Source organism: Streptomyces sp. NPDC002845 (assembly GCF_053591955.1).
Map to the genome: position 1 here is coordinate 57672 of NZ_JBSFUU010000029.1, position 55142 is coordinate 112813.

Genomic DNA, 55142 nt, shown 5'->3' on the forward strand with positions numbered 1-55142 from the left:
GGCGTCCACGATCCGGGCCCGTGTGGCGGCGCGCTGTTCGTCCCGCCTGCTCATGGCCTCCACTCCTTCACAGTCAGCTCTGACTGCGAAGAGCCATCTCACAGTCAGAGCTGACTGTTAAGGGCGTGCCGTCCCGAATTCCCTCCTCGTCTGTGGTCACGGAGGACAACTCGGCGCAGTCACGGCCGTGCCGGACTCCCCATCAATCCGAGCTCGGCCTGGTGGAGGAGATCGTCGTGGAGGAGATCGTCGTGGTGGGTGAAGAGTGGTGCGAGGCGCTGAAGCTGTGCGGCCTGAACCCTCCACGGTCCGTACGGTTCCCCTGTCGGCCGGCGCCGACGACGACTGCCCGGCCGGAGGCGGCCGCCGGATCGTGCGCGCCCTCGGCTGCCGGCCGGCTCCACGAGATGGACTGCCCCAGGGCACATCCGGTCGACGGCGTGGTGGCCCTCGTCGAGCGGCGCACCGATGGAGAACGCCCCGGCGGGCTGTCCGGCCACGGTGATGTTGCCGGGGTCGGACGCCGAAGGAGGCGACGCTGTCGCGCACCCGGCGCAGGGCGGCCATCTGGTCCTGTAGGGCGAGGTTGGGCCCACTGGCTGCCGAGGGCGGCGAGGTGCAGGAAGCCGCGCTCCCAGGCGGTAGTTGGCGGTGACGAGGACGGCATCGGTCCGGCGGGCGAGGGCCGCTTCGTCGCTGCACCGGGGGCGCGGTAGGGGGCTTGGCCCGGGACTTTTGACGCGGGAGATGCGGCTTGGAAGGACTCGGCGAGCGCGTTGTTCGCCGAGCTGCCGATGGCGCTCATGCTCTGGATCGCGCCCGCCTGGCGGCAGGCGTCGGCGAACCCCCGGCTCGCGTACCGCACGCCGTGGGCGGTGTGCGGGACGGTGTCGGCGGGGAGCACGGACGTGCGCCTCGGCCGCACGGCCAGAGCCCGTGGCCGGCCATGCGGTGGTCTCTCGGCCGATCTGCCGATCCTGCCGACGGCGGCCGGACCTACCGTGACCAACGCCGCCGGGCTCGCCGCCGTACTCTGGCCGACCCGGCGGCGACCGCGGTGGTTCACCGTGCCGCTGCGCACCGCCGTGCCCGCTGTCTTCTCCCGCGCTGGAGCGCGCATGAGGTCGGTCTAGCCGGTACGGCGCCGGCGTGCGGGGCCCCCGCTCCACCAGAGAGATGGTTCGGGCCTCCCCGTCGCCTCTGGCCGTATCCGCTTGGCCAGGTCGCGCAGGACAGCGTCCAGCAGCGGCCTCCGGCCGCAGGGGCCTCCCGGGACCGGACCACGCACAGGATGCGTGTCGCCGCCCCGGGGTTGAGTACGCCGGGGACCCGGGACCCGGGGGCACCTCCCATGCCCTTAAGGCAGTGGGGGAGCTCCCAACACCCTTCGGGGCGTGCGGCTGAATGGGCTCGCTCCTGCTCAGTCCTCAGGAACGGTGCAGCCGGGCCACAGCGGCTGGGCTTCCCTCGCGCCGACAGGGGCGATGCTTCAGTGGGTGGCGGGGAACGGATGTGAGGCCGTGTTCTACAATCTGATACTCAGTATCAAATTGAGTCCTTGCTGTACCCTTCCTGTATGAGCGAAACCGCCCGTACCTCCGAACAGTCCGCGCGCAAACCGCCCGGCTTGCGTGAGCGCATGCGTGCGACAGTGCGGGCGGAAGTGGTCGAGGTGGCGCACCGCCTCTTCACCGAGCAGGGTTTCGACCGGACGACCGTCGACCAGATCGCCACCGAGGTGGGCCTGTCGCGCGCCAGCCTGTTCCGATATTTCGGCACCAAGGAAGACATCGTCCTGGGAGGCCTGGAGGATTCCGGCCGTCAGATCGCGGAGGCGCTCGCCGCCCGCCCCGACGAAGAGCTGCCCTGGGAGGCACTGCGCCGGGCGTTCGACGTCATCACGCGAATGAACGAGCAGGCGCCCGAGCAGGCACTCAGCTATCTGCGCATGCTCCAGGAGACCCCGTCACTGCGCGCCCGGCACTACGAGAAGCAACTGAGCTGGCAGGAGCTGCTGGTGCCGGAGGTCGCCCGGCGGCTGGGGGCCAACCCTGACCGGCCCGAGGACACCAGGCCGAGTGCAGTGGCCGCCGCCGCGCTCGCCTGCCTGGACGTGGCCGCCACGAGGTGGGTGGCCTGCGAGGGCACTGTCCCGCTGGCCGTGCTGCTCGACCGGGCGATGGGCGCGTTGGCGGAGTAACCCGGCCCGCCGCCCCGTCGGCGCGCTTCCACGCTCGCTGTGCCACGGCGGAAAGTGGCTGCTACCGCACCAAGCGCACGCGCACGCGTACGCGTACGCGCAGGCCTCGCCGCAGCCCGTCCATCACGTCTCCGAGCATCTTCTGGCTGATGGCCGTGTCCGTGAGCCCCACGGTGCCGTGGAACGTCCCCGGGTAGAGGTGGAACTCGGTGGTGGCCCCCGCCTGTACCAACTGCTCTGTACCAACCGCTGCGCGTAGATCATTCCTCCGTCCCGCAGGGGATCGAGCTCGCAGACGTGGACGAACGCCGGCGGCAGCCCGGAGAGGTCCGCGGCGCGGGCCGGGGCCGCATACGCGGGGACGTCGGGGCCGCCGCGGCGGCCCTCGCCGCCCCTCGCCGCCCAGGTAGTGGCTCCAGCAGATCTCGGCGATGGGGCGGTTCCACACCGGGGTGTCGGTGAAGGCTCGCATCAAGGGCGTCTCCGCGCGCGTGCCCCGGGGTGACCTGTGCGGCGGGGCGCTCCGCTTGGGCGGCCGTTCGGCGGTGGGTGCCGTGTGTTTTCCACAGGCGGGGAGTTGTCCACAGGGTCTGACGCGGCCCGTTGACCGGCTGTACCGTCGTCCGCAATTGATGTTCGTGCGTGGGGGAGGCGGTCCGTGTGACCGAGGTCGGTGCGACGGTGGCTGGGACGGCGGCGGTGGCTGGGGCGGTTCGGGAAACCGGGGGCGCGGGTGCGGCTCAGGTTGCTGTGCCCGGAGCCGGTCGGCCGTCGGAGGCCGCGGCGCGGGTGCCGTGGGTGCGCGGGTTCGCCCGGTGGCCCGCGGAGGGGGCGGGGTCACCGAAGGACGAGGGGAAGGCGCTGCGGGCGCGGGTGGGGCGCGGTGCGCACGCGGAGCTGACGCTCACCGCCGACCGCCCGGACGCGGTGGCCGCGGTCGAGGAGTCCAACCGCGGCCGACTGCCCGAGCTCACCCCGATACGGGTCGGCAGGATGGCGGCCAGTCCGTTCACGTTCCTGCGCGGCGCGGCCGGTCTGATGGCGTACGACCTCGCGCGCACGCCCATGACGGGGATCGGCGCCCAGATCTGCGGCGACGCGCACGCGGCGAACTTCGGCCTGTACGCGGACGCGCGCGGCGGCCTGGTCATCGACCTGAACGACTTCGACGAAACCGTGCACGGCCCCTGGGAGTGGGACCTCAAGCGGCTCGCCACCTCGCTCGTACTGGCCGGGCGCGAGGCAGGTGCCGACGAGGAGACGTGCCGTGAGGCGGCCCACGACGCGGCGGGGGCGTACCGCCGCACGATGCGGCTGCTCGCCAAGCTCCCGGTGCTGGACGCGTGGAACGCCATCGCGGACGAGGAGCTGGTCTCCCACACAGACGCGCACGACCTGCTCGGCACGCTGGAGCGGGTCTCGGAGAAGGCACGGGCGAACACGAGCGGACGGTTCGCGGCGAAGTCGACGGAGACGACCGAGAACGGCGGTCGCCGCTTCGTGGACGCCCCGCCCGTGCTCCGGCAGGTCCCCGACGCGGAGGCGGCCGTGGTGGCGACGGCCCTGGAGGAGTACCTCACGACCCTGTCCGAGGACCGCCTCCCGCTCCTGGCCCGCCACACGGTGCACGACGTGGCGTTCCGCGTGGTCGGCACGGGCAGCGTGGGCACGCGCTCGTACGTGGTGCTGCTGCTCGACCACCGGGGCGAACCGCTCGTCCTCCAGGTCAAGGAGGCCCGCTCCTCGGTGCTGCTCCCGCATCTGGAGACGGCAGGGTTCGAGATACCGGACGTGGCGCACGAGGGCCGCCGGGTCGTCCTCGGGCAGAAGCGGATGCAGGTCGTCAGCGACATCCTGCTCGGCTGGACCTCGGTCGACGGGCGTCCCTTCCAGGTCCGCCAGTTCCGCAACCGCAAGGGCAGCGTCGACCCCGCCGCCCTCGCCGCCGACCAGCTCGACGACTACGCCCGCATGACCGGCGCCCTCCTCGCCCGCGCCCACACCCACACCGCCGACCCCCGCCTGATCGCCGGGTACTGCGGCAAGAACGAGGAACTCGACGAGGCGATGGCCACGTTCGCCGTGGCCTACGCGGACCGGACGGAGGCGGATCACTCCGTGCTGGTGGCGGCGGTACGGGAGGGGAGGATCGCGGCGGAGCCGGGGGTTTAGGGGAGCTTGGGGCAGCGGTGCTCTCTGCGTGGAAAGGGGCTGCTCTCTGTGCGAGGGCTCTGCTGTGGAGGGGTCGTGTGGAGGGGGAGCCGTCGCGGCGGGCCGGTGGTGAGGCTCCCCGGGGGCGGGTGGCGGCTCGGGCCGTGGCCTACGCTGGTCGGGTGACGACGCCGGACGCTGAGCGGAACCAGGACGTGCCTTCGGGTGAGGAGGTGCGGGAGCAGGCTGCTGAGCAGGAAGAGGCGGCCGCGGCCGGTGCTGGGGCGGCTTCGGCGGAGTCGGCCGAGTCGGCCGGGGCGTCCTCGGAAGGTGAGGCTCGGCCCGAGGAGCGGCTGGAGCGGGCCGTGCGGGCGGCCGAGCAGGCGTTGATCGAGTACGAGATCGCCGTCGAGACCTTCCGGGTCGAGGTGGAGAACTTCTCGCGGCTGCACCACCAGAAGCTCGGCCCGATGTACGCACGGCTCGACGAACTGGACGCGCAGATCGCCGAGGCGCGGGCCGCGCGCACCGGGAACCCGGAGGACATACGCGCGGCCGAGGAGGCCCGTGCCCGGGTCATGCCCATGCCGGGTGTCGAGGAGCTGTTCCACGGCTGGATGGACTCGGAGGGGCTGTTCCCGGAGGCCGCGGCGATGCTCACCGATCAGTCCGTACGGCCCCCGGAGCGGGTCCGCCCCAGCGACGAGGCCCGCAAGCTCTACCGCGAACTCGTCCGCAAGTCCCACCCCGACCTGGCGCAGGACGAGACCGAGCGCAAGCGGCGCGACGAGTTCATCGCCCGGGTCAACGCCGCCTACGCCCGGGGCGACGAGGCACTGCTCCAGGAGCTCTCCGCGGAGTGGGACGCGGGCCCCGTGCCCGAGGAGTGGAAGCCGAGCCGCGGCGAAGAGCTCTACGCCCGCCTCGAATGGCTCGCCCAGCGCAAGGAACTCCTCACGCGGATCGCCCGGGAACTGGAGGAGGGCGCCATCGGCGCGATGCTCCGCCTCGCCCCGGACGACCCCGACCGGCTCCTCGACGAGGTCGCCGAACAGCTCCTGTCCGAGGTCGCCGCACGCGAGGCGGAACTGGCGGCCATGCTGCGGTAGCCGGAGCCGGAGCCGGAGCCGGCTCAGGCGGCGTCGGGTAGCGTCGGGGGCATGAGTTTCGGAGCTGGTGTGCCCACGGTCGAGGTCGCGGGCCTCAAGGACGGCGACTTCCTGCTGGACGTCCGCGAGGACGACGAGTGGCAGGCGGGTCACGCCGAGGGGGCGCTGCACATCCCCATGAGCGAGTTCGTGGCCCGCTACGGCGAGTTGACTGAGGCCGCACCGCAGGACGGCAGGGTCCACGTGATCTGCCGCAGCGGCGGACGCTCGGCCCAGGTCGCCATGTACCTCCTCCAGCAGGGCATCGACGCCGTGAACGTCGACGGCGGCATGCAGGTCTGGGAAGCCGTGGGCCGCCCGGTGGTGGACGACAAGGGTCAGCAGGGTTTCGTGCTCTAAGCGCTCCGCTGGAAGTGCGGTGATGAACCTGCGGGCCGGTGGGGCTGGTCGCGCCCACGCGGCGGAGCCGCATATCGATACAGCCCCGCGCCCCTTTGGGGCGCGGTACCGCACCGGATTTCGCCAGACCCGCTTAGGGGCGGGTGGGGACGGGCGAGGGCTGCCGTATCCCTGATCTCCACCCCAGCCCTCCACCCCAGCCCTCCACCCCTGACCTCCGGCCCCTGACCTCCACCCCTGACCTCCGGCCCTCTGGCCGTCCCCTCTGACCGCCGCGGTCAGCCCAGGGGATGCGCGGCCAGCAGGTCCCCCAGCGCCTCCTCGTGTGCCGCCGCCGGGCCGAGGGACAGTTCCAGTTGTTTGGCCCAGGCGTGGTAGCGGTGGAGCGGGTAGTCGACGTCGGCGCCGAAGCCGCCGTGCAGATGCTGCGCGGTCTGCACGACTCGTCGTACGCCCTCGGACGCCCAGACCTTGGCGACGGCGACGTCCCCGGCCGCGGGCAGCGCACCCCCCGTCCCCGAACCGAACCGCCCCGAACCGATCCGCCACGCCGCCTGCCACAGTGTCGCCTCCATCGCGCGGAGGTCGATGTACCGGTCGGCGGCCTGTACGGCGACCGCCTGGAAGGTGGCGACCGGGAACCCGAACTGCTCCCGCTTGCCGGTGTACTCGCTGGTCATCGCGAGGACCCCCTCGCCCAGCCCGAGTGCCAGCGCACACGTCCCCGTGGTCAGCAGCAACCTCAGCCGCTCCCAGGACTCCTCCGCCTCGATGACGTACCGGCCGGCGACCCGTGCCGACTCCAGGCACAGTTCGCCCAGCCGTTCCCCGGTCGTGGCGATCTGCTCGGCGAGGACGACCCCCTCGTGGACCCGGGGCACGAGCGCGAGCACGGCACGGCCCGTGGCCGAGGAGTGCGCGGGCACGAGGACGAAGTCGGCGTTGTGCGCCCAGGGCACCGCGGTCTGCACCCCGTCCAGCACCCAGGAACTGTCGCCCTCCTGCCGTGCGGTCACGGCGAGTTCGGCGGGGTCGTGCCCGGTCCGGCCGTGGGCGGCGACCGTCAGCACGACCTCGCCCCGGCCCGCCCGCGCGAGCAGTTCCCCCTTCAACTCCTCGGTTCCGTACGCCTGTACGGCCACCACGGCCGCACTGTTCTCCAGCAACGGCACCCTGGCCAGCACCTTCGCCGACTCGCGCAGCACCAGACAGAGCGCGATGGCGTCCAGCCCCGAACCGCCGTACTCCGGGTCGAGCAGCAGGCTCAGCAGGTCCGCGTCGGCGAGCCGTGCCCACAGCGCACGGTCGAAGTCGTCCGCCACGGCGCCCACGGTGAGCGCGGGGCTCGGCACCCCGTCGGGCGCCACCCCGGAGAACACCGCCCTCGCCGCCTCGACCGACGCCCGCTGTTCCTCGCTGAAGGTGAAGTCCACGGTCCTGTCCTCCCCGGCGGTCCGTTGATCTGACGGAGCGTCAAGATAGAACAGGTTCTACAAGAAGGGAACGGTGCGGCGGCGCCGGCCGGCGCCCAGCGACAGACACCGCTGCTCACCGGCCGTGGGCCGATGCCTCACCGGCCGTGGGCCGATGACTCGCCCCTGTGCATCGATGCCTCACCCGGCCGTACGCCGGTGCCTTACCCACCGCGCACCTGTGCCTCACCCACCGCGCACCCGTGCCTCACCGGTCGAAGTCCAGCTCCACCGTCTCCGTGGCCGGATGCGACTGGCACGCCAGCACATACCCCGCCTCCGTCTCCTCCGTCTCCAGCGCGAAGTTCCGGTCCATCCGCACCTCGCCCGAGACCAGGAAGGCCCGGCAGGTCCCGCACACCCCGCCCTTGCAGGCGTAGGGCGCGTCGGGGCGGTTGCGGAGCACCGTCTCCAGGAGGGATTCGCCGTCCCGTACCGGCCAGGTCCCGCCCCGGCCGTCGAGCCGTGCGGTCACCGTGCTGTGCGCGGGAGCCGGGGAGGCCGTGACAGGAGCGGCAGCCGTGTCTCCCGCGGCCACGTGGAATATCTCCTCGTGGATACGGGTCCTGGGCACGCCCAGCCCGCGCAGCGCCCGCTCCGCCTCCTGCACCAGCCCGAACGGCCCGCACAGGAACCACCCGGCCACCCGCTCCACCGGCAGCAGTGCTGGCAGCAGCCCGGTCAGCCGCTCCTGGTCGAGCCGCCCGGACGGCAGCCCCGCCTGCTGTTCCTCCCGCGAGAGCGCCGTCACCAGCTGGAACCGGTCGGGGAAACGGTCCTTGAGATCGGCGACCTCCTCCAGGAACATCGTCGAGGCCGCCGTCCGGTCGCCCCGTATCAGACAGAACCGGGCATGGGGCTCGTGTGCCAGCAGAGTCGTCACGATCGACAGCACCGGGGTGATCCCGCTGCCGCCCACCACCGCCGCGTACAGCCCGGGGGCGGGCTCCAGCGTGAACCGTCCCGCCGGCGTCATCACCTCCACCTCGTCGCCGACCGAGATCTCCTTCAGCGCGTACGTCGAGAAGGCACCGCCCTCGACCAGCCGCACCCCGACCCGCAGCGTCCGCGGGCCCTCGTCGTCCGCCGCCGGTGCCGGGGAACAGATCGAGTACGTACGGCGTATCTCCGTTCCGTCGGCCAGGCGGCGCAGTGCCAGGTGCTGCCCGGGTGCGTGCCGGTACTCCTCGCGCAGTTCCTCGGGGACCGCGAAGGTGAGGGCCACGGAGTCGTCGGTCAGCCGGTCGACCGCGACCACCGGGAGCGTGTGGAAGCGGGCCATCACAACTCCTTGAAGTGGTCGAACGGTTCACGGCAGGCCAGGCAGCGGCGCAGCGCCTTGCACGCGGTGGACGAGAAGCGGCTGAGCAGCTCGGTGTCGGCGGAGCCGCAGTGCGGGCAGCGGACGGGTTCCGCTTCCTCGGCCGACGTGCGCGTGGGGCCCAACTCCAGGGGCACGGGCCCCAGGTCCCCGTGCACGCGCGGGGGCGCTATCCCGAACTCCCGCAGCTTGCGCCGCCCTTCGGCCGTGATGTCGTCCGTCGACCAGGCGGGCGTGAGCACCGTACGGACGGTGACCTCCCGTATGCCGTGCTCGTGCAGCGCCCGTTCTATGTCCGAGGACATCGCCTCGATGGCGGGGCAGCCGGTGTACGTGGGGGTCAGTTCGACCTCGACCGAGTCGGCGGAGCGGACATGGACGGCGCGCAGCACGCCGAGCTCCGCCAAGCTGAGCACGGGCAGCTCGGGATCGGGCACGGACCCGGCCAGCCTGCGCAGTTCCTCTTCGAGAGAAGTGACGCTCACCATGACGCCCCCGGATGACTCCGGTGCAGATGCTGCATCTCGGCGAGCATGCGCCCGAAGGGCTCGGTGTGCAGCCCCTGCCGCCCGGCGCCCGCGCTCCACGCCCCGGTGCGCGGGCCCTGGGGGAGTTCCAGCGTGGCCCGGCGCAGGACGTCACCCACGGACTCCAGCCAGTCGGCCTCCAGCCGCTCCCCGTCGACGTCCAGGCCGGGTACGGGCTGGAACATCTCCCCGGTGAACCGCCACAGCGCCTCGCACGCCCGCCGTATCCGCTCATGGCTCTCGGCGGTGCCGTCGCCGAGCCGGAGTGTCCACTGCTCGGCGTGGTCCTGGTGGTAGGCGACCTCTTTGACCGCCTTGGCGGCCAGTCCGGCGAACTCGCTCTCTCCGGCGGCCAGCCGGGCGTACAGCAGCCGCTGGTAGGTGGAGAAGTACAGCTGGCGGGCGATCGTGTGGGCGAAGTCGCCGTTCGGCTGCTCGACGAGCTGGAGGTTGCGGAAGGCGCGCTCCTCGCGGAGGTACGCCAGCTCGTCCTCGTCGCCGGCCATGGACAGCAGCACCCGGGCCTGGCCCAGCAGGTCCAGCGCGATGTTGGCCAGGGCGACTTCCTCTTCGAGGACGGGCGCGTGGCCCGCCCACTCCCCCAGGCGGTGCGAGAGCACCAGGGCGTCGTCGCCGAGGGCGAGGGCGGCGGTGGGGCCGGCGGTGACCGTCACAGAATTCACAGGTGCTTCACCCCTTCCGGGATCTCGTAGAACGTCGGATGGCGGTACGGCTTGTCTGCGGCCGGTTCGAAGAACGGGTCCTTCTCGTCGGGCGAGGAGGCCGTGATGGCGGTGGACGGGACGACCCAGATGGAGACGCCCTCGCCGCGCCGGGTGTACAGATCGCGTGCGTTGCGCAGTGCCAGCTCGGCGTCCGGCGCGTGCAGGCTGCCGGCGTGGGTGTGCGAGAGCCCGCGCCGCGAGCGCACGAAGACCTCCCACAGGGGCCAGTCGTTGGTGGTCATGCGCGTGCCTCTCCGTTCCCGGCAGCGTGCTTGGCCGCGTACGCCGCTGCCGCCTCCCGTACCCACGCGCCCTCTTCGTGGGCGCGTCTGCGCTGGGTGATCCGCTGCTCGTTGCACGGGCCGTTGCCCTTGAGGACGTCCCAGAACTCCGGCCAGTCGATCGGGCCGAAGTCGTAGTGGCCCCGCTCCTCGTTCCACTTCAGCTCCGGGTCGGGGAGCGTCAGGCCGAGGGACTCCGCCTGGGGGACGCAGATGTCGACGAAGCGCTGGCGCAGCTCGTCGTTCGAGTGGCGCTTGATCTTCCAGGCCATCGACTGCGCGGAGTGCTGCGACTCGTCGTCGGGCGGGCCGAACATCATCAGGGACGGCCACCACCAGCGGTTCACCGCGTCCTGCGCCATCTCGTGCTGCTCGGGCGTGCCCCTGCCGAGGGCCAGCAGCAGCTCGTACCCCTGACGCTGGTGGAAGGACTCCTCCTTGCAGACGCGGACCATCGCGCGTGCGTACGGCCCGTACGAGCAGCGGCACAGGGGCACCTGGTTGGTGATCGCGGCGCCGTCCACCAGCCAGCCGATCGCCCCGACGTCGGCCCAGGTCAGCGTGGGGTAGTTGAAGATCGAGGAGTACTTCTGGCGGCCGCTGTGCAGCTTGTCGAGCAGCTCCTCGCGGCTGGTGCCGAGGGTCTCCGCCGCGCTGTACAGGTACAGCCCGTGGCCGGCCTCGTCCTGGACCTTGGCCATCAGGATGGCCTTGCGGCGCAGCGAGGGGGCGCGCGTGATCCAGTTGGCCTCCGGCTGCATGCCGATGATCTCGGAGTGTGCGTGCTGCGCTATCTGCCGGATCAGGGTGGAGCGGTAGGCGTCGGGCATCCAGTCGCGTGGCTCGATCCGCTCGTCGGCCGCGACGGCCGCGTCGAAGGCCGTCTCGTACGCCGTCGCGAGCGCGGCCTCGTCCGCCTGGCCGCCCGCCTGCGCACGAGTCGTCTGGTGAGCTGCTGCTGTCGCCATCGGTCTCCCTCGACCTCCGCTCTCCACCGGACTTTCTGTGGAACTCCCTGCCGAGCTCCCGACCGACCGATCGTTCGGTTAGCTCGATTCAATGGTGGGGCGGGCGCCGTAAGGTGTCAACCGCTGTGGATAACTCGCGATCGCCGGGAACGGCCGGCATGACCGGTGTGCGGATGTGACCACTGTGTTCGTCGGGGCTGCGCCGGACGGGTGGGTCTGAGTACCGTTCCGGTTCGAACGCGATGGGCCTCCGGCGGTCGGAGGCGGTACCGGATCGGGCAGCGGGCCGGGCATCGGACGCCGGGAACCCCAGGAGCGCCGGGAGCACCGGCACACCAGGGAACACCGGGAACGCTGGGAATCAGAATCGGAATCGGGGCGGAATGGACGCGTACGACGAGGGCGTGAACGCCTCGCACGGACCGGACGCATCCGAGGACCGTCCGCTGGAAACGCCCATACCCACCGCCCCCGACCCCGCACCCCCCGCCCCCGAGGACCGCGCCGGCGTAGCCGCCCTCCCCCTCCGCCACCAGATAGCCGCGGCCCTCGCTCTGGCTGTCGTCGCCGTGGTCGCCTGCGTCCACATGGGCATGGTGTTCCTGCACGTGGCGCCCTCGAACACGCTCACCAAGCAGCACGGCCGGGCGATAGACGAGTGGGTGTACCCGGAGTTCGAGCAGAACTGGAAGCTCTTCGCGCCCAACCCGCTGCAGCAGAACATCTCGGTCCAGGCGCGGGCCGAGCTGCGCACCGCGGACGGGGATGTCCGCACGACCGGCTGGTACGACCTCTCCGCGCTGGACGGCGCCGTCATCGACGGCAACCTTCTGCCGAGCCACACCCAGCAGAACGAACTGCGCCGGGCCTGGGACTTCTACCTCGCCTCGCACGACGGCGAGAACCGCTCCGACGACCGGCGCGGTGACCTCTCCGAGCGCTATCTGCGCCGCATCGTCGTCCTGCGCCTCGACCGGGAGCAGGCGGCCCGCCCCGGCGATGTCGTCGAACGCGTCCAGGTCCGCTCCCGTACCACCAACGTGCCACCGCCCGAGTGGAGCGAGGAGCAGGTGTCCGACAAGCCCGTCGTCCGTGAGCTGCCCTGGTGGCCGGTGTCCGAGCGGGACGGGGTGGAGGGGAGTGCCGGATGAGCTCTCTCGCCGCCGCGATCGGGCGCGGCATCACCCGTGTCACCGACGCCGCGCTGGGCCCGTACCAGACCGCCGTCGTCCGGATCGGCTTCGCCGCGACCTGGCTGCTGTTCCTGCTGCGCGAGTTCCCGCACCGCCAGGAGATGTACGGGCCCGACGGTCCGTGGAGCTTCGACCTCGCCCAGCAGCTCATCGCGGGCAACGGCGCCTTCACGGTCCTGATGTGGTCCGACAGCCAGGTCTGGTTCGAGATCGTCTACGCCGTCGCCGTGCTGTCGAGCGTCCTGCTGCTGCTCGGCTGGCGCACCCGCACGATGAGCGTGCTCTTCATGGTCGGCGTCCTGTCGCTGCAGAACCGCAGTGTCTTCATGGGGGACGGCGGCGACAACGTCATCCACCTGATGGCGATCTATCTCGTCTTCATGTGCTGCGGTCAGGTGTGGTCCCTGGACGCGCGGCGGGCGGAGCGTGAGCGGGACGCACGCGCGCGTGGGGACCGTTTTTCCGCCGACCGGGCCGGACCGGTCCTGTGGGCCGTACTCGGCTTCCTGCTGGCGGCGGCCACCCTTGCCGGGAAGCTGGACGGTGGATTCCTGGGCGGCTGGCTGACGGTCTTCTGGGGCCTGTGGGCGGTGCAGGGCCTGTGGTGGGCCGTCGGCCGCCGGGCCCCGGGCGGTGACTTCCGGACCCTGCTCGACCTCGTCGCCAACCTCGTCCACAACGCAGCCCTGTTCGTGATCATGGCCGAGGCGTGTCTGATCTACGCGACCGCCGGCTGGTACAAGATCCAGGGCACCCGCTGGCAGGACGGCACCGCGGTCTACTACCCGCTCCACCTGGACTACTTCTCGCCCTGGCCCGCCCTGTCCGACCTGCTGTCCTCGAACGGCGTCATGGTGATGCTGATCACGTACGGGACGGTCGCCGTGCAGGTCGCCTTCCCGTTCACGCTGTTCAACCGGCGCGTCAAGAACGTCCTGCTGGCGCTGATGATCACCGAGCACGCCGTGATCGCCGTCGTCCTGGGGCTGCCGTTCTTCTCGCTCGCGATGATCGCCGCCGACGCCGTGTTCCTGCCGACCGCCTTCCTCCAGCGCATGGGCGGACGGGCGGCACGCGCGCGTGAACGGCTGTTCCGGGGCCGCGGCCGTATCAAGCTGCCGGGACAGCGAGAGCCGCGGGAGAGCGACCCGGAGGCGGCCGAGCAGCCGCACGTAGGCTTCACGGCATGAACGATCCGGTACGTCTGTGGCGGCGGCTCGCCCCCGCCGCCGTGCTGCTCGACGGCTTCCACGCCCTGAAGCACGCGGTGCGCTTCCGGGCCGAGGTCCCGGTGGCCGTCACCAGCAGCCGACGGGCCGCGCTCGCCCTCGCCGACGAGCTGGCCCCGGACGTACGGGACACGCTGGACGCGCTCCTGACCGAGGTCCCGGAGGAGACGTACGCGACCCTCGTGCCGCGACCGCACCCCACCGCGGTCGCCGCGCTGGCCGTGCGCCCGTCCCGCGAGGCCAACCTCGAAGCCCTCACCCGCAGCCCCCGCACCGCCCCGGTCGTCGTGCTCGACAACCCGCGCAACCTGGGCAACGCCGGTGCCGTGATCCGTCTCGCGGCGGGCTTCGGCGCGACCGGCGTGGTCACCACGGGCACCCTCGACCCCTGGCACCCCACGGTCGTGCGCGGCGGGGCCGGGCTGCACTTCGCGACCGCCGTGGAGCGGCTGAGCGTGGCCGAGCTGCCGCCGGGCCCGGTGTTCGCGCTGGATCCGGAGGGCGACGACATCCGCGGGCTGAATCTGCCCGACGAGGCCGTGCTCGCCTTCGGCTCCGAGCGCACCGGCCTGTCCGCCGAACTCAGGGCCCGCGTCGACCACCTGGTGGCCCTGCCGATGCGCCCCCAGGTCTCCAGCTACAACCTCGCGACCAGTGTGGCCATGACGCTGTACCACTGGAGCGCCACCGGGGGCGCACCAACGCCTTCCTAGGCCTCCCGGCGGACTTCCACCACGCGGAACCGGTTCGCCACGAACGCCCCGTCGCACAGGGCCGCGTTGGCCGCCGGGTTGCCGCCCGAGCCGTGGAAGTCGGAGAAGGCCGCGGTCTGGTTGACGTACACCCCGCCGGTGAGGTTGAGGGACAGCTGGGCGCACTCCTCCAGGCAGGCCTCCTCGATCGCCTCGGCCACCTCCTCGGAGGTGGTGTACGCGCCGACCGTCATCGCGCCCTTGTCGCTGATGGTCCGGCGCAGCAGCGCCACCGCGTCCGCCGCCGAGTCGACCGCCACGGCGAAGGAGACCGGGCCGAAGCACTCGCTCATGTAGGCCGCCTCGGCATCCGGCTTGGTGCCGTCGAGCTTCACGATGACCGGAGTGCGGACCGTCGCCCCGGGGAACTCCGGGTTGGTGATCTCCCGAGAGGCGAGGGCGACTTCGCCGAGCCCGGCGGCCGCCTCCAGACGGGCCTTCACGTCCGGGTTCACGATGGCGCCGAGCAGGGCGTTCGCGCGCGCGTCGTCCCCGAGGAGGCCGCCGACCGAGGCGGCGAGATCGGCCACGACCTCGTCGTACGACTTGGGGCCCTCGTCCGTGGTGATGCCGTCCCGGGGGACGAGGAGGTTCTGCGGGGTGGTGCACATCTGGCCGCTGTACAGGGACAGCGAGAAGGCCAGGTTCGACAGCATCCCCTTGTAGTTGTCGGTCGACTCCACGATCACCGTGTTGACGCCGGCCTTCTCCGTGTAGACCTGCGCCTGGCGGGCGTTGGCCTCCAGCCAGTCGCCGAACGCGGTCGAACCCGTGTAGTCGATGACGCGGATCTCCGGGCGCACGGCCAGGGTCTTGGCGATGCCCTCGCCGGGGCGCTCGGCGGCCAGGGCCACCAGGTTCGGGTCGAAGCCGGCCTCGGCGAGCACCTCGCGCGCGACCCGCACGGTGAGCGCGAGCGGCAGCACCGCGCGCGGGTGGGGCTTCACGAGGACCGCGTTGCCGGTGGCGAGGGACGCGAACAGGCCCGGGTAGCCGTTCCACGTCGGGAAGGTGTTGCAGCCGATGAGCAGCGCGATCCCGCGCGGGACGGGTGTGAACCGCTTGTTCAGCGCGAGCGCGTCGCGCTTGCCCTGGGGCTTGGTCCACTCCGCGGTGTCGGGCGTGCGGATCTGCTCCACGTACGCGTACGCCACCGCCTCCATGCCGCGGTCCTGCGCGTGCGGCCCGCCCGCCTGGAACGCCATCATGAAGGCCTGGCCGGAGGTGTGCATGACCGCGTGCGCGAACTCGTGCGTGCGGTCGCTGATCCGCTTGAGGATCTCCAGGCACACCACCGCGCGCGTCTCCGCGCCCGCGTCGCGCCATGCGCGCTGCCCCGCGCGCATGGCGGGCAGCAGCGCGTCGATGTCCGCGTGCGGGTAGGTGACGCCCAGCTCGATGCCGTACGGCGACACTTCGCCGCCCACCCAGTCGTCCGTGCCTGGCTGGCCGAGGTCGAGACGGGTGCCGAGGAGGGCGTCGAAGGCGGCCTTTCCCTCCGCCATGCCCAGGCTGCCGTTCTCGCCGTACGCCTTGGGGTGCTCGGGGTGCGGGGACCAGTACGCGCGCGTGCGGATCGCTTCCAGCGCCTGGTCGAGGGTGGGCCGGTGCTTCGCGATCAGCTGGTGGGCGGTCGGTTCGGCGGCCATGGTTGACCAACTCCTCCTCTGACCGGCTCCTCGTCGAGCCGGTGAGCTGGGCAGGAACACGAGGACAGAGTTAGAGTAACCGAACGATCGGTCGGGACAAGGGGGTCCGCCGCATCTGTGGAAAACCCCGTGCGGGAGGATCGCGAGCATGACAGCACTCGACCTCAGCAGCCCCGTGGCCGTCGTCGGCACCGGCACCATGGGCCAGGGCATCGCCCAGGTCGCGCTGGTCGCGGGCCATCCCGTGCGGCTGTACGACGCCGTCCCCGGCCGCGCCCGGGACGCGGCCGACGCGATCGGCGCCCGGCTCGACCGGCTCGTCGAGAAGGACCGGCTCAGCGGCGCCGACCGGGATGCCGCCCGCGCGCGGCTGCGCGCCGCCGGAAGCCTCACCGAACTCGCGGACTGCACCCTCGTCGTCGAGGCCGTCGTCGAACGGCTCGACGTGAAGCAGGAGCTGTTCCGGGAACTGGAGGACGTCGTCGGCGAGGACTGTCTGCTCGCCACCAACACCTCGTCCCTGTCCGTCACGGCCATCGGCGGCGCCCTGCGGTGCGCCGGACGGTTCGTCGGACTGCACTTCTTCAACCCGGCGCCGCTGCTGCCGCTGGTGGAGGTCGTCTCCGGGTTCGCGACCGACGTCACGTCGGCCACGCGCGCGTACGAGACGGCCCGCGCCTGGGGCAAGGCCCCGGTCGCCTGCGCCGACACCCCCGGCTTCATCGTCAACCGCATCGCGCGGCCCTTCTACGCCGAGGCCTTCGCCGTCCACGAGGCCCAGGCCGCCGACCCCGCCACCATCGACGCGGTGCTGCGCGAGTCCGGCGGCTTCCGGATGGGCGCCTTCGAGCTGACCGACCTGATCGGGCAGGACGTCAACGAGTCCGTCACGCACTCCGTGTGGCAGGCCTTCTTCCAGGACGTGCGGTTCACGCCCTCGCTGGCCCAGCGGCGGCTCGTCGAGTCGGGCCGGCTCGGCCGCAAGACGGGACTCGGCTGGTACGACTACGGGGACGGCGCCGAGCGCCCCGAGCCCCACACCGCGGAACGGGCCCAGCCGCCCGCGTACGTCGTCGCCGAGGGCGACCTGGGCCCCGCCTCCGAACTGCTCGCGCTGATCCGCGAGGCGGGCATACCCGTCCGCGAGGAGGACGAGGACAACGGCACCCGCCTGGTGCTGCCCAGTGGCGGCCAGCTGGTCCTCGCCGACGGCCAGACCTCCGTGGAATTCCGGGACGTCGTCTACTTCGACCTCGCACTCGACTACCGCCGGGCCACCCGCATCGCCCTGTCCGCCTCCCAGGACACCTCTCCGCAGACCCTCGCCGAGGCCACCGGGCTCTTCCAGGCGCTCGGCAAGGACGTCAGCGTCATCGGGGACGTGCCCGGCATGATCGTGGCCCGCACGGTGGCCCGGATCGTCGACCTCGCGCACGACGCCGTCGCCAAGGGCGTCGCCACCGAGGAGGACATCGACACGGCGATGCGCCTGGGCGTCAACTATCCGCTCGGGCCCTTCGAATGGAGCCGCAGGCTCGGCCGCAGCTGGGCGTACGCCCTCCTCGACGACCTGCACCTGCGCGACCCCTCGGGGCGCTACGCGCCGTCCCTCGCGCTGTACCGCCACGCGTACGCCTCCGACAAGCGGGAGGGCAGCTCCTCGTGACCACCGCCAAGCGTGACACGTACACCCCGGAGACGCTGCTCGCCGTCGCCGTCCAGGTGTTCAACGAACGCGGCTACGACGGCACCTCCATGGAGCACCTCTCCAAGGCGGCCGGGATCTCCAAGTCGTCGATATACCACCACGTGGCGGGCAAGGAGGAGCTGCTGCGGCGCGCCGTCAGCCGGGCGCTGGACGGCCTCTTCGGGATCCTCGACGAGGAGCACGCGCGCGTGGGGCGTGCAGTGGAGCGCCTGGAGTACGTCGTCCGGCGCATGGTCGAGGTGCTCACCGCCGAACTGCCGTACGTGACCCTGCTGCTGCGCGTGCGCGGCAACACCGACACCGAGCGCTGGGCCCTGGAGCGGCGCCGCGACTTCGACCACCGGGTCGCCGATCTGCTGAAGGCCGCGGCCGCCGACGGGGACGTACGCGGTGACATGGAGGTCCGGCTGGCGACCCGGCTCGTCTTCGGGATGATCAACTCGATTGCGGAGTGGTACCGGCCGGACGGGCGGGGCAGCGGCCCGCGCGAAGTGGCGGACGCGGTGGTGCGGCTGGTCTTCGCCGGGCTCCGCACCCAGGAGTGATCAGCTCTCCGGCTCCAGGTCCTCCTCCTCGAACACCAGCAGCGTGCGTGTGCTGAGCACCTCCGGGATGGCCTGGAGGCGGGTGAGGACCAGCTCGCGCAGGGCCCGGTTGTCCGGGGTGTGCACGAGGAGCAGGACGTCGAAGTCCCCGCCCACCAGGGAGATGTGGGAGGCGCCCGGGAGCACTCTGAGCTGCTCGCGGACCGTGCGCCAGGAGTTCTGCACGATCTTGAGGGTGATGTAGGCCGAGGTGCTCTGCCCGGCGCGCTCGTGGTCCACGCGCGCCCCGAAGCCGCGGATCACGCCGTCCTCGATGAGCCGGTTGATCCGGGCGTAGGCGTTGGCGCGGGACACGTGGACGCGCTCGGCGACGGAGCGTATCGAGGCGCGGCCGTCCGCCTGGAGCATGCGCAGGATGTCCTGATCTATCGCGTCCAGCGGTCGCGGGGGCGGCAGGGCCGGGCCGTGCTCCGGCGGCTCGGCCATTTGTTCAGGTGCCATGTCCCCCCGCCTCCCTACCATGGACGTACTGCGTTCATTTGAGGCTGTGCAGAACCGTTTGTCCACAGCCTGGCGGTGCCTGTAGCCAAAATGTGCCGACGACCGAACAATCGGTAGGTGAGGCGCATCACATCCGAAGCGCCTGTCCAAAGCCGCTCCCACGAGGAGGTGCCGACATGACGGTCATGGAGCAGCGGGGCGCGTACCGGCCCACGCCGCCGCCCGCCTGGCAGCCCCGCACCGACCCCGCTCCGCTGCTGCCGGACGCGCGGCCGTACCGTGTCCTGGGCACCGAGGCGGCAGCCCAGGCGGACCCCGCCCTGCTGCGCCGCCTGTACGCGGAGCTGGTGCGCGGCCGCCGGTACAACGCGCAGGCCACCGCCCTCACCAAGCAGGGCAGGCTCGCCGTCTACCCCTCCAGCACCGGCCAGGAGGCCTGCGAGGTCGCCGCCGCGCTCGCCCTCGAAGAGCGGGACTGGCTCTTCCCCAGCTACCGCGACACGCTCGCCGCCGTCGCCCGCGGCCTCGACCCCGTCCAGGCGCTCACCCTCCTGCGCGGCGACTGGCACACCGGCTACGACCCCCACGAGCACCGTGTCGCGCCCCTGTGCACCCCCCTCGCGACCCAGCTCCCGCACGCCGTCGGCCTCGCGCACGCCGCCCGCCTCAAGGGCGACGACGTGGTCGCGCTCGCCCTGGTCGGCGACGGCGGCACCAGCGAGGGCGACTTCCACGAGGCGCTGAACTTCGCCGCCGTATGGCAGGCCCCCGTCGTCTTCCTCGTCCAGAACAACGGCTTCGCGATCTCCGTCCCGCTCGCCAAGCAGACCGCCGCCCCGTCGCTGGCCCACAAGGCCGTCGGCTACGGGATGCCGGGCCGCCTGGTCGACGGCAACGACGCGGCCGCCGTGCACCAGGTGCTCGCCGAAGCCGTGGCCCACGCGCGCGCGGGTGGCGGCCCGACGCTGGTCGAGGCCGTGACGTACCGCATCGACGCCCACACGAACGCCGACGACGCGACCCGCTACCGCGGCGACGCCGAGGTCGAGCCCTGGCGCGGGCACGACCCGATCGCACTCCTGGAGCACGAGCTGACCGAGCGCGCCCTGCTCGACGAGGCCGGGATGCAGGCCGCGCGGGACGACGCCGAGGCGATGGCCGCGGACCTGCGCGAACGCATGAACCAGGACCCGGTGCTCGACCCCATGGACCTGTTCGCCCATGTGTACGCCGAGCCCACCCCCCAACTGCGCGAGCAGGAGGCCCAGCTGCGGGCCGAGTTCGAAGCGGAGGCCGAGTCGGAAGGTGAGGGACGATGACCACCGTCGCCCTCAAGCCCGCCACCATGGCGCAGGCCCTCACGCGCGCGTTGCGCGATGCCATGGCTCAGGACCCCACCGTGCACGTCATGGGCGAGGACGTCGGCACCCTCGGCGGCGTCTTCCGCGTCACCGACGGGCTCGCCGAGGAGTTCGGCGAGGACCGCTGCACCGACACACCGCTCGCCGAGGCGGGCATCCTCGGTACGGCCGTCGGCATGGCGATGTACGGGATGCGGCCGGTCGTCGAGATGCAGTTCGACGCGTTCGCCTACCCGGCGTTCGAGCAGCTGATCAGCCACGTCGCGCGCATGCGCAACCGCACGCGCGGGGCGATGCCCCTGCCGATCACCATCCGTGTCCCGTACGGCGGCGGAATCGGCGGCGTCGAGCACCACAGCGACTCCTCCGAGGCGTACTACATGGCCACTCCGGGGCTCCATGTCGTCACGCCCGCGACGGTCGCCGACGCCTACGGGCTGCTGCGCGCGGCCATCGCCTCCGACGACCCGGTCGTCTTCCTGGAGCCCAAGCGGCTGTACTGGTCGAAGGACACCTGGAACCCGGACGCGCCGCTGGCCGTTGAACCGATCGGCCGCGCGGCGGTGCGGCGCTCGGGCCGGAGCGCCACGCTCATCACGTACGGGCCGTCCGTGCCCGTCTGCCTGGAGGCGGCCGAGGCAGCCCGCGCCGAGGGCTGGGACCTCGAAGTCGTCGACCTGCGCTCCCTGGTCCCCTTCGACGAGGAGACGGTCTGCGCGTCGGTACGGCGGACCGGGCGCGCGGTGATCGTGCACGAGTCCGGCGGCTTCGGCGGCCCGGGCGGCGAACTCGCGGCCCGTGTCACCGAGCGCTGCTTCCACTACCTGGAGGCACCGGTGCTGCGCGTCGCCGGGTTCGACATCCCGTACCCGCCGCCGATGCTGGAGCGGCACCATCTGCCCGGCGTCGACCGGATCCTGGACGCCGTGGGGCGTCTGCAGTGGGAGGCGGAGCGCTGATGCCCCAGGTGCTGGAGTTCAAGCTGCCCGACCTCGGCGAGGGACTCACCGAGGCGGAGATCGTGCGCTGGCTGGTGCGGGTCGGAGACGTCGTCGCCGTCGATCAGCCGGTCGTCGAGGTCGAGACGGCCAAGGCGATGGTCGAGGTCCCCTGCCCCTATGGCGGCGTGGTCACCGCCCGCTTCGGCGAGGAGGGCACGGAACTGCCCGTGGGCGCACCCCTGCTGACGGTCGCCGTGGGCGCCCCCGCCAAGGGCGACCAGGGCTCCGGCAACGTCCTGGTCGGCTACGGCACCGGGGCGCCTCCGGCGCGGCGGAAGAGGGTGCGGGTTCCCGAGGGGACCTCACGGGGTGGGGCGGCTCAGCTCTCCGAGCCCTCCGAGCCCGTCGCGGTCGCCCCGGAGCGCCCGTACGGCCCTGTCCCGGTGATCTCCCCGCTGGTACGCCGGCTCGCCCGCGAGAACGGCCTGGACCTGCGGCAGCTCAAGGGCTCCGGCCCCGACGGGCTGATCCTGCGCGCGGACGTGGAGCGCGCCCTGCGGGCCGCCACAGCGCCCAGCCCGGCGGTACCCGCCCCTACGGCGCCGGCACCCGCCCCCACGGCGCCCGCACCCGCGCGCACGGAGACCGGCAGCCGCATCCCCCTCCGTGGCGTCCGCGGTGCCGTCGCCGACAAGCTCTCCCGGAGTCGGCGAGAGATCCCCGACGCCACCTGCTGGGTGGACGCCGACGCGACGGAACTCATGCACGCGCGCACAGCCATGCAGCGCTTGTCTGGGGGACACCCCCAGACCCCCAAGACCGGCGGCCCCAAGATCTCCCTGCTCGCGCTCCTCGCCCGGATCTGCACCGCCGCCCTCGCCCGGTTCCCCGAGCTCAACTCCACCGTCGACATGGACGCCCGTGAGGTCGTACGGCTCGACGAGGTGCACCTCGGGTTCGCCGTCCAGACCGAGCGGGGGCTGGTCGTGCCCGTCGTACGGGACGCGCAGGCGCGGGACGCGGAGTCGCTGACCGCCGAGTTCGCGCGGCTGACGGAGGCCGCGCGGACCGGGACGCTGACGCCCGGTGAACTCACCGGCGGGACCTTCACGCTGAACAACTACGGGGTGTTCGGCGTCGACGGTTCCACGCCGATCATCAACCACCCCGAGGCGGCCATGCTCGGCGTCGGCCGGATCGTCCCCAAGCCCTGGGTCCACCAGGGCGAGCTGGCGGTACGGCAGGTCGTGCAGCTCTCGCTGACCTTCGACCACCGGGTGTGCGACGGCGGCACGGCGGGCGGTTTCCTGCGGTACGTCGCGGACTGCGTCGAACAGCCGGCGGTGCTCCTCCGTTCCCTGTGATCGCCAGGGCACGCATACTCGGGGGGTGACCACGTACGAACCCCCTGGCGACCCCGGCACCGAGCCCTACGACGCCGTCGTGCTCGCCGGGGGCGCCGCCCGTCGGCTCGGCGGCGCGGACAAGCCCGCCGTCCGGGTCGGCGGCCGGGCGCTGCTCGACCGGGTGCTGGCCGCCTGCGCCGGTGCCCGGACCACCGTGGTCGTGGCCGACCCCCGGCCGACCGCGCGCCCCGTGGAGTGGGCCCGCGAGGAGCCCCCCGGCGGCGGACCCCTCGCCGCGCTGGAGGCCGGACTCCGGCACACCACCGCGCCGTATGCCGTCGTGCTCTCCGCCGACCTGCCGTTCCTCGACGAGGGGACGGTGCGGCGGCTGCTCAGCGCGTTTCACACGGAGGACGACGGAGCGCTGCTCACCGACCCCCGCGGACGCGACCAGACGCTCGTGGCCGTGTACCGGGCCGAGGCCCTGCGCCGCGAGTTCGGGAAGCTCACCGCCGAACACGGCAGCCTCACCGGCCTCCCCCTGCGGCTTCTCACCGCCGGACTGCGCCTCACCCGTATCTCCGACCCCGTCGCGTCCTTCGACTGCGACACCTGGGACGACATCGCCGCCGCCCGAGCACAGATCAGGGAGCATGGGCACGTGTTGGATGAATGGATTTCCGCAGTCAAGGACGAACTGGGCATCGACCTGGACGTCGACACCGGCATGCTGCTCGACCTCGCCCGCGACGCCGCCCACTCGGTGGCCCGGCCCGCGGCCCCGCTGACCACGTTCCTCGTCGGGTACGCCGCGGCCCGGGCCGAGGGAGGCCCGGAGGCGGTCGCCGAAGCGGCCCGCAAGGCCGCGGCCCTCGCCCTGCGCTGGGCGGACGAAGAGAGCCCGGCCGCCCCCGACCCCGAGCCGGACGCCGGATGACCGCCCAGGACGCCGACGAACTCGACGTGGACGTGGAGGAGGCGCTCGCGGTGGCCAACGACCGGGGCGACCGGGACAACCGCGGGCCGAGCGAGCCCCGGCCCACCCCGGGCGCCTCCCACACCCACCCCGCCAAGGACACCCACCACCGGGCCACCCCCTGGCCCGAGGCCCGCGCCCTCGCCGAACGCGCAGCCCGGTCCGTCCGGCGCCGCACCCCCGGCACCCCCGTCCCGGTCCCCCTCGACCACGCCCTCGACCTCGTCCTCGCTGCCCCCCTCACGGCGCTCACCGACCTCCCGTCCTTCGACAGCTCCGCGATGGACGGCTGGGCGGTGGCAGGCCCCGGCCCCTGGGACGTACGCGACGAGGGTGTACTCGCCGGGCACGCGCGGCCGGAGCCCCTGACCGACGGGGAAGCCGTCCGGATCGCCACCGGTGCCCGTATCCCCCCGGACACGACAGCCGTCCTGCGCAGCGAACACGGACGAACCGACGAGAAGGGGCGGCTGCACCCCACCCGCGAGGTCGTGCCCGGCCAGGACATCCGCCCGCGCGCCCAGGAGTGCCGCAGCGGCGACCAGCTCCTGCCGCTGGGGACGCAGGTCACCCCGGCCGTGCTCGGGCTCGCCGCGGCCGCCGGGTACGACACGGTCTCCGTGATCCCCCGTCCGCGCGCCGAAGTGCTGGTCCTCGGCGACGAGTTGCTCACCGAGGGGCTCCCGCACGACGGGCTGATCCGGGACGCGCTGGGCCCGATGCTGCCGCCCTGGCTGCGGGCGCTCGGCGCCGAGGTGACCGCCGTACGCAGGCTCGGTGACGACGCCGAAGCCCTGCACGAGGCCCTGAAGCACTCGTCCGCCGACCTGATCGTCACCACCGGCGGCACCGCCTCGGGTCCCGTCGACCACGTCCACCCCACCCTGCTCCGCCTCGGTGCCGAACTCCTCGTGGACGGCGTCAAGGTGCGCCCGGGGCACCCGATGCTGCTGGCCCGTACCAAGGAGAACCAGCACCTCGTCGGCCTCCCCGGCAACCCCCTGGCCGCCGTCTCCGGCCTGCTCACCCTCGCCGAGCCGCTCCTGCGGACCCTCTCGGGACGCGCTGCCCTGGAGCCGTACGCGGCGCTCCTGGCGGACGCGGTGCACGGGCACCCGTACGACACCCGGCTCATCCCCGTCGCCCTGCGTGGCGACCGGGCCGTACCGCTGCACTACAACGGCCCGGCCATGCTGCGCGGTATCGCCGCCGCCGAGGCCCTCGCCGTCGTACCGCCCGGCGGCGCCCGCCCTGGCCAGGAGCTGGAACTGCTCGATCTGCCGTGGGCGACCGCCGGAATCCAGGTGTGTTTCACGTGAAACAAGTCGTACTCAAACAAGTCGTGTTTCACGTGAAACAACGGGCAGATGGGGATCTACGCCGAATCGGGGAGTGTTTCAGGTGAAACTTCCGGGCCATGATGTGATCGCCCGGCAAGCGGACGAGAGTTTCGTGACCCACCAGGTGAAACTCCCGCAGAGGGCGATCGAACGCCCCATCCGCCAGGTCGGCAGACGGCTTGCGATGGCCCTGTTCGTACTGGTCGTGACCGCTCTGATCGCGTATGCCGATCGTGACGGTTACATCGACAGCTCCGACGGCACCGTCGACCTGCTCGACGCCTTCTACTACGCGACCGTCTCCCTCTCCACCACCGGATACGGAGACATCTCCCCGGTCAGTGACGCCGCCCGGCTCACCAACATCCTGGTGGTTACACCCCTGCGCGTGCTGTTCCTGATCATCCTGGTCGGCACCACACTCGAAGTCCTCACGGAACGCACACGCGAGGAATGGCGACTCAACCGCTGGAGGACGATCTTGAGGGACCACACCGTTGTCGTCGGCTTCGGAACGAAGGGGCGGTCGGCGATCCAGACCGTCTGCGGGTCGGGGCTGAAGAAGGAGCAGGTCGTCGTGGTCGACCCCAGCTCCAAGGTCGTCGACGCGGCCGCGGCCGACGGGTACGCGGGGGTCGTCGGGGACGCGACCCGCAGTGATGTGCTGTTGCGGGCCGAGGTGCAGAAGGCGCGGCAGATCATCATCGCCACCCAGCGGGACGACACCGCCGTTCTCGTCGCGCTCACCGCCCGGCAGCTCAACCGTGGGGCGAAGATCGTGGCCGCCGTGCGCGAGGAGGAGAACGCGCCGCTGCTGAAGCAGTCCGGGGCCGATGTCGTCATCACCAGCGCCAGCGCGGCCGGGCGGCTGCTCGGGCTCTCCGTGCTCAGCCCCGCCGCGGGCATGGTCATGGAGGACCTCATCCAGCAGGGCAGCGGACTCGACATCGTCGAACGGCCGGTCGTCAAGGCCGAGGTGGGTCTCAGCCCGCGGGAGACGGGTGACCTGGTGGTGAGCGTGCTGCGCGGGCACCGTGTGCTCGGATACGACGATCCGGCCGTCGGCGGACTCCAGCTGACGGACCGGCTCATCACCATAGTGCGGGTCACGCGGGGCGCGAAGGTCACGCCCGACCTCCGGCCCCTCCCGCGTGACTGAGGACGCCCGCGCACGGTCGGCGGGCGCCCTCAGTCGTACGGCTGACCGTTACTTGCGGTTGTACAGCCGCATCGTGATCGGCCCGAAGACCAGCACAAGCAGGGCCGACCAGCCCAGAGTCCAGGCGATCTCCGTGGCCGGCCAGTCGCCCGCCATCAGCTCCCGCACCGCCGAAGCCAGATGAGTGACCGGGCTGTTGTTGACGAAGGCCTGGAGCCAGCCCGGCATGGTGCTCGGGTCGACGAAGACATTGGACAGGAAGGTCAGCGGGAAGATCACCATCATGCTGACGCCCATGACCGACTTCTCGGTGCGCAGCAGCAGCCCGAACATCGTCCAGATCCACGAGAACGCGAACGAGAAGACGATCAAAAGCGCGATCCCGGCGACCACGCCCACGAAGCCGCCGTCCGCGCGGTAGCCCAGGATCAGGCCCACGGTGAGCATCACGAGGGACGCGATCGCGTAGCGCAGGGCGTCGCCCAGCAGATAGCCGACCATCGTCGACGGCCGCCAGATGGGCAGGCTGCGGAAGCGGTCGAAGACGCCCTTCTCGATGTCCGTGTTGACCGAGACACCCGTGTACATCGTGATCATCACGACCGACATCACGAGGATGCCCGGCAGCAGGAACTGGATGTACTCCTTCGGCGATCCGGCCAGCGCGCCGCCGAAGAGGTACGTATACATCAGCACCATCATGATCGGGAAGGCGGTGACGTCGAAGAGCTGCTCGGGTACGTGTTTGATCTTGAGCATGGCCCGCCAGCCGAAGGTCAGCGAGGCCGACAGGGCGCTGGGCCGCGGCGGCCGCTCCTTGGCGATGAGCAGCTCGGCGAGCGACTCGGTGCTGACGGGGGCGAGTTCCTTGCTCTCGGTGGTGGTCGCGGTGCTCATGCGGCTGCCTCGCTCGTCGTCTCGTGCGCCTGCGTCTCGTCGGTCTTCGTGCCGTCGGTCTTCGTGTTGCCGGTCTTCGTGTCGTGTCCGGTGAGGGCGAGGAAGACCTCGTCCAGGCTGGGCTGGCCCAGCGAGAAGTTGTCGACGGTGATGCCGCTGCGGGCCAGCTCGGCGAGCGCCCGGGCCGCCTGCTCGGCGGCGCCCTGCCCGTTCGCGCCGCCGGCGCCGACGCGCGCCGTCAGCGCCACCGGGTCGGGCTCGCGCTGCACATCCGCGTTCAGCGCGATCCGCAGCACCTCCTCCGCCTCCGGACGCTGCTCGGCATCGCGCAGCCGCAGATGGACGGAACCGGCGCCGACGGACGCCTTCAACTCGCCCTTGGTGCCCTCCGCGATCACCCTGCCGTGGTCGATGACGGCGATCCGGGACGCCAGCTGGTCGGCCTCGTCCAGATACTGCGTGGTCAGCAGCACCGTCGTGCCCTGGGAGACCACCGCGCGCACGATGTCCCACACCTGGTTGCGGCTGCGCGGGTCGAGGCCGGTCGTCGGCTCGTCGAGGAAGAGCAGGTCGGGCGTGTTCAGGATGGACGCGGCGATGTCGATACGGCGCCGCATACCGCCCGAGTAGTGCTTGACCTGCTTCTCGGCCGCCTCGCTCAGCCCGAAGGCCGCCAGCAGCTGGTCGCCGCGCTCCCGTGCGGCCTTCTTGCCGTGCCCGAGGAGCCGGCCGAGCAGCACCAGGTTCTCGGCGCCGGTCAGGTCCTCGTCCACGGACGCGTACTGGCCGGTGAGGCTCACCCTGCCGCGTACCTCGTCGGCCTCGCGCACGACGTCGTGGCCGAAGATGTGCGCCTCGCCGCCGTCCGGGCGCAGCAGGGTGGCGAGCATCTTCACGGTGGTGGTCTTTCCGGCGCCGTTCGGGCCGAGGACGCCGTAGACCGTGCCGGTCGGCACGGCCAGGTCGACGCCGTCTACGGCCCGGGTCTCGCCGAATGTCTTCACCAGACCCGCTGTCTCGATCGCGAGGCCGGACGGCTGTGGCTTCATGGCTGGAGGTCCTTCCACGTGCGGGGCCCGCTTCCGGGGCAGTGGCTACGCAAAGGGAGACCGTCGCCGCGCCCGGAAGTCATCGCTTGCCGCACGGGAAATTCGCGCGGCGGTTCGACTCCACGGTCCCTCCATGGGGCACCGGATGCACCTCAATTAGGACCAAGAGCCGTCGGAATCAGGACCAGGAACCTAGGACCCGAGGTCCTCGCCCAGTGCCCGGGACCCTGAGGAGTAGCGTCCCCCTCATGTACGCGATCACGATTCCTGAACCTGGTGGGCCGGAGGCACTGGTGTGGGACGAGGTCCCGGACCCGGTGCCCGGCGAGGGCGAAGTGCTGGTCGAGGTTGCGGCGAGCGCCGTGAACCGCGCCGACCTGCTCCAGCGGCAGGGCTTCTACGACCCGCCGCCCGGCGCCTCCCCGTATCCCGGCCTGGAGTGCTCCGGGCGGATCGCCGGGCTCGGACCCGGCGTCTCCGGCTGGACCGTCGGCGACGAGGTGTGCGCGCTGCTCTCCGGCGGCGGCTACGCGGAGAAGGTCGCCGTCCCGGCGGGACAGCTGCTGCCCGTGCCCGCGGGGCTCGACGTCCGGCAGGCGGCCGCGCTGCCCGAGGTGACCTGCACGGTCTGGTCGAACGTGTTCATGGTCGCCCACCTCCGCCCCGGCGAGACCCTCCTCGTGCACGGCGGCTCCAGCGGCATCGGCACCATGGCGATCCAGCTGGCCAAGGCCGTCGGCGCCAAGGTCGCCGTCACGGCGGGCACCAAGGAGAAGCTCGACCACTGCGCCGAGCTGGGCGCGGACATCCTGATCAACTACCGCGAACAGGACTTCGTCGAGGAGGTCGGGCGGGCCACCGACGGCGCGGGCGCCGACGTCATCCTCGACAACATGGGCGCCAAGTACCTGGGCCGCAATGTCAAGGCCCTCGCCGTCAACGGGCGGCTCGCGATCATCGGCATGCAGGGCGGCGTCAAGGGCGAGCTGAACATCGGCGCGCTCCTCGCCAAGCGCGCCGCCATCAGCGCGACCTCCCTGCGCGCCCGCCCGCCCGGCGAGAAGGCGGCCATCGTCGCGGCCGTACGCGAACACGTGTGGCCGCTGGTCGAGGGCGGTCATGTACGCCCGGTCGTCGACCGCGAGCTGCCGATGAACGACGCGGCGGCGGCCCACCGGGTGCTGGAGGAGAGCAGGCACATCGGGAAGGTGCTGCTGGTCGTTCCGTAAGCCACCGGCCTTGAGAGCCTGTGTCCCCGGCCGGGCGCCCGCCGCGTCGCCGCCGGGCGCCCGCCGCGTCGCCGGAAGGCATGGTAGCCCCGCTGCGAGGCCTTCCGGCGCCTTGCGACCGCATGCACCGGACGACGTGCGCCGGCCTGGAGCCGGTCCGGGGACAAGGGCCCCCTACGCCCGCCGGACCTGCAGCGCGACGAACGCCAGCCCCAGGCCGAGGCCGATGAGGATCAGGCCGCTGCCGAGGGGCAGGGCCCGCAGCACGGGCTCCTCGGCGGCCTCCGGCCGGACCACGGCCGGCCGGGCGGGCGTCGGCTCGGTGATCCGGGGCGGCTCGGGGGCGACGCCGGCCTCCGGCAGGGCGGAAGCCGACTCCGTGTCCGTCGGCTCGGCGGCCGCCGGTTCCTCCTCGCCCCGCCCGGGCCGCTCCCGCCCCTCGCCCGCGAGGCTGCCCGCCCGTGAGGCGGTGGGGGAGGGCTCGGCGGCGTACGGCAACGGTACGGAGGCCGCCGGCAAGGCCAGGATCAGGGCCAGGAGCAGGACCGGGAGCACGAGCAGTGCCGTCATACGCGACATACGCGACAGGCGGAGCCATGGAGCCATCTCGGTGACCCCTTCCCGGTGCTCAGATCCGAAGGTCCGTAGTCCGCAGGGCATAGGGCGTAGGGCAAGGCCGGCGTCACCAGCCTCACACGCACCCCCCGTACCGGCATCTCGGCCCTCCGAGGGCCACCTCGTGCAGAGCCCCGCAGCGCCCTGCGGTCACGGCTGGTCTGCGATTGCTCTCTATGGGTGATACGCCGAGGGGACCAGTGCGCTCTCCGACCCCGAAGACCGTTCGCGGGGCAGTCCGGGACAGCTCCTCCCGCCCCGCCCGCAGCCCCTCTCCCACCGACCCCTGACGCAAACAGCGCGTACGTAAAGGGCGGACGTAAAGGGTGGATCTCCCCGCACCGGGGGCACCACGATGATGAGGTGTACGGGTGCGAGAGAATGGCGGCATGGAGATGCCGAGGAACGAAAGGTCGCCCGAGAACGCCCAGCGGATCCTGGTTGTGGGCCAGGACGGAATGGCGCTCGGCGGCGGTGGAGACGACGACTCCCACGAGACCCCGGTGACGGAGCAGGTGGAGCAGCCCGCCAAGGTCATGCGCATCGGCAGCATGATCAAGCAGCTGCTGGAGGAGGTGCGGGCGGCTCCTCTGGACGAGGCGAGCCGGGTGCGGCTGAAGGAGATCCACGCCAGCTCGGTGAAGGAACTGGAGGACGGTCTGGCGCCGGAGCTCGTCGAGGAGCTGGAGCGGCTCTCCCTTCCCTTCACGGACGAGGGGACACCCAGCGACGCGGAGCTGCGCATCGCGCAGGCCCAGTTGGTGGGCTGGCTCGAAGGCCTCTTCCACGGGATCCAGACGACCCTGTTCGCCCAGCAGATGGCCGCGCGGGCCCAGCTGGAGCAGATGCGCCGCGCCCTGCCGCCGGGAGTCGGCGGTCACGACATCGAGGAGGACCCGCGCACGGGAGGCCGCACGGGCGGACCGTATCTCTGAGACACCTCACGACATGACAGGGGCCCGGCACGTCACGTGCCGGGCCCCTTCCGCATGTTTCCCATGCGGACGGCTCAGGCGGGATTGCCCGTCGAGACCCGGAGGATGATGTCGGGCATCTCCTCGGGATCGGCGTCGGTGCCGGCCGACGGGAACTGCGACATGACCGTGCCGTCGCCGTATGTGTTCTCGTCGACCTTCTCGATCTCGTAGCCCCAGCCCGCCGCCTGCAGGCACGACTTCACCGATTCGATGTTCTTGAACACGAAGTCCGGGATCTTGATCTCGTCGGGGTCGTTGTAGGACTCCACCGGCTCGGTGCACTCGTCCTTCTCGATGGTCCTCGACGTGTCGGGCCCCTTGTACCCCTCCACCTGGGACGCCGATGCCGACGCGGACGAGCCGGCCTCGCTTCCGCTGTCGTTGTTCCCGGACCCGCTGTTCAGCGTGAGGGCTGTGACCAGCCCGCCGATCGCGACGAGCGAGACGACGATCGCCCCGATGACGACACCCCGGTTGCCCTTGCCGCCTCCGGAGCCGCCGGCGGGCGTCGAGTGCTGCGGAGTGATGTTGTACGGCGGCGGGGTCGCGGCGCCCTGCTGGGGTGCGTACGCGGCGGTCTGCGGCGGTGTCGGGTAGCCGCCCTGCTGCGGATAGCCGTACGACGGAGCGGGCGTGGGCGTCGGCGGGCCGTACGGGCCCGGCTGCGGAGTGTGCGGGGTGTACGGCGTCTGCACCTGGCCCGACGGCGCCGGACCCGGCTGACCGACCGGTGGGAAGACGGCGGAACCGACGCCCTGGCCGCTCGGCGTGTGGGCGCCCGGGACGATGCTGGGCGCGGCGGGCTGGAGGGAGGCCGCGACGCGCAGGCACTCGTCGCGCATGGCCTCGGCGCTCGGGAAGCGCTCGTTCGGGTTCTTCTTCAGCGCGCGGGCGATGAGCGCGTCCATGGCCGGCGGGAGGGAACGGTTGATCGAGGAGGGCGCGACCGGCTCCTCCTGGACGTGCGCGTACGCGATCGCCAGCGGCGAGTCCGCTTCGAACGGCAGTCGGCCGGTGGTCAGCTGGAACAGCATGATGCCGACCGAGTACAGGTCGGAGCGGGCGTCCACACCGCGGCCCAGCGCCTGCTCGGGGGACAGGTACTGCGGGGTGCCGACGACCATGCCCGTCTGCGTCATGGACGTGACGCCGGACTGCATGGCGCGGGCGATGCCGAAGTCCATGACCTTGACCACACCGCGCTTGGTCACCATCACGTTGCCCGGCTTGATGTCCCGGTGGACCAGGCCCATCTCGTGGCTGACCTCCAGCGCCGCCAGCACATCCGCGGTGACCTTCAGGGCCTTGTCGGCGGGCATCGCGCCGTACTGCTGGACGTCGGCCTCCAGCACCGAACCCAGCGGCCGGCCCTCGACGTACTCCATGACGATGTACGGAGTGGGCAGGCCGTCGCCCGCGGCGGAGCCGCTGTCGGACAGCGTGTCCTCGCCGGTGTCGAAGACCGACACGATGTTCGTGTGCGTGAGTTTCGCCACGGCCTGTGCCTCGCGGCGGAAGCGCTCGCGGAAGGCCTGCTCACGGCCGAGGTCGGTGTGGAGTGTCTTGATCGCGACCTGCCGGTCGAGCACCGAGTCGTACGCGAGGTGCACCGAGGCCATGCCGCCCTCGCCGAGCAAGTCGCGCAGCTGGTAGCGGCCCCCGGCGAGCGAACGCCCCGCGTACCGGCCCTGCGCGCCGTCCTGGCTCATGTTCTGCGTCCCCCATCGGCGCCGGCGGCCGGAAGTCGGTGATCCAATGTGCTATTCCCGGCCAAGTCTGCCCGAGGGCACTGACACGTCAAGCGTGGTGCCCGTTCCGTGACCGTACGCGAAGGAAGCGTCGCGGAAGCGTTACAGCGGCCGTACGGCCGGTCCACAGAATTTGCACGACGGGACGCGATCCGGGTTTGATGGCCGGTCCACGTTGAAACCCGCACCGGATCCGTCTCGCGTCCAACTCGGAACAGTGCCTTGCGCAGAGGCTGTAGCGTGGCTGACGGAGACCGTAAGACCGTAACAAGGACCGCGCGGACCGCGGGCAGAAACGACGGCGAGGACCGATGGCACAGCAGCAGCGCGCTCAGGGCCCGTCCGACCCCGAGGCGACTGGCGGCGGTATGTCAGACGCGCCTGAGCTGTGGGGTAACGGCGGGCTTGTCGGGGACGGCCGGTACCGGCTGACCCGCAGACTCGGCCGGGGCGGCATGGCCGAGGTGTTCGCGGCCGAGGACGTGCGCCTCGGTCGTACGGTCGCGGTCAAGCTGCTCCGCTCCGACCTGGCCGAGGACCCCGTCTCCAAGGCGCGTTTCACGCGCGAGGCGCAGTCGGTGGCCGGGCTCAACCACCACGCGATCGTCGCGGTGTACGACTCCGGCGAGGACGTCGTCGGCGGCCGGTCCGTGCCGTACATCGTGATGGAGATCGTCGAGGGCCGGACGATCCGCGATCTGCTGATCAACGCCGAGGCGCCCGGGCCCGAGCAGGCGCTGATCATCGTCTCCGGTGTCCTCGAAGCACTCGCCTACTCGCACCAGCACGGCATCGTGCACCGCGACATCAAGCCGGCCAACGTCATCATCACCGACTCGGGCGCGGTGAAGGTGATGGACTTCGGCATCGCGCGCGCCCTGCACGGCGCGCAGTCGACGATGACGCAGACCGGCATGGTCATGGGCACACCCCAGTACCTCTCGCCGGAGCAGGCCCTCGGCAAGGCCGTCGACCACCGCTCCGACCTGTACGCGACCGGCTGCCTGTTGTACGAACTCCTCGCCCTGCGGCCCCCGTTCGTCGGCGAGACCCCGCTGTCGGTGGTCTACCAGCACGTCCAGGACATTCCGACGCCCCCGTCCCAGATCACGGAGGGGGCGCCGCCGGAGCTCGACGGGCTCGTCATGCGCTCGCTCGCCAAGGAGCCGGACGACCGGTTCCAGACGGCCGAGGAGATGCGCGGGCTGATCCAGTACGGCCTGCAGATGCTGTACGACCAGGGCAGCCACACCGGCACCTGGAACACCGGCCCGGTGGACATGCACGACGGCCGGCACACCCCGGCGGCGGGCATGTCCCGCACCACGGTGATGCCGCACCCCGCGGACTCCGGGACCACGCAGGTCCCGCAGCCGATCCTGCCGCAGTACGGCGGCGGTGGCGGGGACGACGGCGGCTTCGAGGGGCACGGCAACCGGGGCAACGGCCGCGGCAAGCTGTGGATCCTCGCCGCGCTCGCGGTCGTCGCCATCGCGGCCGGTGTCGCGCTCGCGCTGAACAACACCGGCGGGGAGAGCGGCGGGACCGACACCACGCAGTCGCCGACCGTCTCGGAGTCCGCCACTCAGTCGCAGGCCAGCGAGACGCCCAGCGAGGAAGCGACCGAGGAGCCCACGGAGGAGACCGAGACCGACACGGGCGGCGGCTTCGAGTACACGCCCTCGTGGACCCCGACCCCGACCTGGACCCCGTCCCCGACCCTCACCGAGACGACGGACGACGAGCCGACCGAGACGGAGACGACCACCGAGGAACCGACAGGCGACGAAGAGCCGCCGCCGACGTCCGAGGAGCCCACGACGTCCGAGCCGACGACGGACGACGGCAGCGGCGGCGAGACGGACGGCGCCATCGGGTTCCCCTGACGGATACCCCCTGACCGTTCGGCCTGTTCGACCAGCTTGCCGCTCGACTGCTCGACTGCTCGTGAAAACGCCCTCCACGCACGCGTGGAGGGCGTTTTCACGAGCCGCGCGTCAGCCGGAGAACGCCTCGCACACCGCGTCGTACTCCCGCGTCCACCACACCACCAGCGCGGAGGACGCCGGGAACTGCGGGTCGGCGCGGGTGTCACCGCGCTCGTAGTGCCAGCGCAGCATCCAGAAGTCGTTGAGCCGCTCCCACCACACGCGGTGCACGGCCGCGGCGAGTTCGGAGGGGGAGGCGCCGGCCGTACGGCGGTACGCGCGCGCGTAGGCCCTTGCCTTCGGCAGGTCGAGGGTGCCGACGGGGCGGACGAAGAAGATCACCGCGGCGCGTACGGCCTCCTCCGCGCGGGGCTGCACGCCGAGCCGGTCCCAGTCGACGATCGCGGCGGGAGCGCCGCCCTTGTAGAGCACGTTGAACGGGTGGAAGTCCCCGTGCACCCAGCCCACCGAACCGCCTCGCGGAGGCCGCCGGTCCGTGTGCTGCTCCAGCAGGGTCCGGCGCTCCAGCAGCCGGTGCCGGGCGAGTTCGTCGAAGGCGTCGGGCGGGCGGTGGCGGCGTACCCGGGTGAGCAGTTCGTCGATGAGCGCGAAGGTGTCGGCGGGATCGGCGCTCTCGGGCCGTACGGCCGCCCGTGCCTGAGGCGGCATCACCCGCTCCAGGCCCGCGTGGACGGCGCCCAGGAGCGCCCCCAGTCTGCCGCACTGTGCCGTGGTGAGCTGGCCGCCGTGGCGGTGCCGTCCGTCGATCCACGGGTGCAGGGCGTACGCGTGACCGCCGACCACGGCGACCGTACGCCCGTCGCGGCCGGCCAGCGCCGGGGCCACCGGGACGCCGAGGTCGGCCAGGCGCCGGGTCGCCCGGTGCTGGCGGTCGATCGCCGCGGGGTCGGCGGTCTCGGGATCGAAGTGGTGCTTGAGGAAGTACCGGCCACGGGTCGTGGCGAGCCGGTAGCCGCGGTTGAGCAGCCCTTGGTCGACGGGGTCACAGGTCAGCGCGGACCCGGCGGCGTACTGGCGGAGGAGGGCGCCCAGAGGGGGCGCGTGGGGCACCAGGGTTGGTACAGATGAGCGCGGCACGCGCCAGATGTTAGGGCACGCGCCGGATCGCTGACCTCGCGCTTGTCACAGACAGTCGTCTTCGGTCACATGATGTACTCGAACTGACGCTCAGCCTGTCGAGGTGAATGAGTCGAGAGGAATGGGGTAACTTTCCCGTTTTCGAGTGTGGTGTCAGTGTCCATATGTGATTTTTCGGGTACGCCCGTTGTGCTGACGAGGCGGATCCTCGAAATGAACCCTTCCCGTGCTGCGGGTGGGCGGGATAACGTGCCGGTGTTCCGGCCCCCTGCGAGGCTGAAACCAGTGCTGTGACCAGCAGTCCTTCCCGGCCTGCGCGAGGTGCTTGGACGCCCAAGTGAAAGTACTTGGATATCCAAGCAAAAGTGCAGGTCAGGAGGGGTTTCACAGGAATGTGGAGCACTGGGTAACGTGCTTGTTGCAGGGCGCTCGCCGGGGCACCTGTCACGTCTGTTCCCGGCCGAGTGGCACCCACCCCGTGCACGGGTAACGGGATCAGGCGAGCCGCACTGGTCATCTCGGTAACCCCGGGGGCCGGACCGACGGAGGAGCACACGTGACCGTGGAGAGCACTGCCGCGCACAAGCCGCGACGCAGCGCCGGAAGCAAGGCCGGCACCACCGGCACCAAGCGCGCCGCTGCGAAGAAGTCGACCGCCGCGAAGAAGCCGCCGGTCCCCGACCCCGAGCTCGTCCAGCTGCTGACCCCCGAGGGCAAGCGGGTCAAGAGCGCCGAGTACGACCGGTACGCCGAGGACGTCACCGTCGACGAGCTGCGCGGCCTCTACCGCGACATGGTGCTGACCCGCCGCTTCGACGCCGAGGCCACCTCCCTGCAGCGCCAGGGCGAGCTGGGCCTGTGGGCCTCGCTGCTCGGCCAGGAGGCCGCCCAGATCGGCTCCGGCCGGGCCCTGCGCGACGACGACTACGTCTTCCCGACCTACCGCGAGCACGGCGTCGCCTGGTGCCGCGGGGTCGACCCGACCAACCTGCTCGGCATGTTCCGCGGCGTGAACAACGGCGGCTGGGACCCGAGCAGCAACAACTTCCACCTCTACACGATCGTCATCGGCTCCCAGACGCTGCACGCGACGGGCTACGCGATGGGCGTGGCCAAGGACGGCGCGGACAGCGCGGTGATCGCGTACTTCGGGGACGGCGCCTCCAGCCAGGGCGACGTCGCCGAGTCGTTCACGTTCTCCGCGGTCTACAACGCCCCGGTCGTGTTCTTCTGCCAGAACAACCAGTGGGCCATCTCCGAGCCCACCGAGAAGCAGACCCGCGTCCCGCTCTACCAGCGCGCCCAGGGCTTCGGCTTCCCCGGCGTGCGTGTCGACGGCAACGACGTACTGGCCTGCCTCGCGGTCACCAAGTGGGCCCTGGAGCGGGCCCGCAACGGCGAGGGCCCCACCCTCGTGGAGGCGTACACGTACCGCATGGGCGCCCACACCACCTCCGACGACCCGACCCGCTACCGCCACGACGACGAGCGGGCCGCCTGGGAGGCGAAGGACCCGATCGCCCGCCTGCGCGCCCATCTCGAATCCGAAACTGACACGGACGAGGGATTTTTCGCGGAACTCGAAGAGGAGAGCGAGGCGTTGGGAAGGCGAGTGCGCGAAGTGGTGCGTGCCATGCCGGACCCGGACCACTTCGCCATCTTCGAGAACGCGTACGCGGACGGACACGCGCTCGTGGACGAGGAGCGCGCCCAGTTCGCGGCGTACCAGGCGTCTTTCGCCGACGCGGAGGAGGGCAGGCAGCGATGACCGCGGAAGCTGTGGCAGTCAAGAGCATGGCGCTGGCGAAGGCGATCAACGAGTCGCTGCGCAATGCCCTCGAAGCCGACCCCAAGGTCCTCGTCATGGGCGAGGACGTCGGCAAGCTCGGTGGCGTGTTCCGGGTGACGGACGGGCTGCAGAAGGACTTCGGTGAGGACCGGGTCATCGACACCCCGCTCGCCGAGTCCGGCATCGTCGGCACGGCGATCGGCCTCGCCCTGCGCGGCTACCGCCCGGTGGTGGAGATCCAGTTCGACGGTTTCGTCTTCCCGGCGTACGACCAGATCGTCACCCAGCTCGCGAAGATGCACGCCCGCTCGCTCGGCAAGGTCAAGCTCCCGGTCGTCGTGCGCATCCCGTACGGCGGCGGCATCGGCGCGGTCGAGCACCACTCCGAGTCCCCGGAGGCGCTGTTCGCCCATGTCGCGGGCCTGAAGGTCGTCTCGCCGTCGAACGCGTCGGACGCCTACTGGATGATGCAGCAGGCCATCCAGAGCGACGACCCGGTGATCTTCTTCGAGCCCAAGCGGCGCTACTGGGACAAGGCGGAGGTCAACCCCGAGGCGATCCCGGGCCCGCTGCACAAGGCCCGTGTCGTACGGCAGGGCGGTGACCTCACCCTCGCCGCGTACGGCCCGATGGTGAAGCTCTGCCAGGAGGTCGCGGACGCGGCGGCCGAGGAGGGCAGGTCCCTGGAGGTCCTGGACCTGCGCTCGGTCTCCCCGCTCGACTTCGACTCCGTCCAGGCCTCGGTCGAGAAGACCGGCCGTCTGATCGTCGTGCACGAGGCCCCGGTGTTCTTCGGCTCGGGTGCGGAGATCGCCGCCCGCATCACCGAGCGGTGCTTCTACCACCTGGAGGCCCCGGTACTCCGGGTCGGCGGCTACCACGCCCCGTACCCGCCGGCCCGCCTGGAAGAGGAGTACCTCCCGGACCTGGACCGGGTGCTGGACGCCGTCGACCGCTCGCTGGCGTACTGAGGAGAGGGTCGTGACGACGATGACGGAAGCGTCCGTACGCGAGTTCAAGCTGCCCGACGTGGGCGAGGGGCTCACCGAGGCCGAGATCCTCAAGTGGCACGTCCAGCCCGGCGACACGGTCACCGACGGCCAGGTCGTCTGCGAGGTCGAGACCGCCAAGGCGGCTGTCGAACTGCCCATTCCGTACGACGGTGTCGTACGCGAACTCCACGTCCCCGAGGGGACGACGGTGGACGTGGGCACGTCGATCATCGCGGTGGACGTGTCGGGCGGGGCGGCGCCGGCCGAGGAGACGACGACGGCCGAGGAGACGCCCGCCGAGACCGCTCCCGCCCAGGCACGCGTGCAGAAGGAGGCGGCGCCCAAGCAGGAGGGCCGTAAGCCGGTCCTCGTGGGATACGGGGTCGCCGCTTCCGCGACGAAGCGGCGCCCGCGCAAGGGAGCCGTGGTCCCCGTCCAGGAGGCACACGAGTCTCGGGAGGCACAGGGGTCGCCGAGCGCACTCCAGGCCGTCCAGGGCGAGCTGAACGGGCACGGCCCCGTGGCGCCGCCGCAGCAGCGCCCGCTGGCGAAGCCGCCGGTCAGAAAGCTGGCCAAGGACCTCGGCGTGGACCTGGCGAGAGTCACCCCGTCCGGCCCCGACGGCATCATCACGCGCGAGGACGTGCACGCGGCGGCGGCCCCGCCGAAGGTGGCCCCCGAGACGGTCGCGGAACCGGCTGCCGCCGCGCCTCCGGCGCCCGTCGTGACGTACGACGGCACACGCGAAACCCGCGTCCCGGTCAAGGGCGTCCGCAAGGCGACCGCGGCCGCGATGGTCGGCTCGGCGTTCACGGCACCGCATGTCACGGAGTTCGTGACGGTCGACGTGACCCGCACCATGAAGCTGGTCGAGGAGCTCAAGCAGGACAAGGAGTTCCAGGGCCTGCGGGTGAACCCGCTGCTGCTCATCGCCAAGGCCCTGCTGGTCGCGGTCAAGCGCAACCCGCACGTCAACGCGTCCTGGGACGAGGCCAACCAGGAGATCGTCCTCAAGCACTACGTGAACCTCGGCATCGCGGCGGCCACCCCGCGCGGGCTGATCGTGCCGAACATCAAGGACGCGCACGACAAGACGCTGCCCCAACTGGCGCAGTCCCTCGGCGAACTGGTGGCAACGGCACGCGAGGGCAAGACCTCCCCGGCGGCCATGCAGGGCGGCACGATCACCATCACCAACGTCGGCGTCTTCGGCGTCGACACCGGCACGCCGCTCCTGAACCCCGGTGAGTCCGCGATCCTCGCCATCGGCGCGATCAAGCTCCAGCCGTGGGTCCACAAGGGCAAGATCAAGCCCCGCCAGGTCACCACGCTGGCGCTCTCCTTCGACCATCGGCTGGTGGACGGGGAGTTGGGCTCCAGGGTGCTGGCGGATGTGGCGGCGATTCTGGAGCAGCCGAAGAGGTTGATCAGCTGGGCGTGAGGTCTTCGGCGGAGAGTGGGCGAGACAGTGACTTCCACTGTCTCGCCCACTCTCTGGCCTGCGGGAATGCTGAGACCGTAAGCTCCAGTTACGGTCTCGAGAATGTCTCGGTGCCTTTCGGGGACGTGGTTGGAGAGTGCCTGCCGCCTTGGGGTCAGCGATCCAGTCGGAGTGCCTTGGGGATGAACACGCGGAAGAGGGCTATCCCTTTACTGCTGTGGCGGGGTAGCCCTTGCCTTCTTCTCCATGGTCAGAGGGCTGTGCTGCCGACCATGAGGACCTTGATCGAGACGGTGGTGCCGTCGACCTCGTACGTGGCCCGATAGACGCCGACGCGCAGTCGCCGCAGGCTGGTGCCGCCGAGTTTGCTGCTCGCGGAAGGCTCCGGGTCGTCTGCGAGTGCGTTGATCGCCCTGAGGAATGGCTTCACCGCGTCGCCGTCGCGAGCCCTGAGCCGCTTGAGGCCTTCGGAAGCGGCCCTTTCCCAGATGATGGTGTGGTTCAAGAGGCTTCCGCTCCGGCGACGAGGGCTTCGATCTCGGCCTGCGTGGATGTGGGGCCGCCTGCGGACCGCGCGTACAGGGACACGGCCACGTCGGCGAAGTCGATCGCCCGCTCGCGTGCCTCCTCGTCTGCCGTCGAGTCGGAGAGCGCCTGGATCCACCAGTGGTTGAGGAACGCCTCGAAGCCGCCGGAGTCGGCGAGGGCGCCCAGCTCTGTGTAGAAGTCGACCCGGTGGTCGAGTCGCAGGGCAGCCCCGATTCCGTCTACGGTGCGCTGGACGACCGTACCCGTGAATCCTGTGGCTTCCAGAGCCTCTGCCACTGCTGTCTGCCACTCGGCCTTCATCTGCATCCCCTTTCGCTGTGCGGTCAAGGTACCGCCACGGCACGCTCGGAGACGGTTGAGGAGCCTACGCATCCGAACCTCCCAGCAGGTCCAGCTCCGCCCAAATCGTCTTGCCCACGGTGAGCTTCTCCACGTCCCACCGCGCGGCGAGCGTACGAACGATGAGCAGGCCACGGCCGAACTGGTCGCCGCCGTCCACCGCCGTACGGGCCATCGGCAGGCGCTCGCCCCTCGGGTCGGTGACGGCGACGCGCAGGGCCGCGCCGGTGAGCGAGGTCTCCACCCGGAACAGCCGGTCCCGCAGGCATCCGTGCAGCAGGGCGTTGGTGCACAGCTCGCTTGCCAGCAGTGCCGCGTCGCCGGCGGAGTCGGCATGCCCCCAGTCGGCGGTGAGTTGGGCTACGTGTCTGCGGGCGAGAGGGACGCTGCGGGGGTACGGGGTGTACGTGATCGCGTCGTAGCGGTCGTAGCCCTTGGGGCCCTTGGGGTCGGGGGGAGGGCAGGAGTTCGTCATGGGGGGCGCACCTCCTTGTGCGAGTGGGGTGCCCAAGGCGGTCGCCAGATGGGTGGGGGAGGTGGCTCTGCCGGGCGGCCCTGGCTGGGCAGCACGGTGCTCTTCCGCCAACTGGTTTCGCTGGGTGGGCTATTGAGTACTGACGGTAGCGTCTACGGAGCTTGGGCATCAAGTTTTCTGGACAGAAAGATTCACTCGAACTGGCTTGCTCGCGGTACGGTGACGCCCAAAAGACTGTGACCAGCTCAGTGGGAGGGACGGCGGGATGGCAGGTAGGGACCCTGATCGAGGCAAGACCGTGTCTACGGTGCTGGCGCGCAGACTGGGTGGTGAGCTGTTGCGTATGCGTGAGGCGCGCGGGATGCGCCAGCCTCATGCGGCCGAGGCGCTGTCGGCCTCGGTGGCGAAGGTCGCCAAGATGGAACGCGGCGGGGTACCGATGCGTGACCCGGACGTCCGTGCCCTGTGTCACTTGTACGGCGAGACCGATGAAGTAGTGATCGAGAGGCTGCTGACGCTGGCGCGGACGGACCGTGAGAGGCGCAAGGCCAAGGGATGGTGGAACCAATATCCACAGCTGCCCGCCATGGTCGAGTACGTTGCCCTGGAGGACATCGCCACCAGCATCCGTACCTGGGAACTTGCTTTCATTCCAGGGTTGTTGCAGACGCCGGACTATGCGCGTGCCGTGGCGGTCGGTGCCGGGTCGTGGGAGGACCCGAGCGAGATCGAGCCCTTTGTAGAGGCGAGGCTGACCCGTCAGACCCGACTGCGGTCAGAGCGTCCGCTGGAATTGTGGGCCGTGATGCACGAGGGGGCGCTGCGCCAACTCGTCGGAGGCCGGGACGTGATGAGGGAACAGTTGGGCCATCTACTGGAGATGGCTGACTTGCACACGGTGAAGGTGCAGGTAGTGCCATCGCTGGCGGGGGCCAACCCCGGCATGATCGGGGCGTTCACCATTGTCTCGTTCGCTGAGGTCGGAGCGTTGGATGTCGTACACATGGACGTACCCTCTTCTACGCTCTGGTTGGAGAGTGAAGAAGACGCTGCCCGTCACGGCCGGATCTTCGACCGTATTGCGCGAGTCGGGCTGGCGGAACGCAACTCCATCGACCTGATCGAAGCCATTCGCAAGGAGATGTAGGTCCGGTGACCGAATTCGACTTCGTCAAGTCCAGCTATAGCGGGGGAGACGCTGGTCAGCAATGCGTCGAAGTTGCTCGTAACATCCCCGGCACCATAGCCGTCCGGGACTCCAAGGGCCCGGACGGCCCGATACTCCGGCTCACCTCGCGTGCGTGGGGAGCGTTTACCAAGGAGTTGTGAGCTATGTCCGAGTTCGATTTCAGCTTGATCTAGCGCGGAACCCCGGGCGTTCACGCCCGGGAGGAAGCGCTTCTCTGGATCGCTCTGACCGGCAGTTGCCCGCGGGCCTGCACTGTTGACCTCAGCCAGGTCGCTTCTGGTTTTCGATGTACTCCTTGATGATCTCCAACGGCGCTCCGCCGCACGAGGCGGCGAAGTACGAAGGCGACCAGAAGTGCTCACCCCACAGGTACTTACGGATATGGGCTGGAAACTCCTGACGGAGCCGCCGGGCGGAGACGCCTTTGAGGGAGCCGACCAGCCGGGACAAGGCGACTTTGGGCGGGTAGTGCACCAACAGGTGGACGTGGTCCCTCTCCCCGTTGAACTCCACCAGCTCGGTGTCGAAGTCCGCGCACACGTCACGCATGACCTCCTCGCAGCGCCGAAGGATCTCATCGGTGAACGGGCCGCGCCGGTACTTCGGCGTGAAGACCAAGTGCGCGTGAAGGGTGCAGACGACTGTTCTACCCCTGCGAATATTGGGGTTTGGTTCCCAGCGTGGTGACATAGATCAATGATACGATCACGCCCGTGAAACTCGTTGTGCAGGTGAGGCTGATACCGGAGGCCGAGCAGGCCGCCGCGCTTCTCGCGACCCTGCGCACGGTCAACGAGGCCGCGAACTGGGTGTCGGCGGTGGCCTTCGAGCAGGGTGTGCCGCGCGAGTACGAGCTGCGCAACCACACCTACGCGGAGTTGAAGGCGAGGGGGCTGGGGGCACAAGCAGCCCAGCACACCATCAAGAAGGTCCGCGACGCTTACACCACGCTCAAGGCCAACATCAAGGCCGGGAACCTCGGCAGACCGGGCTCGAAGCGGCGCAGGAAGACCGAGTCCAAGCCCATCGCCTTCCGGCCCGAGGCAGCCCAGCCGTACGACGACCGGTGCTTGTCCTGGCAGTATGACGCGCAGTCCGTCAGCATCTGGACGACCGCCGGACGCATCCGGGGTGTGCGGTTCGTCTGTTCCGCCGACGGCCTCAAGATGCTCCAGCAGTACCGCAAGGGCGAATCGGATCTGATCGAACGCGACGGCGCGTTGTATCTGATCGCCACGTGCGAGGTGCCCGAGGCTGAAGAGTACGAGCCCGACGAGTTCATCGGCGTCGATCTCGGCATCGTCAACATCGCCACCACATCCACCGGCTACCAGGCTGCCGGGCGCGGTCTGAACCGGCGCCGCACACACGAGCGTGAGCTGCGCGGCAAGCTCCAGAGGAAGAACACCAAGTCCGCCAAGAGGCGGCTCAAGGCCCGTGCCCGCAAAGAGCAGCGGCATGTGAAGAACATCAACCACGTCATCGCGAAACGCATCGTGACCGAGGCTGAACGCACCTCGGCCGGAATCGCCCTGGAAGACCTGGGCGGCATCCGGCAGAGGGTACGGCTCCGCAAGCCCCAACGGGTCACGCTCCACTCCTGGGCCTTCGCCCAGCTCGGAGAGTTCATCGCGTACAAGGCGCGCCGCGCAGGCGTGCCCGTGGTTCACGTCGACCCGGCCTACACCTCGCAGACGTGCTGCGAGTGCGGGCACGTCGACAAGAAGAACCGGGTCGACCAGGCCCTCTTCATCTGCCGGAACTGCGGGGTCGTTGCCCACGCGGACCGGAACGCTTCCCACAACATCGCCCAACGCGGCGCCGTGGTGTGGAGTGCGGGGCGTGAGTCACGCGTCCCTGCCACCCCGTGAGGGGTATCTGGACGGAGGAGTCCACCCTGCAGCCAGCCGGGCACTACCTCCAAGCCCGGTCCTTCAGGACCGGGTCAAGTTGACGAAGTCCACGTACAGCAGCGGCGACGCGCACGGTGAGTGCGTCGAAGTCGCTCGTAACATCCCCGGCGCTGTAGCCGTCCGGGACTCGAAGAACCTGGACGGGTCGATGCTGCGGCTTGCTCCCACCTCTTGGACGGCATTCACCTCGTACGTGGCGCGGGGTACCGAGCGCGAGGAGGCGTTCTCGGCCTGAACCAGGGTGCGGAGGGACTTGGACGTCGCGTGGTGTGCAAGTCGGCATGTCCAGTGCCAAGTGTCGGGCGCGAAGCGGGAGTTCGGCGGACTCGGCTTCCTGCTCCGATCCTCGAGAGGGATCTTGCTGTCCGTTTCCGGGACGCGTGACGGCGCAAGCTCAGCGAACCTCAGATCCCCCTCAAGTAACTGAATCTTCATTGACGGTGATCGGACAAGCACCCTAGGTTCATGAACAAACGGGGGGCGGCCCACAGGGTTGAAGTTGGGGGCCGCCCGCCTTGTCCCTGCACAGACCACTGGACAAGGAGTTCATATGAAGGACAAGCAGAGAGTGGCGCGCCTGAGGAGCGTCGCGGGAGGTGCCGTGTGTGCACTGACTGTGCCGCTCGTACTCGGCGGCGTTCCCGCGGTGGCGAACGCCGCCGACACGGGTGGCACCGGGGTGCCCGTGGCTCTCGTCGGTACGGTGGCCGATGACGTCTCGGCCAGGTGGTGCCTACCCAGACACTGCCCGCCGAGTCGGTGACGGCGGAGGGCAACGAGTTCTCCCTCAGCGTCCGGCCGGATGACCTGGGAGAGGACTTCATCTCCAACGACGGTCTGGCGACCGTTGAGGTGGAGATCTACGTCCCCGAGAAGAACGCCATCTCCACGACGATGGCGAGCTTCCGGCTCGTCGGTGAGCATTCCGCCGCGAAGGCCCAGTGGGCTGCCCCGGACGGCGAGGCGAAGACAACAACCGCCGAGGACACGGAGCCCGTCCGGGTGGAGATGGAGTTGCACCCGCTACCGAAGAGCCCGGGTGGGGACCGGCCCCAGGCGTTCGCGACCGGGGCGTCCGGGGAAGTCGGCGCGCAGACCACAACTCTCATCAAGAAACGCAAGCGTCTCGCCACCGTTGGGACGACTTACCCGATCGCCGGACAGAAGGCGACTATGTTCCACGGCTCCGGCAAGACGATCATATACGGTGCCGCCGTCAACTACGGGGGGAACTGGGGCGCCTCGGGCAACAAGAGCATCAGCAACGGCTACGAGTTCGAGTGGGCGCCGAAGAAGATCATGCGCTCGTATCGCGTTCAGGTCAGGTACGGGCTGTACTTGACCAGGAACAGGGACGGGATCGAGCTGTACCGCAAGTGGCGCCCCATTGTGGAGACCGGCATCACCAAGGAGAAGAAGCTGAGCAAGCGGCCCACGTGGAACAAGGGCAGGGGGACAGGCGACCGCTGTGGCGTGCTGCCCAAGGGCGCTTGGCACAGGACCAACTCCAGTGGCAAGAGCTACTCGCTTTCCACCGGCGTGAAATTCAGGGACATCATCGGAATCGACCTCAGCACCAACCGCGAATACTCGTCGAGTTCGAAGCTCACCTACAACCTCTCCAAGTCCACGCGCAGGCTCTGCGGCAATAATGAGGCGCCGGGGCTGGCAGGCAAGATCGCGCAGTACCGCAGCTGAGGAAGGACAATGTGCTAAGCGCATCGGACGCCCGCCGGGCCATGCCATGGGTATGTCCCCGGCGGGCTTCCCGCTCGGTGGGAGGAGCACTGGCTGGTATGGCCCTTCTGCTGGCCTCCTGCGCGCAGGGCGGCGGAGGCAGAGAGACGCATCGGGAGGGAGATGGGCCGCTCTCGGCTCAGTCCTACGGGACTGTCCTATCGGCTCACGCACCTGAGTCCATTCCCTGGGACGTGGCCTTCGGCGGCCATCAACTGTGCACGACCGATGGCTCCACGATTGAGATCGAGAAGTTCCGGTTGAAGACAGAGGTGAAACCTCTCAACACAGAGCTGAGGCTGCGGACTCTGGTTCCCAGCGACTTTCCCTCGGGCTGGGAAGACACGGAGGACTCGGATAGATACCTTCTGCAATACGGTGGAGTCGGGAAACTTCCGGTTCTTGAGGGTGTACGCATCGCTGGGAGGATCAGCAAGGCGAAGCCGGGGATGAAGGTCACCCAGGGCTGTGATTCGGTGAAGAACAGCAACGGTTACACCGAGCTCTTCGTCCAGTTCCATGTGGGCAAGCGTGGCGTGTACATGAAGAACATGTGGATCGACTACCGCGTCGACGGCAGGCCTTACACCCTCGACCTGGAGTGGGGCGCCGTTGCCTGTGGCGACGCCATCCCTCTCATCGACGGTCAGGACTACTGCGAGGGAAGCGCGGAGGACTGATCCAGATCGCGCAGTACCGCAGCTGAGGAAGGTTTCTGTGCGAAGTGCGACCGAAGCTCGCCGGACCGTGCCCCGGGCATGGTTCCGGCGGGCCTTCCGCTCGGCGGGACTGATACTGGCCGCCACGGTTCTTCTCCTGGGCTCCTCCACTCAGGACGGCGTCAGAGAGACGCACGGGGAGGGAGAGGGGCCGCTCTCGTCACGCTCCTATGGGGTCTCCCTATCGGTCTACGCGCCCAAGACCACTCCCTGGGACGTGGCGTTCGGCGGTCGTCAGTTGTGCGCCACTGACGGGTCCGTGATCGAGATCGAGAAGTTCCGGCTGAAGACAGAAGTGAAAGCTCTCGACGCGGAACTGAGGTTGCGGACTCTGCGTCCCGGTGATGTGCCCGCCGACTGGGCGGACAGGGACGATGCGTACGCGTACAGGTACAAGACGAGGCCCGCTGGCATCGGAGTGCTCCCGGAGACAGAAGACGGCCGACTCGCTGGGAGGTTTACTCGGGCGGAGCCAGGCCTGAAGGTCACCCAGAGCTGCGATGAGGCCAAGGAGAACAACAAGGGCTACACCGAACTCTTCGTCCAGTTCCACGTGGGCAAGCGCGGCGCCCGTATGAGCAACATGTGGATCGACTACCTCGCCGACGGCAGGTCCTACACCCTCGACCTCGCATGGGATGCCATCGCTTGTGGCGACGCCATCCCTCTCGTCGACGGCTATGACTTCTGCGAGGGCACCGCGGAGGACTGACCCAAGAGGACCAAGAGGGCCGTGGCCGTCAGGGCTCGTTCGTCCGAGATCCGAGATCCAAGAGTCGTGAACTCTTTGCGTGCCCGGCATACGGCGAGGGGGCCGGCCGCGGACTGCGCGGCCGGCCCCCTCGTACAAGAACCAGCAAGAACCAGCAAGAACCGGCACGAACTGGCAGGAACGAGCCAGAACCAGTAGGACTACCTGGAGAAGCCGTAGTTCAGCAGCTTCTTCACGTCCGCCGTGCGCTTCGCCGCCGACGGGGCGGTCAGGACGGCGCCGACGAGGGTCTTGCCGTTGCGGGTGGCGGCGAAGACGAGGCAGTACTTGGCCTGGGCGCCGGAGCCGGTCTTCACGCCGATGGTGCCCCTCCAGCCGAGCAGCGTGTTGGTGTTCGACCAGTTCATGTAGCGGTAGCCACCGCTCTTGGTCGTCACCTTCTGCTTCGTCGACTTCGTCTTCACGATGTTGCGGAACACGCGGTGCTTCTTCATCGTGTTGCGGGCGAGCTTCGTCAGGTCCTGCGTGGTCGAGTAGTTCCTGCCGTTGCTGATGCCGTCGAACGAGTCGAAGTTCGTGTTCGTCATGCCGAGCTTCTTGGCGGTCGTGTTCATCTTGCCGATGAACGACTTCACCCGGGCCGCGCGGGTCCTGCCCTTGCCGAACTTGTCGGCGAGTGCGTACGCGGCGTCGCAGCCCGACGGCAGCATCAGCCCGTAGAGCAGCTGGCGGACGCTGACCTTGTCGCCGACGATCAGGCGGGCCGAGGAGGCGCCCTTGTTGACGATGTAGTCGCTGTACGCCTTCTGGATCTTGACCTTGGCGTTGAGGTTCAGGTTCGGCTGCGACAGCACGACCTTGGCGGTCATGATCTTCGTGGTCGAGCCGGTGGCGCGGGCGGTCTTCGCGGACTTCTTGTACAGCGTCTTGCCCGTGCCGCTGTTCATCAGGAACGCGCCCTTGGCGCTGACCGTGGGCTTCGTGGCGGCCTGCGCGGGGGCCATGCCGAGGACGCCGGTGGCGAGCACGGCACCTGTGGTGATGACTACGGCGGCGCTTTTGCGGGCTCGCGCGCCCTTAATGCCGGTTATCAAGTTGAGTACCCCGATTGCGTCAAATGTCTTTGGAGTGCGACCACTTGGACGTGGCACAGAAGGGCCGCTCTTCGTGTGACAAGTAAGTAGCACAGATGGTTGTGCGGCGAGTGGGAGGGGTTTCGTCATGGGTGAAGGTGACCCGTTCGCCCCTCGGTTCAACCCGCCGTTCGTCCCATCGTTCATCCCGGATGATGGACGGGCGTCGGCATGCGTACGTGTTGTATCTATGCTGTTGCCATGCCGCTGACCGTGAAGCAACCACCCGCCGCCGACCGCGTCTACGCGCACGTCAAACAAGGTGTCCTGGAGCGCCGTTACGAGGGCGGGACGCTGCTCACCGAGGGCGAACTGGCCGAGGCGGTCGGGGTGTCCCGGACCCCCGTGCGCGAGGCGCTGCTGAAGCTTGAGGTCGAGGGGCTGATCAAGCTCTATCCCAAGAAGGGCGCCCTGGTGCTGCCCGTCTCCGCGCAGGAGATCGCGGACGTGGTCGAGACCCGGCAGCTCGTCGAGGAGCACTCCGTCCGCAAGACGGTCCCGGCCTCGCCGCGGCTCATCGCGCGCCTGGAGGAGCTGCTGGAGCGGCAGAAGGAGCAGGCCGCCGCCGGGGACCTGGCGGGTGCCGCCGTGACCGACCGCTGCTTCCACGCCGAGATCGTCCGCAGCGGCGGCAACGAGATCCTCGCCCGGCTCTACGACCAGCTCCGTGACCGGCAGCTGCGGATGGGCGTCGCCGTGATGCACGCCCACCCCGACCGCATCACCAAGACGCTCGTCGAGCACGAGGAGATCCTCCGGGCGCTGCGCTCGGGGGACGCGGACGCGGCCGTGGACATCGTGCACCGGCACGTCAGCTGGTTCTCCAACCTGGCGCGGGGGGAGGTCCGTTGAGCCCCGCCTCACTCCCCGGCGATCCGCCCGGCGGCCGCCGCGCCGTCGCCGTCTGGGGCATCGGCGTCTCGGTCTACTTCGTCGCCGTCATCTTCCGTACGTCGCTGGGGGTGGCCGGCCTCGACGCGCAGGACCGCTTCCATGTGGGCGCCTCCGCGCTGTCCACCTTCTCGATCCTCCAGCTGCTGGTCTACGCGGGCATGCAGATACCCGTCGGCCTGCTGGTGGACCGGCTCGGCACCAAGAAGGTGCTGACCATGGGCGTCCTGCTGTTCACGGCGGGCCAGTTGGGCTTCGCGTTCTCACCGTCGTACGGGATGGCGCTGGCCTCGCGCGTGCTGCTGGGCTGCGGGGACGCGATGACGTTCATCAGTGTGCTGCGGCTCGGCAGCCGCTGGTTCCCGGCCCGGCGCGGACCGCTGATCGCGCAGTTCGCGGGGCTCGCCGGTATGGCGGGCAACCTGGTCTCGACGCTGGTGATCGCCCGGCTGCTGCACGGGATCGGCTGGACGGCGGCGTTCGCGGGCAGTTCGGCCGCGGGCGTCCTGGTCCTCGTACTCCTGCTGCTGTTTTTGAAGGACCACCCCGCCGGGTACGAGCCGGAGCCGTTCCCGCACCAGGGGGCCGCGTACGTCCGTCGGCAGATCGTCGCGGCCTGGCGGGAGCCGGGGACGCGGCTCGGGCTGTGGGTGCACTTCACGACGCAGTTCCCGGCGATGGTGTTCCTGCTGCTGTGGGGGCTGCCGTTCCTGGTCGAGGCGCAGGGGCTCGACCGGGCCTCGGCCGGTGACCTGCTCACCCTGATCGTGCTCTCGAACATGCTTTTCGGTCTGCTGTACGGCCAGATCATCGCCCGGCACCACGCGGCGCGGCTGCCGCTGGCGCTGGGCACGGTGGGCATGACCGCGGCGGCCTGGGCGGCCACGCTCGCGTACGGCGACGCTCCGCTGTGGCTGCTGATCGTCCTGTGCGCGGTCCTCGGCGCCTGTGGCCCGGCCTCCATGATCGGCTTCGACTTCGCCCGGCCGGCCAACCCGCCCGAGCGTCAGGGCACGGCCTCCGGGATCACCAACATGGGCGGTTTCGTCGCCTCCATGACGACGCTGCTGGCGGTGGGGGTTCTGCTGGACGCGACCGGGGACGACTACCGGGTCGCCTTCTCCGCCGTCTTCGTCCTCCAGGCGCTCGGCCTCACCCAGATCCTCCGGCTGCGCAGGCGGGCGGCCCGGCGCGAGCGGGAGCGGCTGGTGGCGAGCCGGGTGGAGACGGTGCACGTTCCGGCGTGACGGGTGGGGGTGGGGTGGGGGCGCCGTGGCTGGTTGCTGGTTTCGCCCCCGCCGCCCCTACCCGGCCCATCCTGGGGGCCGTCCCATCACTGAGGGCTGCCGGCCCCAGACCCCCGCTGGGGGCGGGGGCGAAGTAACTACGTAACTACGCCGTCACCGTGAACGCCTGCAGGATCGCCGCGATCAGCTTCGGATCGCCCTCCCCCTTGATGCGGTCGGCGACCGCGTCGGCGGTCACGCGGCCGCAGGCCAGGCGGAAGTACGTCTCCCAGTCCATGGTGACGGTGGCGGCCGGGCCGAGGGCCGGGGCGGTCTCCAGGGTGCCGTGGCCCTGGATGTCGACGCGGATGGTGCGCAGGAACTCCACCGGCCCGTGCACGTCGAAGACGACGGCCGAACTACGGGGGGCCTGCGCGTCCTCGGCGACGACCTTCGGCAGGACGGAGAGCAGCTCGTCCCGGGCGACATGCGCGCCCGGCGAGTCCAGGTTGCCCGGCTTGCCGAGGGCGGTGCGCAGGTCCTGCTCGTGCATCCACACGTCGAAGGCCCGGTTGCGCATGGACTGTTCGAGGGTCAGCTCCGTGCCGAGCGGGCCGCGTACCTTGGTGCCGGGGGCCCGTGACTCGTTCCGCAGCTGGCGGTTGCGGCGGATGATCGTGTACTCCAGCTCCGACGTCATCTCCGGCGCCGTGTGGTGACGGCGGACGTCGACCTGCATCTCCATGTACCGCTGGTGCTCGTTCGTCACGTGGTACAGGTCGCGCGGGAGTGTGTGGATGGGGCGCGGGTCGCCGAGCATCTCGCAGTCCAGGCCGATGACATGGGAGATCACATCACGTACCGACCAGCCCGGGCACGGCGTCCGCCGGTTCCACTCGCCCTCCACGAGCGGCGTCACCAACTCGGATATCGCTTCCACGGAGTGGGTCCAGGCGTCGGCGTACGGCTGAAGAGTTGGATGCAGACTCACGGAACGGGACCCCTTGGGCTGTCGGTGCGTGGCGGTGGGTTCTCGGCGGTGGGGGGTGAGTGTCGGCGTTGACGGAGGTGGAGCTGTGTGAGGTTTCGGCTGTCGGCGTTGACGGGTTTGGGCGGGCGTCGGCGGCTGTCGGCGGGTGCTGTGGAACGTTAAGTTACGCTGCTGCGGGGCACCCCGGCAGTGCTTTCGTGTGACGATCGTAGGCCCGTGTGGACGACTCGAATGCCAGGACGGTGGTAGTGTGCACGCCTCTCTGATCCAGATCGCCGTAGACCAGGATGAATCAGTCGATTCGCGTCGGCTGCGTGCCGCCTCCCTGGTCCGTGATCAGGCCGGTGCCGATCTCGTCGTCCTCCCCGAGCTGTGGACCACCGGGGCCTTCGCGTACGAGTCGTTCGCCGCCGAGGCCGAGCCGCTGGAGGGGCCCACGTACGAGGTCATGTCCAAGGCCGCGAGCGACGCGGGCGTGTGGCTGCACGCGGGCTCGATCCCCGAGAGAGACCCGGGCGGCCCCCTCTACAACACCTCTCTCCTCTTCTCCCCCTCCGGTGAACTCGCCGCCGCCTACCGCAAGATCCACCGCTTCGGCTTCGACAAGGGCGAGGCCGTGCTGATGGGCGCGGGCGGCGACCTGGTGACGGCCCGTCTGCCCGAGACCACCCTCGGTCTCGCGACCTGCTACGACCTCCGCTTCCCCGAACTCTTCCGCGGCCTCGTCGACGACGGCGCCGAGACCCTTGTCATCCCGGCGGGCTGGCCCGAGCGCCGCCGCTCCCACTGGACGCTCCTGGCCCAGGCCCGGGCCGTCGAGAACCAGTCCTTCGTCCTCGCGTGTGGAACGGCCGGCACGCACGCCGGAGTTCCACAGGCCGGTCACTCGATCGTGGTCGATCCGTGGGGCGAGGTGCTCGCGGAGGCGGGTGCGGGTGAGGAGATCCTCTCCGTGGACTTCGATCCGGCGAAGGTCGCCACGACCCGGGACCAGTTCCCGGCGCTGAAGGACCGGGTACTGGGGCTGGAGACGCCGCGTCGCTGACCCCTCTGGCCGGATCCTGGCCGGACCCTGGCCGGTCACGCCGCCGCACCGCCGCGCGGGCACGACCGGCCACACACAATCCGCAGCTCGCGTTCCGCACCACGGCGGAGCGTTCAGTCGTCCTCCCGTTCCCGCTCCGCCAGGTTGATCACACACACCGCCACCGCGATCAGCAGCGCCGGGTCCGCCTCCCGCCGTACGACGTCGATGCCGTACGTGTCCCGGACGCGCAGCCAGCGGCGGGAGATCACGGCGAGGAGTTCACCCTCGTACTCCACGGCGAACTCGCGGTCGAAGATCTTGCCGCTGACGTCGAGCTCGGTACCGTCGACCAGTGACACCCGGTAGTGGTTGCGCAGCAGGGAGAGCCGTTTGCGGCGGACGGTCGCGAGGGGTTCGTCGCCCCGCTCGATCACCATCGTGTCCCGCAGGGCGAACATCTTCCGCCGGATGTCGATCAGGACCTGCCCCTGCCGGTCCTTCAGCTCGAAGGTGTCCCGCAGCCGCATGGCCTTGCCGTCGACGAGGTACGCCTTGTTGCCGCGCTCGTCCTCGATCCAGTAGTCGTCACCGATACCGAGGAGTCGTTCGCGTACGAGGAATCTCATGTCCTCACCCGTTCCCCGGACCCCGTCCCGAAACGCCGCCGGTAGGCCGACGGGCTGACGCCGGTCTCGCGCCGCAGTCGCGCCCGCAGGTTGGCGGAGGTTCCGAGCCCGCTGCGCCGGGCGACGACGTCAAGCCGCTCCTCCCCGTGTTCGATCAGCCGGCACGCGAGGGCCACCCGCTCCCCTGTCAGCCATGCCAGCGGCGTCGTGCCGAGCTGGGCGCGGAAGCGCCGGTGCAGCGTGGCCGGCGAGACGGCGGCCCGTGCGGCGAGGTCCGCGACCGTCAGCGGCTCGGCCAGCCGTTCCTGCGCCCACGCCAGCAGCGGACCGAGCGACTCGTCCGGCACGTCCGGCAGGGGCCGCTCCACGAACTGCCGCTGCCCGCCGTCCCGGTGCGCGGCGAACACCAGCCGCCGGGAAACCGCGTTCGCCATCTCGACGCCGTGGTCCCGGCGCCAGATGTGCAGCCCGAGGTCGAGGGCGGCCGCACTGCCCGCGGCGGTCAGCAGATCACCCTCGTCCACGAACAGCACGTCCGGCTCCAGCAGGACCTTCGGATGCAGTTCCCGGAAGGTGTCGGCCCAGCGCCAGTGGGTCGTGGCCCGCCGCCCGTCCAGCAGCCCGGCCTCGGCGAGCGCGAAGCTGCCGGTGCAGAAGCTCAGGACGCGGGCCCCGCGCGCGTGGGTGCGCCGGATGGCGTCGAGGACGGCGGCCGTGCGCGGTACGACGTTGTCCGGGCGGCCGGGTACGACGAGGGTGTCGGCCTCGTCGACGGCCTCCAGACCGGGCACGTCGGTGAGCGTGAAGAACCCGTGGTTCATCCGTACCTCGGGCGTGGGCGTGCACAGTGTCACCTCGTACAAGGGACGCGGGAGGCCGAGTTCCGGACGTGGCAGCCCGAACAGCTCGGTCGCGACACCGACCTCGAACGGGTTCGTGCTCTCGTCGACGATCACGGCGGCCCGGTGCGGTCGCCGTCCCGGCGGTTGCGAGGATCCTTGCGGCATGTGCGATTCCTAGCACTCGTGCGGGTGCCGGGCCAGCGCCGAGGATGACGGACATGAACAGCGAACCCGTCTCCTTGTCCACCGCCCTCGCCTCCTTCACCGACCTGTGGAGCCCCCGCATCGTCACCGCCGTCAACGACTACGACGTACGCGTTGCCAAGGTGGAGGGCGAGCACGTCTGGCACGTTCACGAACACACCGACGAGTTCTTCCTGGTTCTGGAGGGCGAACTACGCATCGCCCTGCGGGAGCCGGCCGGTGAGCGGACCGTTGTGCTGCCGCAGGGCTCGGTCTTCACGGTCCCGCGCGGGACGGAGCACAAGCCGATCGCACCGGCCGGGGCATCGATCCTGATGTTCGAGCCCACGGGCACGTCGACCGTGGGCGACCGCCACGACGAGATCCCGGCACACGTGGACGCGACTACGGGGCGTCCGCTGGCCTGACGCGCTTCACTGCGGTGAGGAGGGCCGCACTGGCTCGTCTCGGGCACGATGCTCACCGGCACCGTGATCGTCGTCGCCTTTCAGGTACGGGCCAGCCGTAGCATCGATTCCCCCAAGGCCGGCCGCAACGCCTGCCGGTGAGCGGGCGTGGCCTTCCTTGTCTCCTGCTCGATGATCTCGCTGGCCGCAGGGATACCGGCGTGGGCCGCTGCGATGCTGCTCATCACCGCAGTGGTGATCCATACCGTCGGTGAGCTGTGGCACTCAGCCGTCGGCTTGGGCGTGTTCGGCCTGGGCGCGGGACTGGCCGAAGGCCTAGGGCCGGCGAGGCGCCGACCGCATGAACGATGACGGCGACCCTGGCGGCAACGACGGCACACCGAGACCGTTGAGCACGACCGTCGGCGATCAGTCCGGAAGAGCCTGCGCGGCGAGGGCCCCTGCTTCGGTGGTGCCGTCGCCGCTACCCGTACATCGAAGTCGGGCCCCGCCGCCCATCCTTCGGGGAGAGGCGGGGCCCGACCTCAAGAGAGTCGGCGGCTCAAG

The 55142-nt window shown here is 70.4% G+C and carries 58 protein-coding genes and 1 pseudogene (2 of these 59 cut by a window edge); 33 read left to right on the plus strand and 26 right to left on the minus strand.

Translation table 11 applies throughout. The annotated features are described in order from the left end of the window. Positions 1–54 carry the beginning of a TetR/AcrR family transcriptional regulator gene (locus tag ACWD3C_RS22130; RefSeq protein ID WP_451146401.1) on the minus strand. 582 nt of this gene lie to the left of the window's left edge, so 54 of the gene's 636 nt are visible here — the first part of the coding sequence; its start codon is at positions 52–54; its stop codon lies beyond the left edge, outside the window. A gap of 722 nt (positions 55–776) precedes the next feature. Between ACWD3C_RS22130 and ACWD3C_RS22135 the strand changes: the two genes are divergently transcribed. Then, positions 777–1133, plus strand: a complete 357-nt coding sequence (locus tag ACWD3C_RS22135) for a hypothetical protein (protein WP_451146403.1) — start codon at positions 777–779, stop codon at positions 1131–1133. Positions 1134–1576: 443 nt separating this feature from the next. After that, positions 1577–2200 (plus strand): TetR family transcriptional regulator, encoded by a 624-nt coding sequence (locus tag ACWD3C_RS22140; RefSeq protein WP_451146405.1) that lies wholly within the window; start codon positions 1577–1579, stop codon positions 2198–2200. A 61-nt stretch (positions 2201–2261) separates the two neighbouring features. On the opposite strand, the gene ACWD3C_RS22145 is transcribed toward ACWD3C_RS22140, so the two are convergent. Further along, entirely contained in the window at positions 2262–2432 is a 171-nt protein-coding gene (locus ACWD3C_RS22145; RefSeq protein WP_451146407.1) for a hypothetical protein, read from the minus strand. A 17-nt stretch (positions 2433–2449) separates the two neighbouring features. Next, positions 2450–2542, minus strand: a pseudogene (locus tag ACWD3C_RS22150) (alpha/beta hydrolase fold domain-containing protein); the annotation flags it as partial. A gap of 318 nt (positions 2543–2860) precedes the next feature. On the opposite strand from ACWD3C_RS22150, the gene ACWD3C_RS22155 reads away from it, so the two are divergent. From ACWD3C_RS22155 to ACWD3C_RS22165, 3 genes are all read left to right on the plus strand, one after another. Beyond that, on the plus strand, positions 2861–4372 hold the full coding sequence (locus ACWD3C_RS22155; protein WP_451146409.1) for a DUF2252 domain-containing protein: 1512 nt from the start codon (positions 2861–2863) through the stop codon (positions 4370–4372). A 161-nt stretch (positions 4373–4533) separates the two neighbouring features. Further along, a complete protein-coding gene (locus ACWD3C_RS22160; protein WP_451146411.1) occupies positions 4534–5460 on the plus strand; it encodes a hypothetical protein in 927 nt (308 codons plus the stop codon). A 69-nt stretch (positions 5461–5529) separates the two neighbouring features. After that, entirely contained in the window at positions 5530–5859 is a 330-nt protein-coding gene (locus tag ACWD3C_RS22165; protein WP_451146515.1) for a rhodanese-like domain-containing protein, read from the plus strand. A 278-nt stretch (positions 5860–6137) separates the two neighbouring features. Here the strand turns inward: ACWD3C_RS22165 and ACWD3C_RS22170 are convergent, their stop codons facing one another. The 6 genes from ACWD3C_RS22170 to paaA all read right to left on the minus strand — a co-directional run bounded on the left by ACWD3C_RS22170 (position 6138) and on the right by paaA (position 11153). After that, a complete protein-coding gene (locus tag ACWD3C_RS22170) occupies positions 6138–7292 on the minus strand; it encodes an acyl-CoA dehydrogenase family protein (RefSeq protein WP_451146413.1) in 1155 nt (384 codons plus the stop codon). Between the two features lie 247 nt (positions 7293–7539). Beyond that, entirely contained in the window at positions 7540–8613 is a 1074-nt protein-coding gene (locus tag ACWD3C_RS22175) for a 2Fe-2S iron-sulfur cluster-binding protein (RefSeq protein ID WP_451146415.1), read from the minus strand. Continuing rightward, the gene (gene paaD / locus ACWD3C_RS22180; protein ID WP_451146417.1) at positions 8613–9140 is read right to left on the minus strand and encodes a 1,2-phenylacetyl-CoA epoxidase subunit PaaD; all 528 of its coding nucleotides are present in this window, start codon (positions 9138–9140) and stop codon (positions 8613–8615) included. The genes ACWD3C_RS22175 and paaD overlap by 1 nt, the downstream gene beginning before the upstream one ends. Then, positions 9134–9853, minus strand: coding sequence for a 1,2-phenylacetyl-CoA epoxidase subunit PaaC (paaC, locus tag ACWD3C_RS22185; RefSeq protein WP_451146517.1), 720 nt, complete (start codon positions 9851–9853; stop codon positions 9134–9136). Before paaC ends, paaD begins: the two co-directional genes overlap by 7 nt. 5 nt (positions 9854–9858) lie before the next feature. Continuing rightward, complete coding sequence (paaB, locus tag ACWD3C_RS22190) at positions 9859–10146, minus strand: 1,2-phenylacetyl-CoA epoxidase subunit PaaB (RefSeq protein WP_451146419.1); 288 nt, start codon at positions 10144–10146, stop codon at positions 9859–9861. Then, the gene (gene paaA, locus ACWD3C_RS22195) at positions 10143–11153 is read right to left on the minus strand and encodes a 1,2-phenylacetyl-CoA epoxidase subunit PaaA (RefSeq protein WP_451146421.1); all 1011 of its coding nucleotides are present in this window, start codon (positions 11151–11153) and stop codon (positions 10143–10145) included. Before paaA ends, paaB begins: the two co-directional genes overlap by 4 nt. Positions 11154–11536: 383 nt before the next feature. Between paaA and ACWD3C_RS22200 the strand changes: the two genes are divergently transcribed. Genes ACWD3C_RS22200 through ACWD3C_RS22210 form a run of 3 tightly spaced genes read left to right on the plus strand, consistent with a single transcriptional unit; the run spans position 11537 to position 14288 of the window. Beyond that, a complete protein-coding gene (locus ACWD3C_RS22200) occupies positions 11537–12304 on the plus strand; it encodes a DUF5819 family protein (RefSeq protein WP_451146423.1) in 768 nt (255 codons plus the stop codon). After that, positions 12301–13536, plus strand: a complete 1236-nt coding sequence (locus tag ACWD3C_RS22205) for an HTTM domain-containing protein (RefSeq protein WP_451146425.1) — start codon at positions 12301–12303, stop codon at positions 13534–13536. The genes ACWD3C_RS22200 and ACWD3C_RS22205 overlap by 4 nt, the downstream gene beginning before the upstream one ends. Beyond that, on the plus strand, positions 13533–14288 hold the full coding sequence (locus tag ACWD3C_RS22210) for a TrmH family RNA methyltransferase (RefSeq protein ID WP_451146427.1): 756 nt from the start codon (positions 13533–13535) through the stop codon (positions 14286–14288). Before ACWD3C_RS22205 ends, ACWD3C_RS22210 begins: the two co-directional genes overlap by 4 nt. On the opposite strand, the gene paaN is transcribed toward ACWD3C_RS22210, so the two are convergent. After that, a complete protein-coding gene (paaN, locus tag ACWD3C_RS22215) occupies positions 14285–15976 on the minus strand; it encodes a phenylacetic acid degradation protein PaaN (protein ID WP_451146429.1) in 1692 nt (563 codons plus the stop codon). The genes ACWD3C_RS22210 and paaN overlap by 4 nt on opposite strands. A 148-nt stretch (positions 15977–16124) precedes the next feature. Here paaN and ACWD3C_RS22220 point away from each other — a divergent pair, with 148 nt between their 5' ends. Both ACWD3C_RS22220 and ACWD3C_RS22225 read left to right on the plus strand, forming a co-directional pair. Further along, the gene (locus tag ACWD3C_RS22220) at positions 16125–17642 is read left to right on the plus strand and encodes a 3-hydroxyacyl-CoA dehydrogenase (protein WP_451146431.1); all 1518 of its coding nucleotides are present in this window, start codon (positions 16125–16127) and stop codon (positions 17640–17642) included. Beyond that, a complete protein-coding gene (locus ACWD3C_RS22225; protein ID WP_451146433.1) occupies positions 17639–18229 on the plus strand; it encodes a TetR/AcrR family transcriptional regulator in 591 nt (196 codons plus the stop codon). Before ACWD3C_RS22220 ends, ACWD3C_RS22225 begins: the two co-directional genes overlap by 4 nt. Here ACWD3C_RS22225 and ACWD3C_RS22230 read toward each other — a convergent pair whose 3' ends face one another. Next, the gene (locus ACWD3C_RS22230) at positions 18230–18715 is read right to left on the minus strand and encodes an Lrp/AsnC family transcriptional regulator (RefSeq protein ID WP_451146519.1); all 486 of its coding nucleotides are present in this window, start codon (positions 18713–18715) and stop codon (positions 18230–18232) included. It lies immediately after the preceding gene. Between the two features lie 191 nt (positions 18716–18906). On the opposite strand from ACWD3C_RS22230, the gene pdhA (ACWD3C_RS22235) reads away from it, so the two are divergent. From pdhA (ACWD3C_RS22235) to ACWD3C_RS22260, 6 genes are all read left to right on the plus strand, one after another. Continuing rightward, positions 18907–20049, plus strand: coding sequence for a pyruvate dehydrogenase (acetyl-transferring) E1 component subunit alpha (pdhA, locus tag ACWD3C_RS22235; RefSeq protein ID WP_451146435.1), 1143 nt, complete (start codon positions 18907–18909; stop codon positions 20047–20049). After that, on the plus strand, positions 20046–21050 hold the full coding sequence (locus tag ACWD3C_RS22240; RefSeq protein ID WP_451146437.1) for an alpha-ketoacid dehydrogenase subunit beta: 1005 nt from the start codon (positions 20046–20048) through the stop codon (positions 21048–21050). Before pdhA (ACWD3C_RS22235) ends, ACWD3C_RS22240 begins: the two co-directional genes overlap by 4 nt. Then, positions 21050–22396, plus strand: coding sequence for a dihydrolipoamide acetyltransferase family protein (locus ACWD3C_RS22245; RefSeq protein WP_451146439.1), 1347 nt, complete (start codon positions 21050–21052; stop codon positions 22394–22396). Before ACWD3C_RS22240 ends, ACWD3C_RS22245 begins: the two co-directional genes overlap by 1 nt. Before the next feature lie 25 nt (positions 22397–22421). Further along, positions 22422–23315: an NTP transferase domain-containing protein gene (locus tag ACWD3C_RS22250; protein ID WP_451146441.1), complete on the plus strand. Its 894-nt coding sequence runs from the start codon at positions 22422–22424 to the stop codon at positions 23313–23315. Continuing rightward, the gene (locus ACWD3C_RS22255) at positions 23312–24673 is read left to right on the plus strand and encodes a molybdopterin molybdotransferase MoeA (protein ID WP_451146443.1); all 1362 of its coding nucleotides are present in this window, start codon (positions 23312–23314) and stop codon (positions 24671–24673) included. Before ACWD3C_RS22250 ends, ACWD3C_RS22255 begins: the two co-directional genes overlap by 4 nt. Positions 24674–24755: 82 nt before the next feature. After that, complete coding sequence (locus ACWD3C_RS22260) at positions 24756–25853, plus strand: potassium channel family protein (RefSeq protein WP_451146445.1); 1098 nt, start codon at positions 24756–24758, stop codon at positions 25851–25853. Positions 25854–25901: 48 nt separating this feature from the next. Here ACWD3C_RS22260 and ACWD3C_RS22265 read toward each other — a convergent pair whose 3' ends face one another. Together ACWD3C_RS22265 and ACWD3C_RS22270 are read right to left on the minus strand one after the other, a co-directional pair. Next, positions 25902–26750 carry an ABC transporter permease gene (locus ACWD3C_RS22265; RefSeq protein WP_451146447.1) on the minus strand — a complete coding sequence of 283 codons (849 nt, stop codon included), beginning with the start codon at positions 26748–26750 and terminating at the stop codon, positions 25902–25904. Beyond that, positions 26747–27799: an ATP-binding cassette domain-containing protein gene (locus ACWD3C_RS22270; protein WP_451146449.1), complete on the minus strand. Its 1053-nt coding sequence runs from the start codon at positions 27797–27799 to the stop codon at positions 26747–26749. The genes ACWD3C_RS22265 and ACWD3C_RS22270 overlap by 4 nt, the downstream gene beginning before the upstream one ends. 248 nt (positions 27800–28047) lie before the next feature. Between ACWD3C_RS22270 and ACWD3C_RS22275 the strand changes: the two genes are divergently transcribed. Further along, on the plus strand, positions 28048–29028 hold the full coding sequence (locus ACWD3C_RS22275; protein WP_451146451.1) for an NAD(P)H-quinone oxidoreductase: 981 nt from the start codon (positions 28048–28050) through the stop codon (positions 29026–29028). Between the two features lie 174 nt (positions 29029–29202). On the opposite strand, the gene ACWD3C_RS22280 is transcribed toward ACWD3C_RS22275, so the two are convergent. Next, on the minus strand, positions 29203–29634 hold the full coding sequence (locus ACWD3C_RS22280; protein ID WP_451146453.1) for a hypothetical protein: 432 nt from the start codon (positions 29632–29634) through the stop codon (positions 29203–29205). A gap of 398 nt (positions 29635–30032) precedes the next feature. Here ACWD3C_RS22280 and ACWD3C_RS22285 point away from each other — a divergent pair, with 398 nt between their 5' ends. After that, the gene (locus ACWD3C_RS22285; RefSeq protein WP_451146455.1) at positions 30033–30578 is read left to right on the plus strand and encodes a bacterial proteasome activator family protein; all 546 of its coding nucleotides are present in this window, start codon (positions 30033–30035) and stop codon (positions 30576–30578) included. A gap of 74 nt (positions 30579–30652) precedes the next feature. On the opposite strand, the gene ACWD3C_RS22290 is transcribed toward ACWD3C_RS22285, so the two are convergent. Next, positions 30653–32329: a protein kinase domain-containing protein gene (locus ACWD3C_RS22290; RefSeq protein WP_451146457.1), complete on the minus strand. Its 1677-nt coding sequence runs from the start codon at positions 32327–32329 to the stop codon at positions 30653–30655. A gap of 350 nt (positions 32330–32679) precedes the next feature. On the opposite strand from ACWD3C_RS22290, the gene ACWD3C_RS22295 reads away from it, so the two are divergent. Beyond that, positions 32680–34254: a protein kinase domain-containing protein gene (locus ACWD3C_RS22295; protein WP_451146459.1), complete on the plus strand. Its 1575-nt coding sequence runs from the start codon at positions 32680–32682 to the stop codon at positions 34252–34254. Positions 34255–34365: 111 nt separating this feature from the next. On the opposite strand, the gene ACWD3C_RS22300 is transcribed toward ACWD3C_RS22295, so the two are convergent. Continuing rightward, positions 34366–35367, minus strand: coding sequence for a phosphotransferase (locus ACWD3C_RS22300; RefSeq protein ID WP_451146521.1), 1002 nt, complete (start codon positions 35365–35367; stop codon positions 34366–34368). A gap of 583 nt (positions 35368–35950) precedes the next feature. On the opposite strand from ACWD3C_RS22300, the gene pdhA (ACWD3C_RS22305) reads away from it, so the two are divergent. The 3 genes from pdhA (ACWD3C_RS22305) to ACWD3C_RS22315 are packed head-to-tail and all read left to right on the plus strand — an operon-like array spanning position 35951 to position 39616. Then, positions 35951–37162 (plus strand): pyruvate dehydrogenase (acetyl-transferring) E1 component subunit alpha, encoded by a 1212-nt coding sequence (gene pdhA, locus ACWD3C_RS22305; RefSeq protein WP_451146461.1) that lies wholly within the window; start codon positions 35951–35953, stop codon positions 37160–37162. Next, positions 37159–38154, plus strand: coding sequence for an alpha-ketoacid dehydrogenase subunit beta (locus ACWD3C_RS22310; protein ID WP_451146463.1), 996 nt, complete (start codon positions 37159–37161; stop codon positions 38152–38154). Before pdhA (ACWD3C_RS22305) ends, ACWD3C_RS22310 begins: the two co-directional genes overlap by 4 nt. 10 nt (positions 38155–38164) lie before the next feature. Beyond that, entirely contained in the window at positions 38165–39616 is a 1452-nt protein-coding gene (locus ACWD3C_RS22315; RefSeq protein WP_451146465.1) for a dihydrolipoamide acetyltransferase family protein, read from the plus strand. A 250-nt stretch (positions 39617–39866) separates the two neighbouring features. Here the strand turns inward: ACWD3C_RS22315 and ACWD3C_RS22320 are convergent, their stop codons facing one another. From ACWD3C_RS22320 to ACWD3C_RS22330, 3 genes are read right to left on the minus strand one after another with little or no spacing between them, the layout of a single operon-like run. Then, complete coding sequence (locus ACWD3C_RS22320; RefSeq protein ID WP_451146467.1) at positions 39867–40121, minus strand: type II toxin-antitoxin system RelE family toxin; 255 nt, start codon at positions 40119–40121, stop codon at positions 39867–39869. Continuing rightward, positions 40118–40492, minus strand: a complete 375-nt coding sequence (locus ACWD3C_RS22325; protein WP_451146469.1) for a hypothetical protein — start codon at positions 40490–40492, stop codon at positions 40118–40120. The genes ACWD3C_RS22320 and ACWD3C_RS22325 overlap by 4 nt, the downstream gene beginning before the upstream one ends. 37 nt (positions 40493–40529) lie before the next feature. Next, entirely contained in the window at positions 40530–40979 is a 450-nt protein-coding gene (locus ACWD3C_RS22330; RefSeq protein ID WP_451146471.1) for an ATP-binding protein, read from the minus strand. A gap of 265 nt (positions 40980–41244) precedes the next feature. Between ACWD3C_RS22330 and ACWD3C_RS22335 the strand changes: the two genes are divergently transcribed. Both ACWD3C_RS22335 and ACWD3C_RS22340 read left to right on the plus strand, forming a co-directional pair. Beyond that, positions 41245–42126, plus strand: coding sequence for a helix-turn-helix domain-containing protein (locus ACWD3C_RS22335; RefSeq protein ID WP_451146473.1), 882 nt, complete (start codon positions 41245–41247; stop codon positions 42124–42126). A 5-nt stretch (positions 42127–42131) separates the two neighbouring features. Then, positions 42132–42308 carry a DUF397 domain-containing protein gene (locus tag ACWD3C_RS22340; protein ID WP_451146475.1) on the plus strand — a complete coding sequence of 59 codons (177 nt, stop codon included), beginning with the start codon at positions 42132–42134 and terminating at the stop codon, positions 42306–42308. Between the two features lie 121 nt (positions 42309–42429). Here the strand turns inward: ACWD3C_RS22340 and tnpA are convergent, their stop codons facing one another. Further along, a complete protein-coding gene (tnpA, locus tag ACWD3C_RS22345; protein WP_451146477.1) occupies positions 42430–42858 on the minus strand; it encodes an IS200/IS605 family transposase in 429 nt (142 codons plus the stop codon). Between the two features lie 23 nt (positions 42859–42881). Between tnpA and ACWD3C_RS22350 the strand changes: the two genes are divergently transcribed. The 5 genes from ACWD3C_RS22350 to ACWD3C_RS22370 all read left to right on the plus strand — a co-directional run bounded on the left by ACWD3C_RS22350 (position 42882) and on the right by ACWD3C_RS22370 (position 47249). After that, positions 42882–44039: an RNA-guided endonuclease InsQ/TnpB family protein gene (locus ACWD3C_RS22350; RefSeq protein WP_451146479.1), complete on the plus strand. Its 1158-nt coding sequence runs from the start codon at positions 42882–42884 to the stop codon at positions 44037–44039. A gap of 79 nt (positions 44040–44118) precedes the next feature. Beyond that, positions 44119–44316, plus strand: coding sequence for a DUF397 domain-containing protein (locus tag ACWD3C_RS22355; RefSeq protein WP_451146481.1), 198 nt, complete (start codon positions 44119–44121; stop codon positions 44314–44316). Between the two features lie 491 nt (positions 44317–44807). Further along, positions 44808–45779: a hypothetical protein gene (locus tag ACWD3C_RS22360; RefSeq protein ID WP_451146483.1), complete on the plus strand. Its 972-nt coding sequence runs from the start codon at positions 44808–44810 to the stop codon at positions 45777–45779. Between the two features lie 98 nt (positions 45780–45877). Then, on the plus strand, positions 45878–46498 hold the full coding sequence (locus ACWD3C_RS22365) for a hypothetical protein (protein WP_451146485.1): 621 nt from the start codon (positions 45878–45880) through the stop codon (positions 46496–46498). 298 nt (positions 46499–46796) lie between these two features. Further along, complete coding sequence (locus ACWD3C_RS22370; protein WP_451146487.1) at positions 46797–47249, plus strand: hypothetical protein; 453 nt, start codon at positions 46797–46799, stop codon at positions 47247–47249. 200 nt (positions 47250–47449) lie between these two features. Here ACWD3C_RS22370 and ACWD3C_RS22375 read toward each other — a convergent pair whose 3' ends face one another. Then, on the minus strand, positions 47450–48343 hold the full coding sequence (locus tag ACWD3C_RS22375; RefSeq protein ID WP_451146489.1) for a D-alanyl-D-alanine carboxypeptidase family protein: 894 nt from the start codon (positions 48341–48343) through the stop codon (positions 47450–47452). A gap of 240 nt (positions 48344–48583) precedes the next feature. Between ACWD3C_RS22375 and ACWD3C_RS22380 the strand changes: the two genes are divergently transcribed. Together ACWD3C_RS22380 and ACWD3C_RS22385 are read left to right on the plus strand one after the other, a co-directional pair. Then, a complete protein-coding gene (locus ACWD3C_RS22380) occupies positions 48584–49234 on the plus strand; it encodes a GntR family transcriptional regulator (protein ID WP_451146491.1) in 651 nt (216 codons plus the stop codon). After that, positions 49231–50520 carry an MFS transporter gene (locus ACWD3C_RS22385; protein ID WP_451146493.1) on the plus strand — a complete coding sequence of 430 codons (1290 nt, stop codon included), beginning with the start codon at positions 49231–49233 and terminating at the stop codon, positions 50518–50520. Before ACWD3C_RS22380 ends, ACWD3C_RS22385 begins: the two co-directional genes overlap by 4 nt. A gap of 145 nt (positions 50521–50665) precedes the next feature. Here the strand turns inward: ACWD3C_RS22385 and ACWD3C_RS22390 are convergent, their stop codons facing one another. Further along, the gene (locus ACWD3C_RS22390; RefSeq protein WP_451146495.1) at positions 50666–51490 is read right to left on the minus strand and encodes a maleylpyruvate isomerase family mycothiol-dependent enzyme; all 825 of its coding nucleotides are present in this window, start codon (positions 51488–51490) and stop codon (positions 50666–50668) included. 250 nt (positions 51491–51740) lie between these two features. Here ACWD3C_RS22390 and ACWD3C_RS22395 point away from each other — a divergent pair, with 250 nt between their 5' ends. Continuing rightward, a complete protein-coding gene (locus ACWD3C_RS22395) occupies positions 51741–52535 on the plus strand; it encodes a carbon-nitrogen family hydrolase (protein ID WP_451146497.1) in 795 nt (264 codons plus the stop codon). A gap of 113 nt (positions 52536–52648) precedes the next feature. On the opposite strand, the gene ACWD3C_RS22400 is transcribed toward ACWD3C_RS22395, so the two are convergent. Both ACWD3C_RS22400 and ACWD3C_RS22405 read right to left on the minus strand, forming a co-directional pair. Continuing rightward, positions 52649–53143, minus strand: a complete 495-nt coding sequence (locus ACWD3C_RS22400; RefSeq protein WP_451146499.1) for an LURP-one-related/scramblase family protein — start codon at positions 53141–53143, stop codon at positions 52649–52651. Then, positions 53140–54150, minus strand: a complete 1011-nt coding sequence (locus ACWD3C_RS22405) for a GlxA family transcriptional regulator (RefSeq protein WP_451146501.1) — start codon at positions 54148–54150, stop codon at positions 53140–53142. The genes ACWD3C_RS22400 and ACWD3C_RS22405 overlap by 4 nt, the downstream gene beginning before the upstream one ends. A gap of 53 nt (positions 54151–54203) precedes the next feature. On the opposite strand from ACWD3C_RS22405, the gene ACWD3C_RS22410 reads away from it, so the two are divergent. Next, on the plus strand, positions 54204–54596 hold the full coding sequence (locus ACWD3C_RS22410; RefSeq protein ID WP_451146503.1) for a cupin domain-containing protein: 393 nt from the start codon (positions 54204–54206) through the stop codon (positions 54594–54596). A gap of 80 nt (positions 54597–54676) precedes the next feature. Here ACWD3C_RS22410 and ACWD3C_RS22415 read toward each other — a convergent pair whose 3' ends face one another. Together ACWD3C_RS22415 and ACWD3C_RS22420 are read right to left on the minus strand one after the other, a co-directional pair. Then, on the minus strand, positions 54677–54820 hold the full coding sequence (locus tag ACWD3C_RS22415; RefSeq protein WP_451146505.1) for a hypothetical protein: 144 nt from the start codon (positions 54818–54820) through the stop codon (positions 54677–54679). Between the two features lie 317 nt (positions 54821–55137). After that, positions 55138–55142 carry the final stretch of a hypothetical protein gene (locus tag ACWD3C_RS22420; RefSeq protein WP_451146507.1) on the minus strand. The gene runs 340 nt beyond the window's last position, so 5 of the gene's 345 nt are visible here — the last part of the coding sequence; the start codon falls outside the window, past its right edge — the gene reads right to left on this strand; the stop codon is at positions 55138–55140.

What these genes read in the sequence shown, in the direction of transcription:
- ACWD3C_RS22140 (WP_451146405.1), top strand. Translation starts at nt 1,577, where the DNA reads ATGAGCGAAACCGCCCGTACCTCCGAACAGTCCGCGCGCAAACCGCCC.
- ACWD3C_RS22175 (WP_451146415.1), bottom strand. Translation starts at nt 8,613, where the DNA reads ATGGCCCGCTTCCACACGCTCCCGGTGGTCGCGGTCGACCGGCTGACC.
- paaD (WP_451146417.1), bottom strand. Translation starts at nt 9,140, where the DNA reads ATGGTGAGCGTCACTTCTCTCGAAGAGGAACTGCGCAGGCTGGCCGGG.
- paaB (WP_451146419.1), bottom strand. Translation starts at nt 10,146, where the DNA reads ATGACCACCAACGACTGGCCCCTGTGGGAGGTCTTCGTGCGCTCGCGG.
- paaA (WP_451146421.1), bottom strand. Translation starts at nt 11,153, where the DNA reads ATGGCGACAGCAGCAGCTCACCAGACGACTCGTGCGCAGGCGGGCGGC.
- ACWD3C_RS22200 (WP_451146423.1), top strand. Translation starts at nt 11,537, where the DNA reads ATGGACGCGTACGACGAGGGCGTGAACGCCTCGCACGGACCGGACGCA.
- ACWD3C_RS22205 (WP_451146425.1), top strand. Translation starts at nt 12,301, where the DNA reads ATGAGCTCTCTCGCCGCCGCGATCGGGCGCGGCATCACCCGTGTCACC.
- ACWD3C_RS22210 (WP_451146427.1), top strand. Translation starts at nt 13,533, where the DNA reads ATGAACGATCCGGTACGTCTGTGGCGGCGGCTCGCCCCCGCCGCCGTG.
- paaN (WP_451146429.1), bottom strand. Translation starts at nt 15,976, where the DNA reads ATGGCCGCCGAACCGACCGCCCACCAGCTGATCGCGAAGCACCGGCCC.
- ACWD3C_RS22220 (WP_451146431.1), top strand. Translation starts at nt 16,125, where the DNA reads ATGACAGCACTCGACCTCAGCAGCCCCGTGGCCGTCGTCGGCACCGGC.
- ACWD3C_RS22230 (WP_451146519.1), bottom strand. Translation starts at nt 18,715, where the DNA reads ATGGCCGAGCCGCCGGAGCACGGCCCGGCCCTGCCGCCCCCGCGACCG.
- pdhA (WP_451146435.1), top strand. Translation starts at nt 18,907, where the DNA reads ATGACGGTCATGGAGCAGCGGGGCGCGTACCGGCCCACGCCGCCGCCC.
- ACWD3C_RS22240 (WP_451146437.1), top strand. Translation starts at nt 20,046, where the DNA reads ATGACCACCGTCGCCCTCAAGCCCGCCACCATGGCGCAGGCCCTCACG.
- ACWD3C_RS22245 (WP_451146439.1), top strand. Translation starts at nt 21,050, where the DNA reads ATGCCCCAGGTGCTGGAGTTCAAGCTGCCCGACCTCGGCGAGGGACTC.
- ACWD3C_RS22255 (WP_451146443.1), top strand. Translation starts at nt 23,312, where the DNA reads ATGACCGCCCAGGACGCCGACGAACTCGACGTGGACGTGGAGGAGGCG.
- ACWD3C_RS22265 (WP_451146447.1), bottom strand. Translation starts at nt 26,750, where the DNA reads ATGAGCACCGCGACCACCACCGAGAGCAAGGAACTCGCCCCCGTCAGC.
- ACWD3C_RS22270 (WP_451146449.1), bottom strand. Translation starts at nt 27,799, where the DNA reads ATGAAGCCACAGCCGTCCGGCCTCGCGATCGAGACAGCGGGTCTGGTG.
- ACWD3C_RS22275 (WP_451146451.1), top strand. Translation starts at nt 28,048, where the DNA reads ATGTACGCGATCACGATTCCTGAACCTGGTGGGCCGGAGGCACTGGTG.
- ACWD3C_RS22280 (WP_451146453.1), bottom strand. Translation starts at nt 29,634, where the DNA reads ATGGCTCCATGGCTCCGCCTGTCGCGTATGTCGCGTATGACGGCACTG.
- ACWD3C_RS22285 (WP_451146455.1), top strand. Translation starts at nt 30,033, where the DNA reads ATGGAGATGCCGAGGAACGAAAGGTCGCCCGAGAACGCCCAGCGGATC.
- ACWD3C_RS22290 (WP_451146457.1), bottom strand. Translation starts at nt 32,329, where the DNA reads ATGAGCCAGGACGGCGCGCAGGGCCGGTACGCGGGGCGTTCGCTCGCC.
- ACWD3C_RS22295 (WP_451146459.1), top strand. Translation starts at nt 32,680, where the DNA reads ATGGCACAGCAGCAGCGCGCTCAGGGCCCGTCCGACCCCGAGGCGACT.
- ACWD3C_RS22310 (WP_451146463.1), top strand. Translation starts at nt 37,159, where the DNA reads ATGACCGCGGAAGCTGTGGCAGTCAAGAGCATGGCGCTGGCGAAGGCG.
- ACWD3C_RS22330 (WP_451146471.1), bottom strand. Translation starts at nt 40,979, where the DNA reads ATGACGAACTCCTGCCCTCCCCCCGACCCCAAGGGCCCCAAGGGCTAC.
- ACWD3C_RS22335 (WP_451146473.1), top strand. Translation starts at nt 41,245, where the DNA reads ATGGCAGGTAGGGACCCTGATCGAGGCAAGACCGTGTCTACGGTGCTG.
- tnpA (WP_451146477.1), bottom strand. Translation starts at nt 42,858, where the DNA reads ATGTCACCACGCTGGGAACCAAACCCCAATATTCGCAGGGGTAGAACA.
- ACWD3C_RS22365 (WP_451146485.1), top strand. Translation starts at nt 45,878, where the DNA reads ATGGCCCTTCTGCTGGCCTCCTGCGCGCAGGGCGGCGGAGGCAGAGAG.
- ACWD3C_RS22380 (WP_451146491.1), top strand. Translation starts at nt 48,584, where the DNA reads ATGCCGCTGACCGTGAAGCAACCACCCGCCGCCGACCGCGTCTACGCG.
- ACWD3C_RS22400 (WP_451146499.1), bottom strand. Translation starts at nt 53,143, where the DNA reads ATGAGATTCCTCGTACGCGAACGACTCCTCGGTATCGGTGACGACTAC.
- ACWD3C_RS22405 (WP_451146501.1), bottom strand. Translation starts at nt 54,150, where the DNA reads ATGCCGCAAGGATCCTCGCAACCGCCGGGACGGCGACCGCACCGGGCC.
- ACWD3C_RS22410 (WP_451146503.1), top strand. Translation starts at nt 54,204, where the DNA reads ATGAACAGCGAACCCGTCTCCTTGTCCACCGCCCTCGCCTCCTTCACC.
- ACWD3C_RS22415 (WP_451146505.1), bottom strand. Translation starts at nt 54,820, where the DNA reads ATGAGCAGCATCGCAGCGGCCCACGCCGGTATCCCTGCGGCCAGCGAG.